The sequence below is a fragment of the Mycoplasmopsis iners ATCC 19705 genome (assembly GCF_000701805.1).
In the GTDB taxonomy this organism is placed as follows: domain Bacteria; phylum Bacillota_I; class Bacilli_A; order Mycoplasmatales; family Metamycoplasmataceae; genus Mycoplasmopsis; species Mycoplasmopsis iners.
The window spans coordinates 1-57,671 of record NZ_JNJW01000002.1 but is presented as its reverse complement, the minus strand read 5'-3'; the positions used below and the strand labels follow the sequence as shown (position 1 = coordinate 57,671).

The 57,671-nt window shown below is 28.7% G+C and carries 51 protein-coding genes, 4 tRNA genes and 2 pseudogenes (1 of these 57 running past the window's edge); 39 read left to right on the top strand and 18 right to left on the bottom strand.

Annotated elements, in window-relative coordinates:
- Both T395_RS0100960 and T395_RS0100955 read left to right on the top strand, forming a co-directional pair.
- Positions 1 to 558, top strand: partial view of an ABC transporter permease gene (locus T395_RS0100960; protein ID WP_029512642.1) — the 3' portion only. It extends 381 nt beyond the left edge of the window; 558 of the gene's 939 nt are visible here — the last part of the coding sequence; its start codon lies beyond the left edge, outside the window; its stop codon occupies positions 556 to 558.
- Positions 559 to 643: 85 nt separating this feature from the next.
- A tRNA-Lys gene (locus tag T395_RS0100955) sits at positions 644 to 719 on the top strand.
- A 57-nt stretch (positions 720 to 776) separates the two neighbouring features.
- Here the strand turns inward: T395_RS0100955 and T395_RS0100950 are convergent.
- The 4 genes from T395_RS0100950 to prfA form a co-directional block, all read right to left on the bottom strand.
- Positions 777 to 851: transfer RNA gene (locus tag T395_RS0100950), tRNA-Trp, on the bottom strand.
- Positions 852 to 913: 62 nt separating this feature from the next.
- Entirely contained in the window at positions 914 to 1,141 is a 228-nt protein-coding gene (locus T395_RS0100945) for an acyl carrier protein (protein WP_029512641.1), read from the bottom strand.
- A gap of 12 nt (positions 1,142 to 1,153) precedes the next feature.
- The gene (gene prmC / locus T395_RS0100940; RefSeq protein WP_029512640.1) at positions 1,154 to 1,888 is read right to left on the bottom strand and encodes a peptide chain release factor N(5)-glutamine methyltransferase; all 735 of its coding nucleotides are present in this window, start codon (positions 1,886 to 1,888) and stop codon (positions 1,154 to 1,156) included.
- Positions 1,888 to 2,967, bottom strand: coding sequence for a peptide chain release factor 1 (gene prfA / locus T395_RS0100935; RefSeq protein ID WP_029512639.1), 1,080 nt, complete (start codon positions 2,965 to 2,967; stop codon positions 1,888 to 1,890). Before prfA ends, prmC begins: the two co-directional genes overlap by 1 nt.
- A gap of 99 nt (positions 2,968 to 3,066) precedes the next feature.
- Between prfA and T395_RS0100930 the strand changes: the two genes are divergently transcribed.
- A complete protein-coding gene (locus tag T395_RS0100930; protein WP_029512638.1) occupies positions 3,067 to 3,855 on the top strand; it encodes a hypothetical protein in 789 nt (262 codons plus the stop codon).
- Between the two features lie 117 nt (positions 3,856 to 3,972).
- On the opposite strand, the gene rplA is transcribed toward T395_RS0100930, so the two are convergent.
- From rplA to rpoE, 4 genes and pseudogenes are all read right to left on the bottom strand, one after another.
- Complete coding sequence (gene rplA, locus T395_RS0100925) at positions 3,973 to 4,668, bottom strand: 50S ribosomal protein L1 (RefSeq protein ID WP_029512637.1); 696 nt, start codon at positions 4,666 to 4,668, stop codon at positions 3,973 to 3,975.
- A gap of 11 nt (positions 4,669 to 4,679) precedes the next feature.
- A pseudogene (gene rplK / locus T395_RS0100920) lies at positions 4,680 to 5,105 on the bottom strand (50S ribosomal protein L11); the annotation flags it as partial.
- 149 nt (positions 5,106 to 5,254) lie between these two features.
- Positions 5,255 to 5,839, bottom strand: coding sequence for a thermonuclease family protein (locus T395_RS03510; RefSeq protein WP_029512635.1), 585 nt, complete (start codon positions 5,837 to 5,839; stop codon positions 5,255 to 5,257).
- A gap of 71 nt (positions 5,840 to 5,910) precedes the next feature.
- Positions 5,911 to 6,171: a DNA-directed RNA polymerase subunit delta gene (gene rpoE, locus T395_RS0100910; RefSeq protein ID WP_029512634.1), complete on the bottom strand. Its 261-nt coding sequence runs from the start codon at positions 6,169 to 6,171 to the stop codon at positions 5,911 to 5,913.
- A 94-nt stretch (positions 6,172 to 6,265) separates the two neighbouring features.
- Between rpoE and T395_RS0100905 the strand changes: the two genes are divergently transcribed.
- Genes T395_RS0100905 through T395_RS0100885 form a run of 5 tightly spaced genes read left to right on the top strand, consistent with a single transcriptional unit; the run spans position 6,266 to position 9,026 of the window.
- The gene (locus T395_RS0100905) at positions 6,266 to 6,805 is read left to right on the top strand and encodes a tRNA (cytidine(34)-2'-O)-methyltransferase (protein ID WP_029512633.1); all 540 of its coding nucleotides are present in this window, start codon (positions 6,266 to 6,268) and stop codon (positions 6,803 to 6,805) included.
- The gene (locus T395_RS0100900) at positions 6,795 to 7,511 is read left to right on the top strand and encodes a TrmH family RNA methyltransferase (RefSeq protein ID WP_029512632.1); all 717 of its coding nucleotides are present in this window, start codon (positions 6,795 to 6,797) and stop codon (positions 7,509 to 7,511) included. Before T395_RS0100905 ends, T395_RS0100900 begins: the two co-directional genes overlap by 11 nt.
- A gap of 7 nt (positions 7,512 to 7,518) precedes the next feature.
- The gene (locus tag T395_RS0100895) at positions 7,519 to 7,755 is read left to right on the top strand and encodes an MAG0865 family DivIVA-related protein (protein ID WP_029512631.1); all 237 of its coding nucleotides are present in this window, start codon (positions 7,519 to 7,521) and stop codon (positions 7,753 to 7,755) included.
- Between the two features lies 1 nt (position 7,756).
- Positions 7,757 to 8,605 (top strand): ribosome biogenesis GTPase YlqF, encoded by an 849-nt coding sequence (ylqF, locus tag T395_RS0100890; protein ID WP_029512630.1) that lies wholly within the window; start codon positions 7,757 to 7,759, stop codon positions 8,603 to 8,605.
- Positions 8,598 to 9,026: a G protein-coupled receptor family protein gene (locus T395_RS0100885; RefSeq protein WP_029512629.1), complete on the top strand. Its 429-nt coding sequence runs from the start codon at positions 8,598 to 8,600 to the stop codon at positions 9,024 to 9,026. Before ylqF ends, T395_RS0100885 begins: the two co-directional genes overlap by 8 nt.
- 320 nt (positions 9,027 to 9,346) lie before the next feature.
- On the opposite strand, the gene T395_RS0100880 is transcribed toward T395_RS0100885, so the two are convergent.
- Positions 9,347 to 10,336 (bottom strand): ABC transporter ATP-binding protein, encoded by a 990-nt coding sequence (locus T395_RS0100880; protein WP_084273304.1) that lies wholly within the window; start codon positions 10,334 to 10,336, stop codon positions 9,347 to 9,349.
- A 2-nt stretch (positions 10,337 to 10,338) separates the two neighbouring features.
- Positions 10,339 to 18,528, bottom strand: coding sequence for an ABC transporter permease (locus T395_RS0100875; protein WP_029512627.1), 8,190 nt, complete (start codon positions 18,526 to 18,528; stop codon positions 10,339 to 10,341).
- Between the two features lie 198 nt (positions 18,529 to 18,726).
- On the opposite strand from T395_RS0100875, the gene T395_RS0100870 reads away from it, so the two are divergent.
- A tRNA-Thr gene (locus T395_RS0100870) sits at positions 18,727 to 18,802 on the top strand.
- A 65-nt stretch (positions 18,803 to 18,867) separates the two neighbouring features.
- Positions 18,868 to 20,643: an MATE family efflux transporter gene (locus tag T395_RS0100865; protein ID WP_029512626.1), complete on the top strand. Its 1,776-nt coding sequence runs from the start codon at positions 18,868 to 18,870 to the stop codon at positions 20,641 to 20,643.
- A 38-nt stretch (positions 20,644 to 20,681) separates the two neighbouring features.
- Here the strand turns inward: T395_RS0100865 and fmt are convergent, their stop codons facing one another.
- Positions 20,682 to 21,524, bottom strand: coding sequence for a methionyl-tRNA formyltransferase (gene fmt, locus T395_RS0100860; RefSeq protein WP_029512625.1), 843 nt, complete (start codon positions 21,522 to 21,524; stop codon positions 20,682 to 20,684).
- A gap of 178 nt (positions 21,525 to 21,702) precedes the next feature.
- Between fmt and mnmE the strand changes: the two genes are divergently transcribed.
- The 17 genes from mnmE (at position 21,703) to gap (ending at position 42,004) form a co-directional block, all read left to right on the top strand.
- Entirely contained in the window at positions 21,703 to 23,049 is a 1,347-nt protein-coding gene (gene mnmE / locus T395_RS0100855) for a tRNA uridine-5-carboxymethylaminomethyl(34) synthesis GTPase MnmE (RefSeq protein ID WP_029512624.1), read from the top strand.
- A gap of 4 nt (positions 23,050 to 23,053) precedes the next feature.
- Positions 23,054 to 23,824 carry a TatD family hydrolase gene (locus T395_RS0100850; protein WP_029512623.1) on the top strand — a complete coding sequence of 257 codons (771 nt, stop codon included), beginning with the start codon at positions 23,054 to 23,056 and terminating at the stop codon, positions 23,822 to 23,824.
- Positions 23,805 to 24,608 carry a 16S rRNA (adenine(1518)-N(6)/adenine(1519)-N(6))-dimethyltransferase RsmA gene (gene rsmA, locus T395_RS0100845; RefSeq protein WP_029512622.1) on the top strand — a complete coding sequence of 268 codons (804 nt, stop codon included), beginning with the start codon at positions 23,805 to 23,807 and terminating at the stop codon, positions 24,606 to 24,608. The genes T395_RS0100850 and rsmA overlap by 20 nt, the downstream gene beginning before the upstream one ends.
- Positions 24,598 to 25,020, top strand: a complete 423-nt coding sequence (locus T395_RS0100840) for a hypothetical protein (protein ID WP_029512621.1) — start codon at positions 24,598 to 24,600, stop codon at positions 25,018 to 25,020. The genes rsmA and T395_RS0100840 overlap by 11 nt, the downstream gene beginning before the upstream one ends.
- Positions 25,021 to 25,036: 16 nt before the next feature.
- Entirely contained in the window at positions 25,037 to 26,038 is a 1,002-nt protein-coding gene (locus T395_RS0100835; RefSeq protein ID WP_029512620.1) for an NAD(P)H-dependent glycerol-3-phosphate dehydrogenase, read from the top strand.
- A 99-nt stretch (positions 26,039 to 26,137) separates the two neighbouring features.
- Entirely contained in the window at positions 26,138 to 27,133 is a 996-nt protein-coding gene (locus T395_RS0100830) for a hypothetical protein (protein ID WP_029512619.1), read from the top strand.
- A gap of 85 nt (positions 27,134 to 27,218) precedes the next feature.
- Entirely contained in the window at positions 27,219 to 29,135 is a 1,917-nt protein-coding gene (parE, locus tag T395_RS0100825) for a DNA topoisomerase IV subunit B (protein WP_029512618.1), read from the top strand.
- A gap of 10 nt (positions 29,136 to 29,145) precedes the next feature.
- A complete protein-coding gene (gene parC / locus T395_RS0100820) occupies positions 29,146 to 31,722 on the top strand; it encodes a DNA topoisomerase IV subunit A (protein ID WP_029512617.1) in 2,577 nt (858 codons plus the stop codon).
- Positions 31,723 to 31,863: 141 nt separating this feature from the next.
- Entirely contained in the window at positions 31,864 to 32,790 is a 927-nt protein-coding gene (locus tag T395_RS0100815; protein WP_029512616.1) for a Cof-type HAD-IIB family hydrolase, read from the top strand.
- Complete coding sequence (locus tag T395_RS0100810) at positions 32,790 to 33,476, top strand: ribonuclease HIII (protein ID WP_029512615.1); 687 nt, start codon at positions 32,790 to 32,792, stop codon at positions 33,474 to 33,476. The genes T395_RS0100815 and T395_RS0100810 overlap by 1 nt, the downstream gene beginning before the upstream one ends.
- 135 nt (positions 33,477 to 33,611) lie before the next feature.
- The gene (locus T395_RS0100805; RefSeq protein ID WP_029512614.1) at positions 33,612 to 34,832 is read left to right on the top strand and encodes a replication-associated recombination protein A; all 1,221 of its coding nucleotides are present in this window, start codon (positions 33,612 to 33,614) and stop codon (positions 34,830 to 34,832) included.
- A complete protein-coding gene (gene pheS, locus T395_RS0100800) occupies positions 34,825 to 35,784 on the top strand; it encodes a phenylalanine--tRNA ligase subunit alpha (protein ID WP_029512613.1) in 960 nt (319 codons plus the stop codon). The genes T395_RS0100805 and pheS overlap by 8 nt, the downstream gene beginning before the upstream one ends.
- A complete protein-coding gene (locus tag T395_RS0100795) occupies positions 35,774 to 36,457 on the top strand; it encodes a uracil-DNA glycosylase (protein ID WP_029512612.1) in 684 nt (227 codons plus the stop codon). Before pheS ends, T395_RS0100795 begins: the two co-directional genes overlap by 11 nt.
- A complete protein-coding gene (locus T395_RS0100790) occupies positions 36,451 to 38,631 on the top strand; it encodes a phenylalanine--tRNA ligase subunit beta (RefSeq protein WP_029512611.1) in 2,181 nt (726 codons plus the stop codon). Before T395_RS0100795 ends, T395_RS0100790 begins: the two co-directional genes overlap by 7 nt.
- Positions 38,632 to 38,641: 10 nt before the next feature.
- Complete coding sequence (gene glyA / locus T395_RS0100785) at positions 38,642 to 39,883, top strand: serine hydroxymethyltransferase (RefSeq protein WP_029512610.1); 1,242 nt, start codon at positions 38,642 to 38,644, stop codon at positions 39,881 to 39,883.
- A 5-nt stretch (positions 39,884 to 39,888) separates the two neighbouring features.
- Positions 39,889 to 40,845, top strand: a complete 957-nt coding sequence (gene tsaD, locus T395_RS0100780) for a tRNA (adenosine(37)-N6)-threonylcarbamoyltransferase complex transferase subunit TsaD (RefSeq protein WP_029512609.1) — start codon at positions 39,889 to 39,891, stop codon at positions 40,843 to 40,845.
- Positions 40,846 to 40,996: 151 nt separating this feature from the next.
- On the top strand, positions 40,997 to 42,004 hold the full coding sequence (gap, locus tag T395_RS0100775) for a type I glyceraldehyde-3-phosphate dehydrogenase (protein ID WP_029512608.1): 1,008 nt from the start codon (positions 40,997 to 40,999) through the stop codon (positions 42,002 to 42,004).
- A gap of 254 nt (positions 42,005 to 42,258) precedes the next feature.
- Here gap and T395_RS03625 read toward each other — a convergent pair whose 3' ends face one another.
- From T395_RS03625 to T395_RS0100755, 4 genes are all read right to left on the bottom strand, one after another.
- Complete coding sequence (locus T395_RS03625) at positions 42,259 to 42,399, bottom strand: hypothetical protein (protein ID WP_156933062.1); 141 nt, start codon at positions 42,397 to 42,399, stop codon at positions 42,259 to 42,261.
- The gene (locus tag T395_RS0100765) at positions 42,386 to 42,571 is read right to left on the bottom strand and encodes a hypothetical protein (protein ID WP_029512607.1); all 186 of its coding nucleotides are present in this window, start codon (positions 42,569 to 42,571) and stop codon (positions 42,386 to 42,388) included. The genes T395_RS03625 and T395_RS0100765 overlap by 14 nt, the downstream gene beginning before the upstream one ends.
- Before the next feature lie 501 nt (positions 42,572 to 43,072).
- Positions 43,073 to 43,162, bottom strand: a tRNA-Ser gene (locus T395_RS0100760).
- A 28-nt stretch (positions 43,163 to 43,190) separates the two neighbouring features.
- Entirely contained in the window at positions 43,191 to 44,267 is a 1,077-nt protein-coding gene (locus T395_RS0100755; protein WP_029512606.1) for a potassium channel family protein, read from the bottom strand.
- Between the two features lie 89 nt (positions 44,268 to 44,356).
- On the opposite strand from T395_RS0100755, the gene T395_RS0100750 reads away from it, so the two are divergent.
- Positions 44,357 to 44,929 carry an MHJ_0274 family protein gene (locus tag T395_RS0100750; RefSeq protein ID WP_051617767.1) on the top strand — a complete coding sequence of 191 codons (573 nt, stop codon included), beginning with the start codon at positions 44,357 to 44,359 and terminating at the stop codon, positions 44,927 to 44,929.
- Complete coding sequence (locus T395_RS0100745) at positions 44,929 to 45,684, top strand: CDP-alcohol phosphatidyltransferase family protein (RefSeq protein WP_051617766.1); 756 nt, start codon at positions 44,929 to 44,931, stop codon at positions 45,682 to 45,684. The genes T395_RS0100750 and T395_RS0100745 overlap by 1 nt, the downstream gene beginning before the upstream one ends.
- Before the next feature lie 59 nt (positions 45,685 to 45,743).
- Here the strand turns inward: T395_RS0100745 and T395_RS0100740 are convergent, their stop codons facing one another.
- Positions 45,744 to 46,142: a hypothetical protein gene (locus tag T395_RS0100740; protein ID WP_029512603.1), complete on the bottom strand. Its 399-nt coding sequence runs from the start codon at positions 46,140 to 46,142 to the stop codon at positions 45,744 to 45,746.
- A gap of 83 nt (positions 46,143 to 46,225) precedes the next feature.
- Between T395_RS0100740 and T395_RS0100735 the strand changes: the two genes are divergently transcribed.
- The 4 genes from T395_RS0100735 to der all read left to right on the top strand — a co-directional run bounded on the left by T395_RS0100735 (position 46,226) and on the right by der (position 49,962).
- Positions 46,226 to 47,350 (top strand): DnaJ C-terminal domain-containing protein, encoded by a 1,125-nt coding sequence (locus tag T395_RS0100735; protein WP_029512602.1) that lies wholly within the window; start codon positions 46,226 to 46,228, stop codon positions 47,348 to 47,350.
- Between the two features lie 69 nt (positions 47,351 to 47,419).
- Positions 47,420 to 47,887 (top strand): hypothetical protein, encoded by a 468-nt coding sequence (locus T395_RS0100730; RefSeq protein WP_029512601.1) that lies wholly within the window; start codon positions 47,420 to 47,422, stop codon positions 47,885 to 47,887.
- A gap of 88 nt (positions 47,888 to 47,975) precedes the next feature.
- Entirely contained in the window at positions 47,976 to 48,659 is a 684-nt protein-coding gene (gene cmk, locus T395_RS0100725) for a (d)CMP kinase (protein ID WP_029512600.1), read from the top strand.
- Positions 48,652 to 49,962, top strand: a complete 1,311-nt coding sequence (gene der, locus T395_RS0100720; RefSeq protein WP_029512599.1) for a ribosome biogenesis GTPase Der — start codon at positions 48,652 to 48,654, stop codon at positions 49,960 to 49,962. The genes cmk and der overlap by 8 nt, the downstream gene beginning before the upstream one ends.
- A 130-nt stretch (positions 49,963 to 50,092) precedes the next feature.
- Here the strand turns inward: der and T395_RS0100715 are convergent, their stop codons facing one another.
- Positions 50,093 to 50,854 carry an MAG0110 family membrane protein gene (locus tag T395_RS0100715; protein WP_029512598.1) on the bottom strand — a complete coding sequence of 254 codons (762 nt, stop codon included), beginning with the start codon at positions 50,852 to 50,854 and terminating at the stop codon, positions 50,093 to 50,095.
- Positions 50,855 to 50,911: 57 nt separating this feature from the next.
- On the bottom strand, positions 50,912 to 52,747 hold the full coding sequence (locus T395_RS0100710; RefSeq protein WP_029512597.1) for a ribonuclease J: 1,836 nt from the start codon (positions 52,745 to 52,747) through the stop codon (positions 50,912 to 50,914).
- Positions 52,748 to 52,882: 135 nt separating this feature from the next.
- On the opposite strand from T395_RS0100710, the gene hprK reads away from it, so the two are divergent.
- The 6 genes and pseudogenes from hprK to T395_RS03345 form a co-directional block, all read left to right on the top strand.
- Positions 52,883 to 53,806, top strand: coding sequence for an HPr(Ser) kinase/phosphatase (hprK, locus tag T395_RS0100705; protein ID WP_029512596.1), 924 nt, complete (start codon positions 52,883 to 52,885; stop codon positions 53,804 to 53,806).
- Positions 53,806 to 54,786: a prolipoprotein diacylglyceryl transferase gene (gene lgt, locus T395_RS0100700; RefSeq protein WP_029512595.1), complete on the top strand. Its 981-nt coding sequence runs from the start codon at positions 53,806 to 53,808 to the stop codon at positions 54,784 to 54,786. Before hprK ends, lgt begins: the two co-directional genes overlap by 1 nt.
- A 1-nt stretch (position 54,787) precedes the next feature.
- Complete coding sequence (locus T395_RS0100695; RefSeq protein WP_029512594.1) at positions 54,788 to 55,702, top strand: NAD(P)/FAD-dependent oxidoreductase; 915 nt, start codon at positions 54,788 to 54,790, stop codon at positions 55,700 to 55,702.
- Positions 55,703 to 55,840: 138 nt separating this feature from the next.
- Positions 55,841 to 56,041, top strand: a complete 201-nt coding sequence (gene rpmB / locus T395_RS0100690; protein WP_029512593.1) for a 50S ribosomal protein L28 — start codon at positions 55,841 to 55,843, stop codon at positions 56,039 to 56,041.
- Between the two features lie 109 nt (positions 56,042 to 56,150).
- Entirely contained in the window at positions 56,151 to 57,308 is a 1,158-nt protein-coding gene (gene dcm, locus T395_RS0100685; protein ID WP_029512592.1) for a DNA (cytosine-5-)-methyltransferase, read from the top strand.
- A gap of 160 nt (positions 57,309 to 57,468) precedes the next feature.
- Positions 57,469 to 57,671 (top strand): annotated as a pseudogene (locus T395_RS03345) (IS1634 family transposase); the annotation flags it as partial.

The window sequence follows — 57,671 nt, the reverse complement described above, 5'->3', positions numbered from 1 at the left end:
AACTTAGAATTTGCTATTGCGGAAAAAAATCAAATTTGAAGTGTTCCAATAATTTCTTTCCCATTAGTATGCACTATTTTAGTAATTGTATTAAGCTACTTATTCTTATATAAAACTCCTTGAGGGTTAAGATTTAGAAGTATCGGTGAAAATCCACAAGCAGCTGACGTGGCAGGAATTAAAGTTAATAATATTAAATGACAATCTGTAATCATTTCAGGAGCATTATCAGGTTTAGCAGGAGCGTTCTTTGCTCAATCAACTACCACCGGAAAAATCAATTTCAACGGTGATGTAGCTGGATTTGGTTACTTGGCTTTATCAATAATGATTATGGGTCAATGAAACGTATTATTAATAGCTCTTTCTACATTGTTATTCTCAGTGTTACTTGGAATTTCATATTCTGTCGCTTTCTTTGGCGAAAATTTAGCTAAAATAAGTGACTTATTTGAAGTTGCTCCTTACTTCTTAACATTGTTGATAGTTATAGCAATGTCAAAACGTTCCAAAGCGCCAGCCGCCGCCGGAATACCTTATGACAAATCAACGCGTTAAAAATGCCTTAATTGGCATTTTTTCCTTGCCTTTTAAGCTAAAATGCCTGCCAATTATTTTAAAAAGTGTTAAAATATTAAAGCATGCATCCTTAGCTCAGCAGGCAGAGCAAGGGACTCTTAATCCCTGGGTCGTGGGTTCGATCCCCACAGGATGTACCAAATCAAAAAACGAAGGCTTAAACCTTCGTTTTTCTATTAAAATTCAGAATAAAAAAATGGCAGGAGTGACAGGATTCGAACCCATAACACACGGGGTTGAAGCCCGTTGTTCTACCGTTGAACTACACTCCTACAAGCTTGATAATTATAGCATAAATAGCCATAAAATAATAAAAAAGGCAGAAAAGCCTTTATTATATTTTTGCCATTTCATTCTCAGTTAAAGTAATGAAATCTTGAACTGTTTTTAATTTTCCTAAGTCTTCGTCTTTATATCTTATTTTGAATGACACTTCAGCTTCGTAAATCATTTCAGCTAGATCTAATGAATCGATATTTATTTCTGTCAATAACATTTCTGGTTTAATAGAATGTTTTGACATTCTTTCCAAATCTTTGATTATTTTGTCTTGAATATTCATATATTCATTATATTAGAAACCATTTTTTATGAAAACAAAACGTCATTTACCATTAATATCTTTTAGTATTTCACAATTGGGAATTTTTTGCCATTTATCATAATGATAAGGATTAATTTCTAAGATTAATAAACCATTTTTATTTAGATGCTTATGATACTGTTCTAAGATCATTCGATAAATTTTTCAACCGTTTTCACCTGTAAACAAGGCAATATGGGGTTCGTTATTTCTCACACTTATATCCACTGTTTCATCTTTTTTATCAAGATATGGCGGATTGGAAATAATAACATCATATTTCTTGTTTTTTAAGCCTTTAAATAAGTTAGAATGAACTATTTTAATATCTTTGTTTCTAATTAGTTTGTTGAAATTAATTTTGCTATTTTGTTTTGCTATTTTTAACGCTTTATAACTAATATCAGACATTGTTAATTTAATTTTAGGTAAGTGTTTTTTAAGAGCTAAGCCTATAAATCCCGAGCCTGTACATAAATCTAATATTTTATATTCTTTTTCTTTATCAAGCTGTTTTATAGTCAAATACACTAATTCTTCGGTCTCATATCTAGGTATTAAAACATTTTGATTCACTATGATTTTAGTATCTAAATATTCAACATAACCCATAATATGTTGGATTGGTTTATTCTGTTTTAAAGCCTCTTTTTCTTTGTAAGTTAAAAAAAGAGGCAAATTATATTTGCGTTTTTCAGCTAATAAAATTTGCTCTTTATTATTCATTAAAATAAACCTGCTTCTTTGATTTTTTGATTTTGTTCTTCTGTTAATAAAGCATCAACAATTGGCTGTAATTTGCCTTCGATTACTTGTTTTAAAGAAGTAGAAAAGCCAATTCTATGATCTGTTACTCTATCTTGTGGGTAATTATAAGTTCTAATTTTTTCACTTCTGTCACCTTGGCCAGCAAGTTTTCTATAACCAGCTTCTTCTTCTTGTTTTTTAGCCATTTCTAAGTCATAAAGTTTAGATTTAAGAACCATTAAGGCAGTTTCTCTATTGGCAATCTGGCTTCTTTCATCTTGTGAAGAAACTACAATTCCAGTTGGAATGTGAGTAATTCTAACCGCTGAATCCGTTGTGTTAACTGATTGACCACCTGCGCCACTTGACCTATATGTATCAATTTTGATGTCAGCTGGTTTAATATCAATATCAACAGAATCGTCTATTTCAGGCATAACCGTTACTGTTGCTGTTGATGTATGAATTCTTCCAGCGCTTTCTGTAACAGGTACACGTTGAACACGATGCACTCCACTTTCAAATTTAAGTTTAGAGTAGGCATTTTCGCCTCTAACTGAAAAAACAATTTGTGAAAATCCACCATTAGAAGCAACAGAAGACGATAAGGTTTTTACTTTAAAATCTAATTCATCAGCATATTTGGTATACATGCGGTAAAGATCTCCAGCAAAAATATTTGCTTCGTCTCCACCAGCAGCACCTCTAATTTCAATGATCACGTTTTTGTCATCATTTTCATCTTTTGGCAAAATTAAAATTTTAAGTTCGTCTTCTAAAACATCTATTTTAGAGTTGTTTTCGTCTAAAATACTTTTAGCGAACATAACTTCTTCTTCATTTTTTGAATTCAATAATAATTTAGCTTCTTCTATTTCTGAAAGAACATTTTCATATTCAACAAATTTGCTTACAATGTCTTTGATTTTGTTGATTTCTTTGTTAATTTTGGCATATTCCTTAATATTTGAAATAACAGCTTCATCTGATAATTTTTCATTCAATTGATTATAAGTATTCTTAATATCTGTTAATGATTTAAACATTGCTTTTTCCATAGTTTTGTTATTATATAACAAAAAGCGTTTAAATTTACCTAAGACATCTATTTCATTAAGAAATTGGTAAAATATAAACATTATTAATTAAGGAGACTTATGAACTATATTAAATATTTCGCTGAAAAAGCAAACAATTCTAGCGTGGAAGCTACAAGTGATTTTCAACATTTTAGCTATATGTCATACATTTTTGTATCTGTCATGTTTATTGCTTTTTTAATTTATGGTATTTACAAGTACCATATGAATTATTATTTAAAACTAATTAAAAAATATGAGAAGGTGAATACTTTAACTATAAACAAGCTAAAAAAGATTAATTTTGTCTTCTTTGCTATTTGTATTTCATTGCCAATAATTGCCATGATTGTACTAGGCTCGGTATATGCTGCTGGCCTATTGGAACAACTAAGTTGATTAGCTATTTTACTTATTGGTGTACTAAACTTAATAGAAATAGGTTTTTCAGTATACCAACTATGATCAACATTAATAACAATTAGATCATTTACAGTAGATAATAACATCGATTTTGATGAATTAAAATCTGTAAACATTATGAATTTAGATCCGGATAATATTTCAATAAAAGATGTGATGTTTGCCAATCAAGCAAGTTTTAAAACAGTCCCATTTAGCGTATTTTTTTACAAGAAATTTAAAAACATTGCTAAATTAGACAATAATAAAGTATTAACTAAAATTCTTACCAATGCTCATTTTTGAGGAGCTAATTTAGAAATTGAACAATCTACTGATACTCCAGTGCAAAAATATCCATTATTTATTCTAGGCATGAGTTTTCAATTATTAGTCAAACTAAATAGATTTAAATCATATGAAGAATGTCTTGAATCTTTTCAAGCAAAATTTCCAAACAAATAATATTTATCGTGTTTAGCACGATTTTTATTTTGCCAGAATTTATTATTATGGCTATTTTATAGCACTTTTAGGTATTTTTAAATGAAAAAGCACTCTTATACAAGAATGCTTTTTGAATTATTTTTCTAATTTTACTTTAACACCAGGAGCCATTGTTGCTGTAACAACAACGTTTTGTACATATGTACCTTTAACAGCTGCTGGTTTAAGTTTTTTGATTAAATTAATTACTGTATTTGCATTTTCAACTAATTTATCAGTGTCCATACTTACTTTACCAATCATGGTGTGTACGATACCTGCTTTGTCAGTTCTATAGTTTGCTTTACCTTTTTTAAGTTCTTCAACAGCTTTTTCAGGTGTTGGAGTAACTGTACCGGTTTTAGGGTTTGGCATAAGACCTTTAGGTCCTAATTTTTTACCATATTTACCTAATAAAGGCATCATAGCTGGGTCAGCAACCATAACATCAAAATCAAAGTTATCTTCTTTAATTTTGCCTTCTAATTCTAAACCGTCAACAACTTGGTCAGCACCAGCTGCCTTAGCTAATTTTTGTTTTTCTGGGTTGTTTGTAACTACTAAAACTCTAATTGATTTACCTGTACCATTAGGTAATAATACTGATCCACGTAATTGTTGATCTGCTTTACGAACATCAAGGTTTAATTTAAGAACAAGTTCAACTGAACCATCAAATTTTGTATATGAAGTTCTTTTAACTAATTCTAAAGCTTCGTTTAAATCATAAGCAATTGTTTTGTCAAATGATTCTCTAGCAGCTCTAATTTTCTTTCCGCCTTTGAAAGCCATTATTTATCTCCTTCTAAGCCTTCAACTGTAATACCCATTTGTTTTGCAGTTCCAGCAATAGTTCTCATAGCAGCTTCAATATTGTCAGTGTTTAAATCAGGTAATTTGTATTCAGCAATTTCTCTTAATTGATCAAGTGAAATTGAAGCAATTTTTGTAGTTTTAGCGTTTGAACTACCTTTAGCAGCTTTGACAGCTTGCTTTAATTTGTAACTTGCAGGTGCTGTAAATAATTTGAATTCGAATGATTTGTCTTTGTAAACAGTAATTTGTACAGGAACAGGTTCATTTCCTCTTTCCCTTGTTGCGTCGTTAAATGCTCTTGTAAAGTCTGGCATGTTAATACCAACACCGGCTAAAGCAGGTCCTGGTTTAGCTTGTCCAGCTAAAAATTGCAATTTACGAACACGAACGATATCAGCTTTTGATTTTGCCATATTCGTTATCCTTTCGATATTGTGGTACTAGCGATACTTTTGAATTTTCTCTCCCACTAGCAAGAGGCAATATTAAATTGCACTTGGTATTATATATTAAATTTAAATATTAAGTTTTAAAATTTAGTCTTAATATTTTCAAGTCAAATTTAATCCATTCAAATACTTAAATTATTTACTTTATCAGCCTCATATATTTCTTGAATATGTTGATAATCAGACCACAAACCTAGCTTATTCTTGAAAGCATAACCCTCGATTTTTTTAAGTTTATAATACAAATCTTTTAAATTTTCATTAGCCACATAAAACATATCATTTGCTTTATTTAACTCGACATATGAAACTATAGCATAGCCATTTTTAACTAATTCATAGGCTAATTCGTTATTGTCATTATCACAAACGCAACAAACTTTTCTTTGATAAACATCATCAGTAAAATAAGTTATTTTAAAAGCTTTTTCTTCTAATCACTTAGCAGTAAATTGTTTTGCTAAATTTGCTCATTTTTGTGCATAAAAATTCTGCCGATTCATTTCAGGGCAGTCCACCCCGAATAAGCGAATGCTATAAATTTGACTAGCTAATTTAACTTTAAAAGTGTCGCCATCATAAACACTATGTGCTTTTACATTAGCAATGTTTTCTAAAGGAATAAACTCTCTGGCTGAACAGCTTGTTAAAAATCAAGAAAACATAGTTATTAAACTGATTAATCATTTGTTCTTCATAGCTCATTTAATAACTTAATTTACAAAAAATAAAAAAGCGTACTTTTTATGAAAAAATACGCTAATTGTTCTTATTTAAAGCCAATTCTGGTTGATCAATTACCTTGTTCGTTTCTTACAAAACGCGAATCTACTGTTAATAAACGATATAATTCACCAATTTTGTTAAGTCTAATTTGTTCATATGAAAGGCTTTTTTCTTCTGCTTCAAGTTCTCATTTTGCTTTTAATTCACTTTCAACTGATCCAAAAAATTCGTCAAATGTAATAAATACATGACCATTGCAATGAACTTTAGCATAATCTAAAATAATATCTAACATTGTTTTCATATCCACTCCTATACAATGAATGTAATTAAAGTATAATTATTTAAATAATTTTACTATTATATTAGAATATTGAAAAATACAAATAAGGGGAAGTATGCTAAATATTGTTTTATTCGAACCAGAAATTTCACCAAACACAGGTAATATTATTAGAACTTGTTATGCCTTAGGTGCTAAATTACACATTATTAAACCGATTGCTTTTGATTTAGATCCAAAACATTTATCTCGTCCTGCAGCGGGTAGATTATTAAGCGATATTAGACATGAAGTTCATGCTTCTTATGCTGATTTTCATAAACTATATGGCGATAAACACATATATTATTTAACAAGATATGGCGAAATAACTTATTCAGACATTGACTACAAGCAACATTATGAACAAAATGGTGAAATTTGAGTAATGTTTGGTAAAGAATCAACTGGAATTGACAAAGAAATCTTATTCAAACATTTAGATAGATGCTTAAGAATCCCTATGGTTTCAAGCATGAGATCAATTAATTTAGCAAATACAGTGGCAATTGTTGGCTATGAAATTATGAAACAATTAGATTTCAAGGATTTAAGCAAATATGAAGTTCAAAAAGGCAAAGACTTCTTGAAGGAATTAAAGGAACATGCGCAATAACCTCATTTCTAGTGTGCAAAATGACAAAGTTAAAAAACTTAAAGCCATTAAAAGAGACAATAAATCAGAATTCTTTTTAGTTGAAAATTACCATTTGGTCGAAGAAGCACTTAAACAGAATTTAGTAATTGAAATTTATGAATTAGATAGCAAAAACACTTATTCTCAAGCTACTAAAATTACTGACAATGTTTTAAAGTCTTTAACAACTTTGCAAAATCCCGAAGGTGTTATTGCACTTTGCCATAAGCCTCAAAAAGTCGAAATAGGCAATAAAATAGTCTTTTTGGACAACGTACAAGATCCTGGTAATGTTGGCACAATTATCAGGAATATGCGTGCTTTTGGTTTTGATACTTTATTTACTAATGTTAATGTTTATAATGACAAAATCATTAGATCAACCCAAGGAGCGCTTTTTGATCTTAATATTATTAAAATTCAAGATAGTTATGCGCCCTTAAAAGAACTTAAGCAAAAAGGTTATTGTTTATTAGCAACATCATTAGATAAAGATAGTATTAATTTTAGCCAATATAACTATAAAAAAGATAAATTGGTAATTATTTTAGGTAATGAAGGTCAAGGTATAAACAAACAATTATATGAACTTTGTGATGCTAAAATTTATATTCCAATTGATTTTGAAAGTTTAAATGTAGCTGTTGCTAGCGGCATTATTTTAAATAAAATTTATAATGGGTAGGTCATTTATGAAAGACAAGTTTCACAAGCTAATTACAACAAATAATTTTAGTCGCGAATTTAATGGTTATTCTGCTCATGATGTTGATATTTTACTCAATGAACTAGCAAAACTATATGACGAATTAGCCAATGAATTTAGTAGTTATAAAAAAAGCACCAAAGAAATTCAAATTCAATATAACAACAAAATTAATGAACTTGAAAAAACAGTTTTAGAACTCAAAATTAAAATAGGAGAATAAAATGGCTGAAGAACAAACTTTAATTAATTGATATCCTGGTCATATGGCTAAGGCAACTAGAGAAATCAAAGAAAATGTTTCAATAGCTGACTTATTCATTATTGTTCTTGATGCTAGATGCCCAATTAGTTCATACAATGAAGATTTTGATAGTATTGCACCACAAAAACCTAGATTATTTGTGATTACTAAAGTTGATTTAATGGATAAGAGCAAAAAAGAACTTATTCAAAAAAGATTTGCGGGTTCTAAAGTGCTTTGATTAGACTTAAAACAACACAAAGCAAGGTTGCAAATTATTAAAGCTGTCAAAGACTTAATGAAAAATAAGATTGCTAGAGAAAGAGAAAAAGGCTTTTTATTAACCAAAATAAGAGTATTTGTCATGGGTGTGCCAAATGCTGGCAAAAGCACCTTAATCAATTTAGTTTCACAAAAGAAAAGCTTAAAAGTGGCTAATCAGCCCGGTGTAACAAGGGTTAAAAAATGAGTAGCTGTCGATGATATTTATTTTATGGACACCCCTGGAATTTTGCTTCCTAAATTAACAGATCAAGAAGCGGCCGTTAAATTGGCAATGATAGGCTCGATTGAAACAAGCATTTTTCCACTTAGATTTTTAGCTGATAATTACTTAAAAATCATTTGTCAATATTATTTAGACAAATTAAATAGTCATTTTAATGTTGCCGTTACTGATAGAGAAATTGACGAGGCTAAAGCTTACAATATTTTTGCTGAAATAGCTATAAAAAAGGGTTATCGGATAAATAATAAACCCGACTTTACAAGAATTTATAAAGAATTTATTACCTGAGTTAGAGATTTAAAAGGAGTTACATATGATTAAAAATAAATATTCATTAAACGAAAAAGTTGAAGCTTGAAACAAAGTTTATCATTCTAACTTAAGTTTTTTTAAATCAAGATTATTTACATTATTCAGAATAGGTTTTGTAAGCTTATTTTTTGGTTTGATAATAACCATAGTAGGCATTGTAGCTTTAGTTAGAAGATCAAGTGTGCAAAATGATAATAACTTAGTATTAGTTATAGTTTTTTTAGCTATATTCTCATTAGTTACAATTTTAAGTATTTATTATCTTATTGGAATAATATTTAATATGTTAGCCTTAAGAGCTATTGAAAAAGAACAAAACGAAGCTAATATTAAAAAGAAAATTAAAGTTTGAGCAATAATGTTTTTTGTTAGATATCCTATTAAATACTTGGAATTATTAGAAGAGCCAAGTAGTGAAGATTTAAAATAATTTATTAAAAATGGACAAGGAAACTTGTTCATTTTTTTGCAATTTGTTTAATATTAAGAGTCCAAAAAGACAAATTTATTAATTGTGAACAAAGCGAGTTTTTTTTCATATTTTTTCCTTTTTTTAATTTTTTCCTAAATATTAGCTTAGTTGAAATGAAAGGAGGAAAAGACGAACAACGATTATTGGAATCGGAGTTATATGTTTAAAATTTTTTAGATTGTTTAATATATTGCATTATTAAAGAAGCCGACTTGCTCTTAAAGGACTTAGCGGCCTAATTAACCAAAATGCAAATAAAAAAGCCGAAAACGGCTTTCTTATTCTTTATAAAAGTTATCCGGATGTAATGGTTTTTCATTTGTCTCGATTTTTTGAATTTTACCTTCGGCAATTGTAATAATTTTATTTGCCATTGGCTTAATTTTAGGGTCGTGACTAACCATTATAACTGTTGTGTTATTAGTTTGATTAATATCAAATAATGTTTTAAGAACGATTTGAGAAGTTCCAGTATCTAAAGCACCTGTTGGTTCGTCGGCAAACACTATTGGAGCGTTTTTTGCTAAAGCACGAATAATTGAAACACGTTGTTGTTGACCACCAGATAATTGTGCTGGGAACTTATTCATTTCTTCAGTTAATTCAAAGTTTTTGAATAATTCTACTATATTAACTCGGCGATTTAGGTCTTTTTGTAAATATGCTCCTGTTTCAGCATTATCATAGGCACTTAAATTATCAAGAAGATTATAGCTTTGGAAAATGAAGCTTACAAATCTTCTTCTAAACATAGTTAATTTACTATTTGATAAATAAGGCAAATTATAATCACAAACAATTATGTCACCTGAACTTGGCCTATCTAGACCAGAAATTAAATTTAAAAGCGTTGATTTTCCGCCTCCGGAAACACCAAAAATTAAAATAATTTCACCTGTTTTAATTTCTACAGAAACATTATCTAAAACTTTGCTTACTTCATTGCCGTTAACATAATATTTTGAAACATTTTTAACTTCAATAATATTATTTTCAGCATTGGAGAATTTAGCATTTTTAGGTTTAGGGCGTTTTTTGTTTCCGATTTTATTTAAAAGCTTACTTATTTTTTTAGGAACAATGACATTTTTTCTAATTTCAGGGAACTTAGACAAAAATTGAACTACATTTTTTCTAGTTATTTTTTCTTTTTTAAATTCTTTAGGTAGTTCTCATTCTTTAGTATGCGATTCAACTATTTGTTCTTGTTTAAAAACAGAAACTTTATTCTTTTTGTTTTTTGTATTGTTATTTGTTTGTTTTTTCATAATTAACCTTTCAATAATTGAACTGCTTTCATTTTACTAATTGAGAATCATGTAATTAAAGTTGTTGAGAAGAATACTAATAGCACAACAAGTGAAATACCTAAAACATGTGTTCATTTGAGCGAAAGCATTAAGACAATCGAACCAACTGATAACATAAAGGTATTAAATGCATAAATTAAGAATAACACCATTGGTATTGAAATAGCAATAGCAAGCGCAATAAATGGAATAAAGATAGAGAAGAACATTCTAAGTCTTTCTTTTTCTGTGTAACCTAGTATAGATCACACAGCAATGTTTCTTCTGTTTTCAGCAATCATAATTGTAGAAATAATTATTAATATTGTTAATGATATCAATAACGTAATAGCAATTATACCTATTGTTATGTTGTTTACTGTTTCACCAATTTGAACAGTGAAGCCAACTTCAATATCTTTCGAATCAATTGATGTAACTACTAATGAGTAAAGAGTGTTATTGTGAATTTTGGCAAAATTATTAATTATGTCTCCAGCAGTACTTTTACCATTTTCATAGACTGCTTCAATTGTGTCGTTAGGATTTTTAATTCCGTTGCTAATGAAATCACTTAATATTTCAAGAGCTTTTTCACTTGATATTCCAGCATTAATTAAATTATTTATAAATAAACCATTGAATTTACCATTTTCATCTTTTTTATAGTCAAATAATTGTTGATAAATATTTTCTCTTTCAGCTTCTGTTCCGCCTTCAAATGAGGTAATAATTGGTCAATAATTACTTGTTGAGTATAAAGCTGTTGATGATAAAAGTTGGCTTGGTATTTCATTGTTAGTTAATATACCATTGAATGGTACATAACCATTATTTTTAAGCTCAGTAGGAACAATGTTATTGATACCAATCATTTCATTAACTATTTCTTGAGTTGTTAATAATTCTTGATTAATATAAGTTGAGTTTATTCCAATAACTTTAAATTTATATTCTTGTGCGCTTTGTTCGCCAGTTATTTTATCAATATATCTATTTACATGATTTTGAGGGGTAAATGTCACTAAATCATTAACTTTAAGTTTATATTTATTTGCTGCAACATGGTTTATAACTAATGGATAAACAGGATCGATAGGATCAATTTCAAATTTAGACATAGCTTCCACTAAGTCAATGTTATTTAAATCTTTTAACTTAATAAATTTACTATCAGATTTGAACCCGTAAAGGTTTCCTTTTTCAGTTTTAGCATATGAATAAGTTTCATCAGTTGAATCATCAAATAAAACACCACTAAAACTAATGTAGTAATCGTTTACTGTTTTTTCAAAGAATTTACTTTTTTGAACTTGAACTTTTTCGCCACGAGTTGACAATAAACTTCTTTCCATATATTTGGCATAATCTTCATCAGTGATGCCGTGAAGTTTTTCATTTTCAACCATATTAAAGATTTGTCTATAACCTTCAACTAAGAATTGACGATATTTATCTCTATCTTCTGTTGTTATGTTTACAATATTATAGTTTTCACCGTCATATTTAGCATATCTAAAATGACCTTGTGATTCTAATGCGCCTTGTTTATAGACAAAGTAGTCGAGTTTATCATTAGGATTATCAATATTTTCAAGTAAATATTCATGAGTCGATGGATAGTAAACAAATTTATAAGTCTTACCGTCTACTACTTGATTATTTTGTGTTCATTGTAGTTCGAAACCAACTGCATTTCTAATAGTGTTTATTCTACCTTTTTGAGTGTCAGGCATTGAATTATAAGATACCTCTCATGGATTAATAGAAATAGCGCTATTAATATTAATATCCAATGAGAATTGAGAGGTTACATGTGGATCTAACACACTTGGATTTCCATTTGCATTATTAAAGTTAATAATTGATGAATAACCTGGTTTTAAATAATCTTGTTTGGTTGCAAGAGTTTCATTAAGTGTACCTATAGGAGTATAAATAAGATTTTCTAAATGAGATGCATTATAAGTTTTGAATACTCCAGCTTCAGTAGTTGGTGTCTCTAAATCCATTTTAAATTTATAATTTCTATTTTCATATGTTGCATTAATCGTATCATTGAACACGCCTCTGTTGGCTAAACCGAATAGCGATGCAGATGTAACCAGAACAATAGAAACCATAAATGAAATTAATTTTCAAATACCAATATATGACAAAATATATGAGAATCTAGTTTTTACACCAAATTTTCTAATCATTTTATTGTAGACTGTAAAGAATTTACTTTTTGGTAGTGATGAACTATCATTTATTAAGTTCAATGGCTTAATTCTAAGAGTGATAATTGTTACTAAATAAATAATAATAGACATTATTAATCAAGGCGTGGTTACTGTAAAGAAGGCAACTATAGGATTAAACATCAATGTGTTTTTAGGTAGCGTTCAATACGCAGAGAATGTATCTAAAACAACAAATTGAAGCTTGTTACCAACAACATAACCTAGTATGCCACCGATAATTGCAGTTACTATTGCAAAAACAGTTAATGAAGCTGCGATTTGTGTTGGTGAATAACCTTGAGCAATCAAAATACCAAGAGCTTTATTTTTAGATGCAATATATCTTTTAATAATGAAAATAATAGAAACAATAACTAAGAAGCTAAATAATAGAACAAGAGCTGAAGTAGTTAAACTTATACCTTCAATTACTTTAGTAATAGCCGTAATTCTAATTGATCTTTCAGGGTTAATTGTGTCAATTTCATCTGTTAAAAACACTCTTTCTAAATTGTTATTATTAGGAATAGCATTTTCGACGATTTCTTTAATTTCATTTTTAAATGTATTAATGTTTTTAATGTTGCTTGGCTTTTTAAGTAATAATGCTTCTTTAACAACATTGGTTGCATAAGCATTTTTAACTCTTTGGAAACCTTGTTCGTTTACATATACCAATGCTTGGTTTGTAGTATTAACTTGAAGATTGTTTTCATCAAGTACAGGATACATATAATCAACTGTAGTTTCAACACCAATAATTACAAATTTAATACCATTAATATTTATTGTGTATTTGTCATCTAATGAATTAATGAACTTGGCAACAGTGGCCGGATTATTTGGAATCTCACCGCTAAATATTGATTTATTATTGTTTGCTAAGTAAGCAAAATTTACTTTAGCCAAGTATGAACGAGGGTTATCGAAAACAACTCCATTAATTACAGATTCTTCTAGAATTGAAGTTATAGCATCATATTGTAATTTAAGCAAGTTAATATCAAAAACTGATGGAACATTTAAACTATTTAAATAATTAAAATAATTTGCATCAATTACAAGGTTTCTTGTTTCACTTCAGTTAATTGGCTTGCTTACTGAAGGTATGCTTTGGAAACTGTCTAATAATTGTTTAAATAATATGTTTTGGCTTGAATTACGAGTACCTAATTGTTCTAAATTAGCCAATTTATCCATAACCAAGTATGCTAAATTACCATTTATTAAATCAGCTTGATTATTATTAGGTCTTTGTACTGCTAAATAAGCAATAGCTATTTCAGGGAATGATAATCTTAGCACAGGGTTAAGAAGTGAACTTGAAATGCCAACGAATTCTAATGGTAAGAAACGATTAATTGAGTTAGCAATTAAAACAGAATCTTCTCTTATTGCAAAAAATTCAGAAGATGATAAATAATTTTCATAAAAACTGTTAATAGCAACATAATAAGAAGCTGTTGCAGGGTTTTCAGAACTAATGGCACTATATTTAGCACTTTGACCAATATAACCGAGTTGTACAATTAACTGAATTTTATTATTCTCAACATATTTTTTAAATTTAGGGTTGTTTTCAACAAATTGAGCAATTAATGGATTTATAAAATTGCCATTTTCATCTTGATTAAATAAAGTAACATCATTAGGATTTGATAAAAATTTATTTAAATAAAATTCTGTTGATGTATTAAATGGAATATTAGCATTTACGTCTGCTTCTTGACTTAATTTTAACATTTCAGCACTGATAGATAAGTCCAAGAAATCTCTTACAAATTTATTTGTTTCAGTTTGATTAGCGTCAAGAACTTGATACATACTTAAATAAGGAGTGTAAATAGAGAATGCTTGATCACCAATAATGAATGGATCAGAAACAGTGAAAGGAATCAATTGATTAATTAATGTCTTAAGTGTTAATTTAAATGCCGAACCACCATAAAACATTCTTAAGTCATTAATTAAGTCTGCACCAGTTTTTTTGCTTTGATCTTCAACTTTATTAAAACCACCAATTGTTTGCATAATAAATTTATTTAAATTAGTAGTTTTGGTTATTAGAAGATTTTTATCAATTGTTTTTTCTTTTGTAATGAAATTATTAATAAAGCTATACTCTTCATTATTGAATAAATCTATCGAAACTATAGAGTCATTAATGTTTTTAGCTTTTGTCAAAATATTTTCAGTTATTAAAGCCAATTTATAGTTTTGATAACCATAAGTTGGTGTGTTAACACCATTGGTTTCTTCGGCGCTATTTGCACTAGTAGTTGTTATTCCACCACCGCTTATTGCATTGACAATGTCAAATAATGATAATTTTTCATCATCATTTGCCGGAATTCAAATGGTTTGGTTGTCGTAAGTTATTTCAGTAGTTTTATCTGAAAGGTTGAATAATTTAATAATGTTGTTTTTAAAACTTTTACTTGAACCTGAAACATTGAACATTGATTCAACTAGTAAAACGATAAGAGCATTTTTATTAAATGTTGGTAAAACGAAATGTTGTGTATTTTCTACAAGTCCATTTTCAGATTCAACAGTATATTTATAATCTGTTTTGTTTCTTTCAATCACTGATGAGAAATTGCCATTGAAATAATTGAAATCAAAACTAGTAATAAGAGAAGATAAAGCTTCTTTTACATTTGTAAATTGACCATCTTTATCTCTATCGATCTTAGGCAATAGTTTTTGAACAATATTGTAAACTTGTGAATTATTACCTAATATTTTATTTAGTAGTGATCCACTTTCTATTGATAGCAATTTATTTAAATTGAGATTATTTATTAAATAAACTAATGAATTTTGAAGTGATTTTCCATCAATGCTATTTACTAAATATTCAATTAAAACACTAGTTGTAATTTTTTCTTTATAAACTTCTGTTGAATTTTCATTATTTATGAATCATTCATTTAATAAATTAGCGAATTTTTTAGTATCGATTGAGTCAATTACTTTTAGTAAAAATTCTGTTATAACAGCAGGTTCTTTAAATATATTTACTATAGCAGGAGCGAGCGTCGTATCGTATTCATTTTTGCCATCTAATTTGGCAAAAGTTAATAATAAGTTATTAATTTGTTTGATTAAATAATCTTTTTGTCCCTCTAAAGTAGGATGTTCTAAAATTGTGTCTCTTACTTTAGTAATTAAATTTTTAAGAATACTTTCAAGCAAGTTTCCATAGCTATCATTAACCATTAAATTCAATAATTTAGCAACAAATTTAAATATAACTCCATTGTCTGTTTTTCCGGTTGTAACTAATGAAGTAATATTGCTTTCTATTGCTGCTTTTTCTACTAAAGGAGTTAAACGATAAATTGATTCGCTTGTTAAATAACCTTTTTTAACAAAATCAAAACTAAGTAAAATTTTTTCAACTTCTTGAACTAAAGGGGCAATTGATGCGTTTTGAGCTACAAATTTATTTATATCTGATCTAATTGATCAATAATAAAATGGTATATACGATGTAAAGTTATTTCTTTTTACTCACCCGTCACCACTAGTTTTAATAAATTTGGTGGCCACAGTTACATTGTTTTTCAATAATCAGGCAAAGAAATCTGACTGTCTCATTGGTGCAATATTATTTTTATCGAGATATATTGTTTGATATGTTACTTCGCCATTGTCTTGTATCATTTTTCTAACTAATCTAAAAGTGTTTGCTATTCCATAAACCCCAATGTTAAATTCTTCATAATTTGGTAATTGTGTTTCATTTTCTATTGAGCTTTGATCTTCAACATACTTATTTAATCATATTATCTTAGTGTTTGGACGATCAAAGTAAGTTTTAGTTATGTTGTTATAATCCCTAACATTTTCATAAGAAATAACAGGAGATATATATTTTGGACTTGGGTAAGTATTATATAGAGAACGCACTAATATTCCAGGAGCAACAAAAGGAGGAATTTGGTAATCTGTATAGAATAGTGCCGCATGTGGATAAGTATTTAATAATGTTGGATCAAAATTCTCATTGTATAATCTACCAACATTTTGTTTTACACCGCCCACTACATATTCTTCATTTCCTGTGTTAATAAAGTGAAAGGCGTTTTTTACACCATTATCATTAACGGCATCAACAGTAAAACTTTGTCTTAGCCCCATGTTGTTTTCACCAATTTTTTCTTTGATATTGTTGATTATGGTATTTTTTGTTAAATTAAGGGCATTATTTTTAATAATGTCAAATCTTTTGTTTTTAATTTCTTGATCACTTATTGAATTGTAAAAATCTTCAGAATTATTTAGTAAGTCTTGAGATAAACGAGGATTAGTGGTTTTTTCAATTTCTTTAATTGATAAAGCATTGTTTTCGTCAATAGCATAAAAAGAACCATCTCTTTCAACTGGAAGAGAACGAGTGTCAGAAGTGAATAATTTAATATATTCACTTTCCATGAAATTATAATTAGGATTTAATTGTACTTCTTGTGCTTTTACTAAAACCGGATTCACTTTATTTATTACTCATTCGCCATTTGAAGCTGTATATGTATACACTTTTTCCACCATTTTCTTCTTTCAGTAAGAAAATGTTTCTAATCGATCCCATAATTCATTTCTTTCTGAACCGTCTTGTGGATCAATTGGACCTAAAGAATTAATAAAAGTTTTATATGAACCAGTTCATCTGCCTTTTGCAAAATTTTTTTCTAAATTGTCACTTGGTTTTCCAGTTAAAGGAGCAATTCTTTTATCAACATAAGAAATGTAGTAATTAAATCTTAAAAAACTTATTTCTTTTTGTTGATTAGCAATTCATGATTGTGGTATTAAATAATTTTCAGTTCTGAAAGTGTAAAAAATGTTTTTATCAACAGTTTGAGCTTCATTAAAAAAGAATGAAGCTAAAAATGAACTATTTAAATCAAGATTTTCATGTAAAGTTTGTGTTTCGTCAAAATTTATAAAAGTTGATAAATCTTTGTTAGTGTCATTTTGAACAAAAATATAATCAGAGCTATCACTTTTTACAAATCCTAAAGAATTAGCTATTTGTTCAGGTTCAATTTTGATTCCAACCTTTTCATTTATTCAGCCTATACCTTTAGCAAAATCTAAGGTCGCTTGTTTGCTTTCAACATTAATGAAAATAGGACTAATTCTAGAAATTAATTTTTGCTCTCCATCAAAAGATAAATGTAATAAATTACCCAACTTGTAATTAGCATCAAAAATAACATTAGAATCGGTGGTTAATTCTAAATTTTCAACTTTGTTAACGTATTTTCCGTTTTCATATTTATAAACAGGAATTTTGTAGCTTTCATTATTAAATGTAAAATATGGGTTATTTATGTTTTCTAAATTTCAAACAACATTGGTATTGTCATTTTGTGAAAAACGATAAAGACTAATTAAATCTTCTTTTTTGAAAAATGAATTATTGTCGTTTAAAGAACTATTTAATTCAGCATTTTTAATTAAATTAGTTGAAATAAAATCAGTTGTAATCCCTTCAGGATAAAGTATGTTTGTACCTAAAGGATTATTTTCATATTCTTTAATTGAACCATCTATTGTTTTGTATAAAGAAACATTTAAAAAATTCTTTCAATCATCAAATTCAGAAGTTTTGAAAGATTTATTGTAATTAATTTTGTATTCTATTGGTGCGTATTTTCTTTCTTCAATTGGCTTTTCTGATAATTCATAATTAGATTCACCGTTGATGTAATAACCTTGATTATAGGCAGAACCAGTTGTTGGTAAATTCATATCAACTGTTAAATCATGCAATTTTGAAACATTTTTATAATTATCAAAACTTCTTACCATTGAACTTTTAACACTAGTTAGAAGTGTAAAAACTGTTGCGGTTAAAAATATTAAAATGCTTAAACCAATTACCATTACCTTGTTTTTTGATAAAGATTTAAAAACTTCTTTAAATAATCTTCACATAATACCCTCTTATAAATTTAGAAATATATTTATATATTAATATCAATATGCCTTAAATTTTATACTAAAAGTGTTAAAAAATAAGCGATACAAGCAAACTGGGCTTTATAACGCTTCTTTATATAATTTTTTTTAATTTTTGATCAAGCGCATTTTTTAGTCAAAAATTTTATTTTTGATATAATGAAAATTACAAACGCCGTCATAGCTCAGCAGGTAGAGCACATCCATGGTAAGGATGGGGTCGCAGGTTCAAGTCCTGTTGTCGGCACCATTTGTTTTAAACACCAGCAAAAGCATGTTATGCTTTTGCTTTTAATTTATAGAAAGGAGAGAAAGATGAATTCAAAAACTAAGGATAGTTCAAGAGCAGAACAGCTTTTTGCCAAAACCCCTGTAAAAAAAGCAATTTGAATAGTTGCGATACCTTCATTAATGATTACTTTAATGATTGGTTTGTATTCTTTTGCTGATCAAGTTTTCATTCAGCAATTTGTTCCGAGAACAAGAATAGTTTTAAGCAACAATCAAATTGGAGAAATAATGCCATTCTTATCGTTTGGTAATACCGCTTCATTTGATGAATATTTTGCACTTTTACAAAAATACAATTCGATTGAAGGCATAACGAAGCTAACAACTATAACGTCTAATACAGTTGTTTCTACTACAAACGCGGCATTTCAGCCTTTAATAATTTTTTCAAACTCAATAGTATTTTTAATCCCTGTCGGAGCTTCTGTTTATTACACAAAATGTTTGTCTAAAAAGTTAGAATGAGCTGCTAAAAATCTTTGAGCAACAATGTTTTGATGTACTTTTACATTGTCATTAATTGCCACAATTTGTTCATTGATTTTTACTGCTGCAGGATTTCAAGCTTTATTAGCTGGTAAGACAGTTTTGGAAAATTCAAAAGCACTTTCAGGCGGAATGAATCAATTAGAATTAAATCATTTACAAGATTACTATAATGCGGCTTATCAATTGAGTATTCAATGAGCTAACCATTATGTTTACATATATGCTGCCGGAACAGTTTTACAAGGTTTAGTATCATTATTTTCATACTTCATAAGAGCTGAAGGATTTAACTTTTACGTCATGTTTATAGGTATTTTGGCTAATTTTATAAACATTGGTTTAGATGCTTTATTGATAATTGTATTTAAAATGGGAGTGCTAGGCGGAGTAGTTGCCACAATAATAGGTTGAGCATTTAATTTAACAGCATATGTAATATATGTTCAAATCAAACACCGTAAAAAACAGATATGAATGTCATTGGGCAAATTATTCAATTTCCAATTTAATAAATCATTGCTTGGACCAACTTTTTTACTTGGTTTAAGTGGCTTCATTAGATCATTTGGTGTCGCTTTTTCATTTGCTATGATAAACATTGTTTTAAGTAAGCCTGCGTTTGCTGACCCTGGACATTTCCAATTTTATTGAGCAAAATCAACACCAATAATTACTTTATTTATTATTTCTATTTTTGGTATTAGTGATGGAGCAAGAAGTTTACTTTCATATAACTATACCCAAAGAAACTTTGAAAGATGTAAGCAAGTTTATTTATGAGCTTTAATTGTTTCGCTTACTTATTCATTAGTTGTTTATATTTTTGTTGCTTTAACTGCAGGAAATTTATGAACCTTAGCACTTAATGTTTCAGACGAAATGAAAGCAGAAACTGCAAACTTTATCAGAGTTCTAACTATAAGATTAGTCATTATGTCATTAACTGTAACTTCATTATTAGTTTTCCAAGGCACAAACGACATTGAAAAATCTTTAATTGCTACAACATTAGAAAATTTCATTAGTTTTGCAATAATAATTCCTATTGGTTTAGGACTTGCTTATTGAGCATATCATTCAACCGACAACAAATATTTAGCTAATTGAATAGTGGTTGGATCATTTATCTTAAACTCAGTAATTGCTTCAACTATTTTATTAGTCTTTTCATACAATTATGTAACTAAAAAACTTGTAAAAATAGATCAAACTAAATTGTCTTGAAGCAGAAAAATAGAACACAAATTTTTTGACAACGTAGCAAAACTAGAACAAGAATATTATTTGAAACACCCTAAAGCAAGCCATTAATTAAAAAATGCAGATTATTTTTTCTGCATTTTTTAATTTTAAAAATCTATTATTACTCTCTTTTTGCTTTCTACATGATAATCCGTTGCATAAACAAAACCGTCTTTGAATTCAAGCTTTAAAGCCTGTTTTACAGGTGTTTTAGTAGCAAAATAGATTTTAATTCTTTTACCATTTTCAATAATGTAAGCACCAGGATTAAGAGCAAAAGCCTTAATTTTGTTGATTGCTTCTTTGTAACTTAATTCTTTTGTGAGTTGTGCATCTTCCTTATTTAATTTTGGTGAAAAAGTAACCAATTCTGGATTTTGCTTTTCTCTTATTAATAAGCCTTTATCCAATTTGTTGATTAAGTCAACAATATTTTTGGCAGTTAAATTACTTAATTTTTCAAAGAGTGTTGAGGAAATATCTTTTTCATCTATTTTATAGGTTAATTGAGCAAAAACATCACCCGCATCCATTTCTTTAACCATTTCCATTAAGCTAATTCCAGTGATTTTATCCCCATTTAGAAGTGAATATTGGATTGGCGCAGCACCTCTATATTTTGGCAATAAAGAACCATGAACGTTTAAATTTAATTTTTTAGCTATTTGTAAAACGCTTGTCGGTATGTACTGACCAAATGCTGCAGTAATCAAATAGTCATAATCTAATTCTTTTAATTCTTCTTTTATTTCGCTTATTTTTTCTGGTTGAAAACATTTAATATTATATTTTTCAGCCAAAACTTTGGTAGGAGTTGGTTCAATTTTATGACCTCTATTTGCAGGTCTATCAGGTTGTGAAATAATTGCCTTTACTTCAAAATTCTTTATTAATTCTTCAAATATAGGAACAGCAAATTCAGGAGTTCCAGCTAAAACTAATTTAATCATAGACTTATTATAAAGCAATAGAGCTTGATTAAAATACACTAATTTTTAATTAGCAAATATATTTTATGAGTTTGTTTTTGATTACTAATTTTCAATAAATGCTTAAAAACGTTAAAAAATGCCAAAAATAGCCTTAATTTATACATAAATATATATATTAATAATATAAAATACTATTATGATAAATGACACAATAGCAGCAATTAGCTCTGGCGGAAAAACAAATCAAGCGATTTCAATTATTAGAGTTAGTGGACCAGAGAGCACTTTGATTGTTCAAAAAATTTTTACTGGCAAAGTTGGTAAAAATCGAGAGATAACTTATGGAAATATTATTAATAATTTTAAAAATAACGAACTTGTTGATGAAGTTTTAATAGCATGATTTATTGGAAACAACACTTTCACAGGCGAGGATACTGTTGAAATTAATTGCCATGGTGGTATTGTAATTACTAATTACATTTTGGAATTGTTATTGGCTAATGGCGCTAGATTAGCCCAACCTGGAGAATTTAGTCGGAGAGCTTTTTTAAATGGCAAAATGGACTTAATTAAAGCAGAGGCTATTAATGATTTAATTCATGCTCAAACAATTAAGCAAACTCAGTTAGCAGTTAGAAAATTTGATGGCAGAACCTCTCAACTTATCAATGATTTAATAAAACAATTAATGTATTTGATTGGCGCAATAGAGGTTAATATTGATTACCCAGAATATGATGATGTTGAAGATGCATTAGGTGCAGAATTGCTTAATAAATTAGTCAAATTCAATGAAAAATTAGACGAAATCATTCAAAAGAGTGAGAGTTCAAGATTAATTTTTGAAGGTATTAAAGTTGCTATTTTAGGTAAACCTAATGTTGGAAAATCTTCAATTTTAAATTGCTTATTACAAGAAGATAAAGCAATTGTTACTGATGAAGCAGGAACAACAAGGGACATTATTGAAGCTTCATATCAGATTGATGGAATTTTATTCAAATTAATTGATACTGCCGGAATCAGAGAAACTGATCGAAAAATCGAGAAAATTGGTATTGAAAAGTCATTTGAACAAATTGATAAAGCAGATCTAATTATTCATGTTGAAGATCCAACCCAAGACAACAATAATTTTGATGCTTTAGTAGACCAAAAAGCCTATGAAAAAGGCAAAAAATTAATTAAAGTTATTAATAAAACTGATTTAATAAATCCAAAACAACATATCGATGATTATGTTTATGTTAGTGCTAAAAACGGTGATATTAACGAGTTAGAAGAGGCTTTAAGAGACAATTACAATTTAGCCTCTTTAAATAATGATGATTATGTAAATAATGCACGTCAATTATCATTAATCAAACAAGCTAAACTAAATATTGTTGAAGCAATTAACACTTTAGAAAGTGGTTTACACCCCGATCTTACTATAGTTGACATTAGAAGAGCATGGGCAAACTTAGTTGATATTTCGGGAAGAGCAGACAATGAAGATTTATTAGATGAAATGTTTAAGAACTTTTGTCTAGGAAAGTAGAAAAATGAGTATTAAATATGTTGATGCACACGTTCATCCGATTAAGCATTATTACAAAGATAATTTTCATGTAATTGAAAAAGCTAAAGCTAAAGGCGTTGCTGTGATGATGGTTACAGGATGTAGCCTTGAAGAAAATGAAGAAGTTAAAAAAATATGTAAACAATTTGATTTCACTTTTCCTGTAATTGGTATTCACCCAACAGAAATTTCAGGAGCACAAGACGGTGAATTACTTGAAAAACAAATTGATGAAAATGTCAAAGCAATTGGTGAGATTGGTTTAGATTATTATTGAGACATAGACAAGCAATTGCAAAAAGAATCATTTATTAGCCAAATTGAAATAGCAAAAAAACACAATTTACCTGTTGTTATTCATATGAGAGATGCTTATGAAGATCTTTATGAAATAATCAAAAACTATCCAACTGTTAAATTTATGATTCATACCTTTAGTGGTGATTTACATTGAGCTAAAAAATTTTATGAATTAGGTTGTTATTTTAGTTTTAGTGGAATAGTAACATATAAAAATGCTACCAAAACAATAGAAGTTTTAGAATGAATGCCTGTTGAAAGAATTTTAACAGAAACAGACGCCCCATATCTAACACCAGCAACCAAAAGAGGGCAAAAGAATTTCTCAAATTATGTAATTCATACAGCTATTTATATTGCCGGTTTAAAGAAAATGCCTTTAGAAAAATTTGCTGATCAAGTTTTAAAGAATGCAAAGGAATTGTTTAATCTAAATGTTTCTAGAAAAAAATAAAATGCATGATGCTAAAAAGAAATATGGTCAAAATTTTTTAAATAATCAGGGCATAATAAACAAAATTGTTGATGTTATTGAACCAAAAGGTAAAAAAATATTGGAAATTGGTCCCGGACTAGGAGCTATAACTCAATTAATTGCCAACCAAGCCGAAAAATTTATAGCTTTTGAAATAGATCCAGACATGAAAAATTATTTAATTGAAAATAAGATCCTCCAAGAAAGCCAAATTCAATTACAAGATTTTTTAGATGCCAATTTAACCAGTTATTCAAATTATGATGTTGTTGGCAATATTCCTTATTACATAACTAGTGACATAATTTTAAAACTCTTAGATCACAGATATTTGTTCAATTCGGCTATTTTAATGGTTCAAGCGGAAGTTGCTGATAGATTAATCGCCCAACCCAATCAAGCTGACTATTCAAAATTATCAATAACAACACAATATGTTGCTAATGTTGAAAAAGTATTTAAAGTTAAGAAAACTCAATTTACTCCGCAACCTAAAGTTGATTCGGCTATTGTCAAATTAACCTTTAAAAAAGAACAAAACGACAATTTCGAACAATTAAAAGAATTCTTCAAATTATGCTTTTTAGCAAGAAGAAAAAAATTAAAGTTTTCACTTAAACAAAAATATAGTAATGAGCAAATTGAGAAAGCTTATCAAAAAATGAACTTTGGCGAATTAGTGCGAATACAAGAATTGTCATTAAAGCAAATTGTTGATTTGTATAATTGTTTAAATACAATGAAGGAGAATAATGTACATTAAACATATTTATGAAGCAAACTTTTATGAACTTTATGAACTTTATGAAAAAAGACATGAGAAAAAAAGCGTTTATAAAAGAAAAAACATTTTTAAGATATTTTCAATAATTATGCTTTATGGTGTAGCAATATCATATGCAATTTCAACACCGATTTATTGTGTTTTACAAGGGATAAAGTGAGATAACTCCTTTTTGTTTTCTACATTAACAACTGGTATCTTAGGTGTTATGTGTTTGATTTTAGCAACTTTATTAACAGCAAATCATGTTTTGACTGTTTTAGCTTTAAAACAGGCGGAAAGGGCAAATGATAAAAAACAAGGTTTGCCAAAATATAAACTAGCAAATAAATTAATATTGAATTTTTCAGCATTAAAACCATTAGAGAAAAAAGACAAGAAAATCAAATAAGGTGAGGTAAATTAAAATGAGTAAAATAACATTTATTGGAACAGGCGCATTTGCCAGTGCTTTAGCTTCAACGTTGAGCAACAATGGTCATAAAGTGACAATGTGAGGCATTAACGAACAAGAAATAGATGACATTAACAAAGGTTTTAATTCAAAATATTTTGGCGAGCGAAGGTTTAATAAACCAAGAAACGTAAGAGCTACATTAAACTTAGAAGATGCATTATATGATTCGAGATATATTATTTTGGCTGTGCCATCGGCAGCTTTTTCAATGGTAATTCCACAAATTAAAGCAGTTTTAAAAGATAGAAAAATGAATGTAATTAATGTTGCCAAAGGTATTGATGCAAAAAGCAAAAAATTCTATTCTGATGTTTTAAAAGAAGAATTCGGCAACAATTTAAAAAATGTTTGTACATTAGTTGGTCCATCATTCGCAATTGAAGTATTTGATAATCAATTAACCATGGTTAATATAGTTGGCGAAAAAGAAACATACTTGGAAAAAGTAGCAGGATTGTTCAAAAACAACTATTTTATAGCCACTCCATGTAGAGATGTATATGGTGCACAATTATTTGCGGCATTAAAAAATACCTTTGCAATTGGATTAGGAATTGCCAAAAATATTTTTCCATACAAAAATCCAGAAGCAGCCTTATTAACATTAGCAATTAGAGAAATTAATGAAATCAAAAATAAATATTATCCAATCAATAAAAAAGTTCAATCAGCAACAATTGATTTTTCAGGCATTGGCGACACATTTTTAACATGTACATCAACCAAAAGTAGAAACTTTTCATTCGGTATGAAAATTTACGAATTAGGCATTGATAAAGCCTTAAATGAAAACACAACCACAATTGAAGGTTATCGCAGTGCAACAATTTTTTACGAATACTTGAAAGATGATAATGAAATTCAAATTCCATTCTTAAAAAATATTTTCAAAGTTCTTTTTGAGAATAAATGCCCACTTGAATTATTAGACTTCTTAGAAACTGCTTTTTAGCACCTATATTTATATATAAATAAATAATTTAAATAAAATTAAATAAAAGTATAATATATAAAAAATATAAACAATTTTTAAACATCGAAAGGATGAGATATGCTTCTAAAATATCAACAATTCTTGGACGAAAAATATACAAAGTTTCAAAAAGCAGTTCCAAGAATTAATATTAAAAGAGATTGAGTATTAGCATTATTTATAGTTTTTGCTTTATTTGCCTTTGTCTGTGCATTGGGCGCATTACTTTTATTAGGCTTAGCAACATTCTATTACCCTAGAACTCAAAAAATGTATGACTTAAGGTGAATATTCTTTGCCATTGCAATGTGTTTTGCTTTATTGTCAATTTTAAATGGTGTTTTAGCCCTTTATAGATTAAAATGAGCTAAAAGTTTCCGTTTAATTGACAGCAATGATGACTTTTTAAAAGTTTTATACCAATTAAATGACATGAATTATGTAGGCAGAGGTGCTTACCGTGGCAAATTTAGTAAAGAATATCAAGAAAACCCAAAAGCATATTTACAAGAAAGTAAAAAATGAAGATCACTTGATTGAGTTACAGATTCATTAGCTTTATCACACATTGCTAAAGATCAAAAGATGAAATTTGTTTTGGGTCGTGTTTTTGCTAATAAAGATTTAAACAAGAATGACAACTGAAAAATTCAAAATATCAGAATGGGTTATTCAGCAGATGACATGAATTCTTATTTATTCATGGAAGGAAAAATTACTTCAAAACAATTTACACAAAGCTACTTATTTGGACCAAAATTCCCAATGAATTCAACTTTTGCTAAAGATCCAGAAGTTAAATATGATTTAGGTCAAAGATACCAAATCTTTTCTAACCAAAAGAGCTTAAATAAGGAAGGATACAACCAAATTGCTGAATTTGTAGATTATTTAGATTTATGAAACAGAGGATTTGGTTTCTACATTGATGCTGAAACACAAAAAGTTTATTCATGAATCAAAATGGATAGAGAATTATTCCAATGAAAATCAATTAAACACCCTGAAAATACCCTATTAAGAGATATTTACTTAATAGGAACTCTTCAAAATTTACCTTTATTACTTGATTAATATTAAAGTCGTTTCATACGGCTTTTTTATTTTGCCAATTTAAATTTATATTAAATAAATTAAATAATGTCATAATATAAATATTATGAATAATAAATATGATGCATCAAGTATTCAACAATTAAAAGGATTAGAGGCAGTTAGAAAACGTCCAGGTATGTACATAGGAAGTACCGACATTAACGGATTACACCACTTAGTTTGAGAAATAGTGGACAACTCAATAGACGAAGCTTTAGCTGGATTTGCTACCGAAATTAAAGTCACTTTAACCAAAGAGGGTTCTGTTAAAGTTGAAGACAATGGCCGTGGGATACCTGTCGGCAAAACTCCTTCTGGTAAATCAGCAGTCGAATTAGTCTTCACTGAATTACATGCCGGAGGTAAGTTTAACGAAGGAGCTTATAAAACTTCTGGTGGATTGCATGGAGTTGGATCATCCGTCGTTAATGCTTTAAGTACTAAATTAATAGCAACAGTTTATAGAGACAAAAAGGTTTATGAAACCATTTTTGAAAATGGTGACAATATTGTTCAAAAAACCAAGGAAATAGGCAAAACCAATAAACAAGGTACAGTCGTTGAATTTTGACCTAATTATGAAATATTTAAAAAAGCAAAATTCAATTTTGAAACAATAGCCGAAAGACTTAGAGAAAGTTGTTTTTTAATTAGCGGGTTAAAAATTATTTTTGAAGACCAAATTAAAAACAAAACTGTCGAATTTTGCTATGAAAATGGCTTAAATGCTTTTGTGGAGTTTATTAACGATTCAAAGGAACCAATAGGGAACATTTATTCTTTTAAAGATACCAAGAGAGAAATTGAAGTTGAATTCGGCTTTCAATATACTGAGAGTTACAATGAAACAATGTTGTCTTTTGTTAATAATGTTAAAACTAAAGATGGTGGAACTCATGAAGTGGGTTTAAAGACAGCTTTTACTAAAACATTCAACGAGTTCGCTTTAGAAGAAAAAGCAATTAAAGGCAAAAATACTTTTGATGGCGAAGACATTCGTGAAGGTTTGACAATTATTTTAAGTGTTAAAATACCAGAAAAATACTTAGAATTTGTCAGCCAAACAAAGGAAAAATTAGGAACTCCTGAAGCAAAAGGTGTTGTTGAAGATGTTGTTTCAAAATATTTAAAGACTTGAATAATTGAAAACAAACCATTAGCTAAAAAAATCTTAGGCAAAATTAAAAGAGCTGCCGAGTCAAGAGCAGCAGCTAGAAAAGCACGTCAAGAAGCCAGAAGCACAAAAAACGCTTTAAAAGAAAAACAAATTTTAAGTGGCAAATTAACTCCAGCACAATCTAAAAAACCTGAAGAAAAAGAACTGTTCTTAGTTGAAGGTGATTCAGCGGGAGGTAGTGCTAAGTCTGGAAGAGACAGAAGATATCAAGCCATCTTGCCTTTGAGAGGTAAGGTTATTAATACAGAAAAAGCTAGATTATTTGAAATATTAAAAAATGAAGAAATAGCTACAATTATTAACACAATTGGTGCTGGCATCGGAAACGATTTTGACATTAAAAAAGCTCAATATGGAAAAATTATAATCATGACAGATGCCGATACAGATGGTGCTCATATTCAAATTTTATTATTAACCTTTTTCTTTAGACATATGCGTGAATTAATTGAAAATGGTAAGGTTTATATAGCATTACCTCCATTATTCAAAATTAGTAGTTCAAAGGCAAAAAATGACATTTTGTATGCCTGAGATGAACAAGAATTAAAAGACATTTTAAAAGAGCCAAAATATAAAAATTCAGAGATCCAAAGATACAAAGGTTTAGGGGAAATGAATGCTGATCAGTTGTGAGAAACAACCATGAATCCTGAAAGTAGAACCCTAATTCAAGTGAAAATTGAAGACGCTGCTTTAGCAGAAAGAAGAGTTTCAACTTTAATGGGAGATAATGTAGAACCAAGAAAAGAATGAATTAACGCAAATGTGGAATTTACTTTAGAAGACGATTTCGAAATTTAATTGGAGAATTATGGATAAAAATAAGCAAAAAAAATTAGATAACATTTTAAGCAAAATTATTCAAGAAAATATTGATTCCATAATGAGTGACAGATTTAGTCGTTATTCTAAATACATTATTCAACAACGTGCTTTGCCTGACATTAGGGATGGTTTAAAACCTGTTCAAAGAAGAATTCTTTATTCAATGAATGATTTAGGTTTGCAAAATAATAAACCTTTTAAAAAATCAGCTAGAGTTGTTGGTGACGTAATTGGTAAATATCACCCACATGGCGATTCATCAATCTATGAAGCAATGATTAGAATGTCTCAAGATTGAAAAATGGGTCATACTTTATTAGAAATGCATGGAAATGTAGGTTCAATTGATGATGACCCCGCTGCTGCTATGCGTTATACTGAAGTTAGATTGGCTAAAATTAGTGAACTATTATTAGAAGATTTAAAGAAAAACACTGTTAAGTTTGCTCCTAACTTTGATGATTCGGAAAAAGAACCAGTTGTTTTACCGGCTATAATTCCTAACTTATTATTAAATGGAGCTAAAGGTATAGCATCTGGTTTTGCCACTGAAATGCCTCCGCACAATTTAATTGAAGTAATTGATGCAACAATTGCCAAAATTAAAGATCCATTTATTTCGCTAAATAAACTTTTAAAATATATTAAAGGACCTGACTTTCCTACTGGTGGGCAAATTTACGGGAAAGACGGTATTATAGAGGCTTTCGAAACAGGTAAAGGTAAATTAACACTAGTTTCTAAATATAAAATCTTTGAAGACAATAAAAACAAATATATTGAAATTTATGAAATTCCTTATGGCGTTATTAAATCAAAGCTTGTTAAAGATATCGATTTAATAATTATGAACGAAAGCATTAATGGTTTACTTGACATTAAGGATCAATCAGACCGTAATGGAATTAGTATTCTAATTACTTTAGATAAGAATGCTAATGAAGAAACAATTTTGAATTATCTTTTACAAAAAACAGAAATGCAAATTTATTACAATTACAACAATGTTGCAATTAAAGATAATTCTCCGCAATTACTTTCATTAAATGATTTACTAGATGGTTATTTAACCCATGTAAAAGATGTAAAAACCAAAACTTTAGAATTTGATTTAATCAAATATAAAGCACGTTTAGAAATAGTATTAGGTTTTATTAAAGTTTCAGAAATAACTGATGATGTAATTAAAGTTATTAGAGAAAGTGAAGATTCTAAACAAGGTGTAATTAACAATTTAGTTAAGGTTTTTGGTTTCACCTTAAACCAAGCTACTGCAATTGCTGAATTAAGATTATACAAATTAAGTAAAACTGATAAAGCCGCCTTTTTAGCTGAAAAAGAAGAATTAGAAGCTCAAATTAAAAGATGCGAAACTTTATTAAATGACGAGGATGCTTTTAATCAATGATTAATTGAGATTCTTAAACAAATTCAAAAAGAATATGGTATTCCAAGAAGAACATTAATTCATGAAGAAGCAATCAAAATAGCCTATAACGAAAGCGATTTGGTCAAAAGCGAAGATGTTTTCTTAGCAATTACTAAACATGGTTATTTAAAAAGAACTTCTTTAAAAGTTAAAGATACAAACGCTTTAATTACCTTTGCTTTAAAGGATGACGACAGAATAATTTACTTCCAAAATTCTAATACCAACGAAACATTACTTTTATTTACTAATTTTGGTAATTATGCTTTAATTCCAATTTATAAAATTGTTGAAAGCAAATGAAAAGAATATGGAATGCATTTAAGCGATTTTGTGGAATTATTACCAGGCGAAGAATTAGTTGGTGTAATAAAAGTTAATGATTTTAATGAAAAATTATATGTTGGTTTATTTACCAAACTTGGTCAAGGTAAAAGAGTTGCATTAAAAGACTTTGAAATAAGCAGAAACAATAAAACTTTTACAGCAATTAAATTGGCTCAAAATGATGTATTAATTGGTGCGAAATTAAGTGATGGTTTAAAAGATGTTTTATTAATTACCAAACGTGGGTTAGCGTCATTGTACAGTGAAAACGATGTGCAGGTTTATGGTACAAAAAGTAATGGTACTAAATCTTGTTATATGCCACCAATTGATGAAATAACAGCCTTTGCTTTTGTAAATAATGAAGATGTGGTTACATTAATTTCTGGTGGTAAGTATATTAAAAATATAAAAGTTAGCGAAATTGAAAAATCACCTAAGAAAAACTTAGGTAAAAGACTTTTCGAACAATTAAAATATAAAGAAACAATTGTTGATGAGTGTGAAGTTACCTATGCTAACAGCGAATTATTTGTAATAAATGATCAAGACGAATTAACCACAGAAAAAATTTCAAAATATTCATTAACTGACAGAGAAGAAGGTTTTAAGAAAATTAAAGTACCTAATTTAAAATTTGCCAATATAAAAATTGATGAAAACATCTATAATAAAGGCAATTTTGAAAAAATAACTTATGAAAAAGTTAATGAAAAAGAAGAAAAAATATTTAATAAAGCATTTAAAGATGTCGAAGATGTTTTAAATCTTGATGTTGATTCTATTTTGAAAAAATTAAAGATTTAAGTGTTTGTGAAAAAGCCTAATTTATAGGCTTTTTTTATCATTTTGATTGCTTTAATATAAAATATATATGTGATTTAAAATTAATTATTAAAAAATATTACTATTAAAGAATCAAATTTAGATAATTAAATTAGGAGAAAAATGGATTTAAATAAAGAAAAATTTTTATTTGCCATTGATTTAGACGGAACATTATTAGCTAAATCATCAACAGGCGAAATTCATGAAAAGACTTTTAACGCTATTTTAAGAGCAAAAGAAGAAGGGCATGTTGTATGTTTATTGACAGGCCGTCCATGAAGAAGTACAAAACCAATTTATGAAAAATTAGGTTTAGATACAGTTGTTGCTAACTACAATGGTGCTCAAATTCACAATCCAAAAGACGAAAACTTTATTCCTTACATTAAATATTTAGACTTAAATGAAATGTTATATGTTTTAGGAGATTCTAAAGTTAAACAAGAGATTTCAAACATAGCTATTGAAGGACCAGGATGAGTGCAAATCCAAAAAAGAGATAAAGACCTTGAAAGTGTTTTTGGTTTTAGAGAAAGCCAAAAATTTGTTGTTGGTTTAAATTTCAATAAATTACCACTTAAACCAACTGGAATTATTTTTGATGTTAAAGAAACAACAGATGTTGAAGAATTGCGTTCATATTTAAAGAGAAAATACGGAGACTTAGGTGAATTTTCATATTGATCAAAAGGAAAAGGTTTAACACCTGTGTTTGATATTACTAATGTTTCTGTTAATAAAGGACGTGCATTAAGTCTTTTATCGCGTTTCTACGGAATTGATTTAGATAGAACAGTTGCATTCGGAGACGGTTTCAATGATGTACCTATGTTTAAGGTAGCAAAAATTTCAGTTGCTGTTGGTAATGCTTCTAACGATGTTAAGAAATATGCCACAGTAAGAATGAAAACACAAAATGATCAAGGCGCTGTTGGTGAATTCATTAACAAGTTATTAGATAATCCAGAAAAAGTAATTCAAAAAAGCAATGCGTCATATGACAAAATTATGAAAACACGTAAGTCATATGAAGAAGATGATGAATAATGATTTTTATTGAATACAATAGTGAAATTGATTTAAAGGACAAAAAAATAATTGGAATTGATGAAACAGGTGTTGGTGATTTTTTTGGTTTTGTAGTTTCATGTGCTGCGATTGTACCTAAAAAAAATTTAGACAAAATAATTGAATTAGGTATTAAAGACAGTAAACAATTATCTGATTCAAGAATTTTACTTTTGTGTGAACAGATAAAGAACTTAGTTTATTATTCAATAAATTATTTGTCGCCATTAGAATACAACCGTTTGAATGAAAAACTAAATGCCAATGAGATAAAAATGTTTTCACATTTAAAAGCCTTAGAAAAACTTCAGAGTTTGGCTTCAAATATTGATTATGTTTTTATTGACCAATATTCAACACTAAAATCAATTGAAAAATACTATAAAAAAATGGTTTTAGACACAAACGAATGAGAATTGCCAAAAATTAAATTTGATACACTATTAAGCCATAAAGCAGAAAACATTGATATTAATGTAGCTGTTGCTTCGGTTTTGGCAAGAGGAATGTTTTTAAATCTCATGAAAAAACAAAGCAAAAAATTTGGTGTTGATCTGCCATTGGGAGCTGGTCCAAATGTCAAAGAGTTTGCTCAAAATCTTTTTAAAAATAAAGACGAAGATTTTAAAAAGACAATATCTAAAACACATTTTAAAATGTTCTAAATAGCAAAAACGGCAATAAATAGATTGTCGTTTTTTATTTGTGCGTTTTGCTTAATGAACGACTAAAAAACAATGATTTGAGTTTTTCCCAAAAAATGATTTTTTTTATTTAAAAAGTCTTAAAATTAAATAACTATGAATAATTTAGCCAATGAATTAAGGCCTCAAACATTAGAAGATGTTATAGGACAAAAAAATACAATAAATTTACTTAAAAAAATAGTTGAACATAAATTATCGACTAGCTTCATCTTTTTCGGAGAAAGCGGAACGGGTAAAACATCAACTGCTGTTGCTTTAGCAAACGATATGCAAAAATCTTATGGCATGTTTAATGCTTCAATCGGCAGTAAAAATGAATTAATTGATTTGCTTAAAAGTAAAGAGATTATTATAATTGATGAAATTCATAGGCTAAATAAAGATAAACAAGATATTTTGCTTTCTTATTTGGAATATGACAAGGTAATTGTTTATGCTACTACAACAGAAAACCCTTATTTTAGAGTTAATCCGGCAGTGCGAAGCAGAATGCAAATTTTACAATTCACAAAACTAGATGAAAAAGATGTTGCAGAAAGTTTAAGAAAAGTTATTGATAAGCATTTTCCAGATTTAATAATTCAAGATGATGTTTTACTTTCATTGATCAAACATTCTAATGGAGATTATCGGAATTCGCTAAATAATCTTCAAATGGTTGCTTTATTAAATAGAAATAAGGAAGTAAAAAACGAAGATCTAAAAAAACTAATTCCAAACATTAATTTTTATAGTGATATGAATTCAAGCGCGCATTACAACAATTTGTCTGCTTTTCATAAATCATTAAGAGGAAGCGATGTTGATGCCGCTTTGTATTATGGAACTTTAATTTTAAAATCGGGAGATTATCAAGGGTTATTTAGGCGATTAACTTGTGTTGCTTATGAAGACATTGGTTTAGCAGACCCTAATGTCTCATTAAGAGTTGAAGCAGCTTTTAATGCTGTTGAAAAATTAGGTTTTCCCGAAGCAAATTTACCCATATATTTTGCGATAATTACAACATCTCTAGCACCAAAAAGCAATAGTGTTTATATGGCTTTGAACAAAGTCCAAAACTTTATTGACCAAGGTAATGTTTATGAAATACCTAAACACTTAAGAGACTCACATTATTCTTCGGCAAGTAAATTAGGAGACGGATTAGGCTATTTATATCCACATGATTTTCCTAATTCTATTGTAAAACAGTCATATTTGCCAACTAAAATTAAAGACCAAACATTTTTAGAATTTCATGACAATGATTCACCAAAGATTAAAGAGTATTATGAATTAATTAAAAAAATTAATAGGAGCAAAAATGAATAATATAAATTGAGAAAAGATTGAAACATTAGAAGACTTAAAACAAGTTAAAAATAAAATATTCTCTGAAGATGGAGAATTATACGCATTACAACAACAAATTAGACAAGCTTCGCCTGAAGAAAAAAGAGAAATTGGTAAAAAAATTGCTGAATTAAGAGCAGTATATGACAAAAAAATTCAAGAAGCTGAACAAAAAATCGAAGAAATTAGAATTAATAAAATTATTGCCAACGAATATTATGATGTGGCTAAACCAATTCCTACAATTGGTGGCTTACATCCAATAACACTTATTGAGCAAAAATTAAGAGATTGATTTAATCAAAATGGCTATTTTGAATCAACCGCTGGTGAAATTACAAATGATTTATATAACTTTGAAAGATTAAACATTCCTAAAGAACACCCAGCAAGGGACATGCAAGATTCATTATATTTTAATAGCAATTTGTTATTAAGAACTCACAATACAGGAATTACAGCGCTTACTCTTGAAAAAAATGCTAATAAACCATTAAACACTTATTCAATTGGTAAGGTTTATAGAAATGATGAAGATGATGCAACTCACTCTCATCAATTTACTCAATTAGACTTTGTTAGTGTTGGAAAAGTTAGTTTCCCTAATTTAATTTGAACTTTAAAATCATTGTTAAGTTATATTTTCGAAACCGACTTAGAACTTAGACTAAGACCAAGTTATTTCCCATTTACAGAACCTAGCGTTGAAGTTGATATTTATTACAAAAATAGATGAATTGAAGTTTTAGGGGCGGGAATGTTACACCCAAATGTTTTAAAAATGGCAGGCTATGATATTAAAAAATACAATGGTTTTGCTGCCGGTTTAGGTTTAGAACGTTTAGCAATGATCAAATATGAAATAAAAGATATTAGAGAATTCTACAAAAACGATTTAAGAACATTAAGACAATTTAACAATGAAGAGTAGTTATCAAAAATTTCATAACATTGAATTGAAAAAAGATTATTTTAAACAGTTAATGGCTTTCTTAGAACAAGAATTAAAGACCAAGCAAATTTTTCCAGAAAAGAAAAATTGATATCGAGCCTTAGATTTTTGTGAAATTAAGGACTTAAAAGTAATCATTTTAGGACAAGATCCTTATTATTCAAAAAATTATGCGGATGGTTTAGCATTTAGTTCTAACAAAAATTGTCCAAGAAGTCTCGAAAATATTATTGATTTGGTTAAAAGAGATTACCCTGGATCAGTAATTGAAACTTTTAAATTAGACTCTTGAGCCCAGCAAGGTATTTTATTATTAAATACAGTTTTAACTGTTGAAGAAAATAAACCAAAAAGCCATAAAAACAAGGGTTGAGAATTATATGTTGCGAATTTAATTCAATATATTTTTGAAAATAATTCTGATGTAATTTTAGTTTTATGAGGCAATGAAGCATTAAATTTTATTAAGAAATTTTCGCCTAATTTACCTATAAACAAGCTTAAAACTATATTTACTTCTCATCCTTCGCCGCTTAGTTATAAAAAAGGTGCTAATCCTTTTTATAGTTCAAACTGTTTTAAAAAAATAAATTCAATGTTAAGCGAAGAAAAACAAATCGATTTTAGTCTTAGAAAGGATAGATTATGTTAATTTCATTAAAACAATTAAATAAATTTTTACCTAATATTAAACTTGATACAACCGTGGAAAAAGCAATTAATAATTTAGGCTATGAAGTAGAAAGCATTAAACCATTTACAAAAGCCAAAGGTATTAAATTTGCTAAAGTTCTTGATGTTTATAAAAACCCTAATTCTCAAACTCTAAATGTAGTTAAATTATTAACTAACACTGGTGAAATAACAATTCAAACAGTTGCACAAAATGCCAAAAAAGGCTATTTCACAGTTGCTTTCGTAGAAGGTGCACAATTAGGAGACATTACATTTGCTGCTAAAAAAATGGGTGGAATTGTTTCTCAAGGAATGCTTTCAGGTTTTCCTGAATTAGGTTTTGATATTACTAAATTACCATATTCAGAAGATGATTTAGTAATGATAAAAGGTGGGAAATTTAATTTAGACACAGATCCAATTGAATATTTTGAATTAGATGATTATATTATTGATATAACAACACCATCAAATAGAGCAGACATTAATTCATACTATGTTTTAGCACTGGAATTAGCTGCTTATTACAATACTGAATTCAAATGATTCAATTGAAATAGAAAACTTGATGCTGATTTTAGATCAAAAATTAAAGTTAACAAAAATGAAGCTAATGCTTTAGCATTCTTAGAAGTTAAGGTAAAAAATAATGAAACTAAGTTAGAAGATCAATTATTTTTAGCAAAACACAATATTGAAGCCAAAGGCATTTGAGCAATTGATATAACAAATGTGAATTTATTATTAACCGGAGCGCCAACACACGCTTATGATTCAAACAAGATCGGTCATAATATTACTTGCGAATATTATTCAGGCAAAGTGGAAATTTTAGGTAAAAAAGAAGTTGTATTAAACAATGCATTAGTTATTAAAGATGAGAATTCTCCTATATCTTTAGCTTCAGTAATGGGATTAGAAGCCACATCAGTAAATAAAAAAAGTAATGAAATTGCCTTTGAAATAGGTTCATTCGATAACAAAGCAGTTAGATTAACAGCTAAACAAATTAAATTAGATTCAAATTCTTCAATTCAAGGATCAAGAGGCATTAATAAAGAAATGGTAAGAATGGGAATGAAATACTTGGTTTATAAAGCACATGATGATAAACAAAGAATTAGCCAGTTTATTAATTTACCTAAAGCAAGTAAGCAAGTTAATATCATTCAAAACCGTCACAAATTAGCAACATATGCTAATATGGATGTAAAAGAATTAAATCAATTTAGTAGCGTTGAAACTCAATTAAGACAAATCGGCTTTTCAATTGATAAAAATAGAATTGTTGCTCCAGCTTACAGAAGCGACATTGCTAATTATGAAGATATTATTGAAGAATACTTTAGATTTTATGGTTACGATAACTTTAAACCAGTTGCCCCTATTTTGACCAATCCAACTGTTTTAAAGACAAAAAACATTAAAAACAATCTTAAAGCAATGGGTTATCAAGAAATTAGAACATTTAGTTTAATTAGCAAAGAAAAAAATATTTTCAATCCATTCGATTTTGAAGAAAATATTGAACTTGATACTTTTGTTTCATTAGAACGTGAAGTGGTAAGAAATTCATTAATAGCTTCATTGTTAGAAGTAGCTGAATACAACATAAAACGTAAAATGAACAAATTTAGCTTTTTTGAATCAGGAATGATTAATTTAAATCAATATGTATATGGTTTAATGTCGAATGCTAAATCATTTGATGAAATGAAAGCTAACATTGCTAATATTTTAAATACTGACAATTTAAGTTTCGTTCCTTTTAAAGACAATAAATTTATTCACCCAAATGTTTCAGCTAAAATTTACCAAAATAACAATTTCATAGGCTGAATAGGTAAAATTAATCCTGCTTATGACAAAACAGGTGTAATAATTGCTGAATTCAAAGCTCTTGAAAAAGAAGCATCAAAAACTCTATTTAAAGAATATATTAATGAACCATTAAAAAATATTGATTTAACTTTCGCTTTAGATCCACACGTAAGTATAAAAGACAAAATTGATGAAATAAAACAGGTTGCAAATGTCTTTTCAATTGAATGACTTGATGAATTTGAAAAAGAAAACAAAAACAACGTTACATTAAGAATTACTGCTGAAGCTGAAGAAATTAACAATCTTAATAATAAATACAATAAATAGGAGATTGATTATGAAGATGCATGACAAAATTATTCAAAAAGCAATCAATCAAGAAAATAAGAGACAAAAAGATCATATTGAATTAATAGCTAGCGAAAACTATGTAAGTCAAGATGTTTTAAAAGCAGTGGGATCAATTTTAACAAACAAATATGCTGAGGGTTATCCAACTAAAAGATACTACGGTGGTTGTGAATATGTTGATGTAGTTGAAGAAACTGCTAAAGAAAGACTAAAAGAATTATTTGGTGTTAAATATGTCAACGTTCAACCATATTCTGGCTCAACTGCAAATGCTGCTGCTTTAGCAACTATTTGTAATCCAGGCGACAAAATAATGGGTCTTTCATTAACTTCTGGCGGTCATTTAACTCATGGTTATAAGATTACATTTAGTGGAACATATTTTCACTCAGTTGCCTATGAAACAGATGAAAATGGTTATTTAGATTATGATGCAATTATGGAAATAGCAATGAGAGAAAAGCCAAAATTAATCATTACTGGTTATTCTGCTTATTCAAGATTAATAGACTTCAAAAAATTTAGAGAAATAGCAGATGCTTGTGGTGCAAAATTAATGGCTGATATTGCTCATATAGCTGGTTTAATTGTTGGTGGCGTTCATCCATCTCCTGTAAATTATGCTGATATCATAACTTCAACGACTCACAAAACACTTAGAGGTGCTAGAGGCGCTATCATTATGACTAATGATGAAGAAATTGCCAAAAAAATGAATCGTTGAGTATTCCCTGGTTTTCAAGGTGGTCCATTAGTTCACCAAATAGCCGGAAAAGCAGTTGCATTTGGCGAGGCATTAAAACCTTCATTTAAAGAATATGCCTATAAAATAGTTACAAATGCCAAAAGATTTTCTAATGCATTTATCAAAAAAGGAGCAGTTTTAGTTTCAGGCGGAACTGATAACCACCTTTTCACTATTGATGTTCATAAATCTTATAATTTAACAGGTAAAGAAGCAGCTAATTTATTGGCAAATTTCAATATTACCGTTAACAAAAATACAATTCCGAATGATCCATTAAGCCCTATGATTACTTCAGGTATTCGTTTAGGAACTCCAGCTATGACCTCAAGAAACTTTGAACCTTGAGAAGACTTAGCAAACATAATGCATGAAATCTTATCAAAAGGTTTTGCAATTCTCGAAGATACTAAGAGAGTAAGTAAAATAATGAAATTAATCAAAAAATGAACTAAAAAATTCCCTATTAAGAAAGCTTATTAAACTTAATGAGAATTTTAGGTATTGAAACCAGCCATGATGACACTTCAATTGCGGTTTTGGAAGATGGCAAGGTTTTAGAATTAATTTCTATTAGCCAAATAGATATTTTTAAAGAATTTGGCGGAACAATCCCGGAATTGTCTTCAAGAGAACATGTTAAAAATATTAGTCTAATTCAAAAAATGTTGATGAATAAAATCGACTTATCAACAATTGATTATATTGCTTATACACAAAAACCTGGATTAATAGGAACATTACAAATAGGTTATTTATTTGCTAGTGCGCTTTCACTTGCGCTTGATAAACCATTAATTCCTATTGATCATTTGGAAGGACATTTTTATTCAGCAGCAATTGATAATGAAATAAAATATCCTGCACTTTGTTTATTAGTTTCAGGCGGGCACACACAATTAATGTTGGCACAAAGTGCCTATGAAATAAGTGTTTTGGGACAAACACTAGACGATGCAGTTGGCGAAGCTTTTGACAAAGTTAGCACAAAATTAGGTCTTGGCTTTCCAGGCGGTCCAATAATAGATAAGATTTATCAACAATATCAAGATGATTTTTATAAATTAACAACACCTAAAACAGAAAATGAATTAGATTTTTCATTCAGCGGACTAAAATCACAAGTTATTAATTTGTATGCTAATTCAATTAGCAGAAATAATAAATTGGATGAAACAAAATTGGCAGTTTCATTCCAAAAAATTGCTGTTGAATATTTAATTTCTAAAGTTAAGATTGCCATGGAACAATTTTCGTTTAATTCTTTAGTACTAGCCGGAGGTGTTAGTGCTAACTCATTTTTAAGGTCAGAATTTCTTAAATTAAGCCCTAAAGCAATAATTCCAAATTTAAAGTATTCAACAGACAACGGCGCAATGATTGCCATGTGTGCATATAAACAGATTTTAGAAAGAAAAACAAGTGAAAAGGCACAAAAAAAATAAATTTTGTGCTTTTTTACATTATTTTTTCGCAATTTTATTTTTACATATTTATTTTTTAAATTGATTTTTTTAATAAAATTTATAAGAAAGCTTTTTCTAGCTATGCTAGAAATCACTTATTAATTATTCAATTATTAAAATAAGGAGAAAAATGAAAAAAATAGCTATTAATGGTTTTGGTAGAATTGGACGTTTAATTTTTCGTCAATTAATCGAAACAAATAACAAAGAAGTTGAAGTAGTTGCACTTAATGATTTATCTGACCCAAGTATGTTGGCTCATTTATTAAAATACGATACAGCATTTAGACCATTCCAAGGTGATGTAGAAGTTAAAGAAAATGCTATTGTTGTAAATGGTAAAGAAATTAAAATTTTAAGTGAAAAAGATCCTGAAAACTTACCATGAAAAGAATTAAACATTGATTTAGTAATCGAATGTACAGGTTTCTTCACCAAAAAAGAACTTGCAAACAAACACATTATTGCTGGAGCTAAAAAAGTTTTAATTTCAGCTCCTGCCGGTTCTGATGTTAAAACTATTGTTTACAATGTAAACCACAAAACATTAAATGTTGATGATGTAATTGTTTCAGCAGCATCATGTACAACTAACTGTTTAGCACCAGTTGTTAAAGTTTTAGTTGACAACTACGGTGTAAAAAATGGTTACACGACAACAGTTCACGCTTACACAGCTGACCAAATGCTTCAAGATGGCCCACACCGTAAAGGTGACAAAAGAAGAGCAAGAGCAGCAGCTCAAAACATTGTTCCTTCAACAACTGGAGCAGCTAAAGCAATTGGTTTAGTTATTCCTGAAGCTAAAGGTGTTCTTGATGGTTCAGCATTACGTGTTCCAACAATTACAGGTTCATTTGTTGATTTAACAGTTCAATTAGAAAAACAACCAACAGTTGAAGAATTAAATGCTACATTTGCTTCAGCAGCTAATGAAACATTAAAATATGAAACAGATGAAATTGTTTCATCAGACATCATTGGTTCACACTATGGTTCAATTTTTGATGCTACTTTAACTAAAATTCAAGAAGCAAATGGCGAAAAACTTTACAAATTATTCGCATGATATGACAACGAATCATCATATGTTTCACAATTAATTAGAACTTTAACATACATGGTTAAAATGAAATAATTTGAAAAATGCAGAAGTATTATCTGCATTTTTTATTTTTCTAATTCGCCTGTGAAAAAGGCTCAATGGTTAATTTTTGCATTCCCTATTTAGTAGCATAAAATTAAAAGATAAAATGTTATTAATATTACTTAAATAAAATGTAAATACTCCTGTAAATAAGTACTTTATCATTGAAAATGATATCCAACTTGGAAACATGGGAAACTTCCAGATGAAATTTAAAAATTGGGTTAACCCCAATTTTTTATATTTTAATCTGTGTTTGAATTTGCCATTGAAGCTTTAAGGTTTTTTACTTGTTTTATTAATTCTTTGAAGCTTGCAATAATCGCGTCAAGTTCTTCATCGTTAGCATTTTTAATCTTTTCTTTAGCAGCACTAAATACTGCCACATAAGGAGCTGCTGCATCTCCCCCCTATCTCTTTTAAAAGACTTTCAAATTCTTCAATTAAACTTTTAGCCTCTTTTTGTTTAGAATTTTCACAAGAAGCAACAAATGCCACAGGAATTAATGTCATACCTGAAATTGATGTCATTTTCAAAAAAGTTTTAATTTTTTTCATAATTTTCCCAATAATTAATTAATATATTAATAATTATATTTATAAAGTTAATAAGTAGAGTTTAAAATTATAAAAATGAGCTTCCAACTTGGAAAATTGGGATATTAAACGAACAAAATTGTTTCGTCAGGCATTATTGATCCACGCTATGTTTCAATTTTTGATGCCACTTAAACTAAAATTCAATAAACAAATAGCGAAAAACTTTACAAATTATTCACATGATATGACAACTAATCATCATATGTTTCACAATTAATTAGAACTTTAACACACATGGTTAAAATGAAATAATTTAAAAAATTCAGAAGTGTTATCTGCATTCTTTATTTTTCTAATTCGCCTGTGAAAAAGCTCAATCGTTAATTTTTACATTTCCCACTTAGTAGCATAAAATTAAAATCTTAAATGCAAACTTTTATTATAAGGAACAAAAAAACTTGGCGCATTTTAGATATCTCTAAAATACACCAAGTGTTATTTAAGCATATTATTTGCATATGGCGGGCGATAAGGGATTTGAACCCTTGAACGTCTTGCAACGTTAACGATTTTCGAGACCGTCCTTTTCAGCCACTCAAGCAATCGCCCAGCAATCATTTAAATTTTAACACATTAATTATTGATTGCTTTGGTTTGAATTTTTAGTGTTGTTAATATCGTTATTAGTTTGTTGTTTAATGATTAAATCAACTCTATTTTGAATTTCTTTTTCTATTAATTCTGCAATTTCTTTAGTTTGTTCACTTGAAAGCGCCACCTGTGCTGGCTGTTTTTTTCTGCTATTTAGAACATCTAAGACTGAAGCAGCAATAATACCACCAGGCATAGTAATTAAGGCGATTCCAATAATTGAAATTATAGGAATAACCATTTTAGTGGTTGGACTATGAGGCACAAAATCACCATAACCAATAGTTGTTAAAGTAATTGAAGTAAAGTAAACTGAATCTCAATATGTATGAACTAAATTACTATTTTGAGCATAATAATCTTCTAAAGTTATTAAATTATCTGGATGACTAGCGTTGTGTTGAGCAACCATTGCTTGAGCATAAGCTGTTTCACTATATCAAATAGTTAATGAGAAAACCAAAAGAATTAAGACAATAGCAATTGAAGCATAATAAAGAATGTATTTTTGTGTGCCTAATGATTTAGAAATGCTTTTGATTGTTGCAAACATATTTAGAAGCAAGAAAATTCTTAGAATTCTTACGACTTTGAAGTTTCTTAAATAATCGAAAAAACCAATAGTTTCATTCGAACCTGTTCAAACATTGATAACTGAAAAAGAAGGCAATAATGATAAAAATGAAATTCAAAACGGTGAAGTTATGAAAAATCTTAATTGGCTTGTTCATAACTTTTTATATTTAGGATCTCTTGTTGGAAAAGTTATTGCTCTAAGAACAATATCGACCAAAAGCACTATAAAAGTGATGATTTCGATAGTTACTGCTATTGATGAAGTTGCTATTGATGTGCTATTTTTCAATAAAAGAAATGTTGAAAAAGACAAGAGAATTATTGTGGCAATAAAAGCAGCATAAATATTTCTTAAAATATAAATAAATCATTTACGTTTTGGATTTTTAATTGGAATTTCAGCATCGGAAGTAACTATAATGCCAATTTCTTTAAATAAGTTTCAGGTTTCTTGTTTAATTTTTTCTTCAGTCTTAAGTTTATTCATAAGTCTTTCTCCATAATCAAAACATATTATAATTACATATTAATATATAATATAATAACTTAAAAATTTTAAAAATTTCTGGAGGGAATATGACCACATATTTTAACACCGCAACAACTGGCTCAACACAAACTCAATCATCAGGAGTTGCTGGTTATGGAACATGAATAATTTTAGGTGTTGTTGTTGCTTTAATTGTTATTTTTGTAATTTATTCAGCTGTCAAAGACAGAGTTAAGAAAAATAGAATTAAAAAGAACAAACTTATTTTTGAAAATAAAGCACAATACCACAAGAAAATTTTCGTTGCAAAACTTCATTATTTAATTAAAGAAAATGCAGAGAAGTTAAATGATTTTGAACCTTCAATTGGTAAATATACAATGGGTGAAATTACCAAAACAGCACATTTATACTTAGAATCAATTCAAAACGATAAAGATTTTAAAGAATATATTGTTGGCGCAGATTCATTAAACGAACTTTTGGATTGCTTTATTAATTTAAGGGACACAAGAAGCAATTTATGAGATAAAAAGCTAGTTGATACAATCAACAAAATTAGCACAATGTTTGCCGAATACGAAGATGTTGAAAACGATGAAGAAATTATTTCGGCAAAAAATGAAGCAGCTGAATTTTATGCGAAGGAGTTAAAATAATGAACAAAACTGTAAAAATTCCGCAGTATTTACCTAATTTATTAACTCTAATTCGTTTAGTATTGACAATTCCTTTATTCTGCCTTTTAATAGCAACATTTTTCAATGTTTATGGTATTAAAATAGATTTAAACAATTTAAATGGCATGGATTATAGAGATGTAGATAATGGATATGCAATTAACCAAACAGGAATAATTACAATGATTTCATTATTTATTGTTTTTTATAGTTTGGCTATGATCACCGACTTTGTGGATGGTTACTTAGCAAGAAAATACAATTTAGTGTCAAATTTCGGTAAATTATGAGACCCAATTGCCGATAAAGTAACTACAACAATTGGTTTACTTTTTGGTGCTGCTATTTTTACATCATTCCCTTTAACAGATCATGGTTATCCAAATAATTATAGTTTTCAATTAATACCTCTTTGATTAGTAGCTGGCTTTTTAATTAGAGACTTTATTGTTAGCGGTTTTAGAGCTTTAATGTCTAAACACAACATTGATGTTAGTGCAAAATTGCTAGGAAAAATTAAAACAATTTTAATGTCTGCTGGAACAATTTTAACTTTAATTATTGGCGTTTCGCTTTACAACAGCCCTGAAACAATGGCAAAAATGTTATTAACAGACTTGATGCCACTTTGAATAATTTTGATTAACTTACCATTGATTGTTGCGTTAGGCTTTAGCATTGCTAGCGGAGTTCAATACTTCATGGCAGTTAAACAATTCATTAAATTTAAATAAAAATATAGAAGCAATTTCTATATTTTTTATTTTCCAAAAAGCCTATTTTATAGGCAAAATTAACTAGGTAAAATTTGGTGAGTTCGATCTCAAATTAAAATTGTACAAATTAGAATAACACAAAGAGCAAGCAAAATAATAACAATTGATCAAAGCAAAACAGACGATAAAATCATTTTTCTTTTACTTTTCTTAATGTATGTTTTATCTGAAATTGCATCTTTAATGGCTGTTTCTAATAATTTTTCATGAAAGTCATCAGACAAACTATCAATTTCATCACGGTTGAATATTTTCATTGCTTCAGCATCCATTATTGAAGTTACGATTAAATCATCAGTTTTATTTTTATTTGGCACAGAAATTATTGTCACTGTGTCAGTGTTTTCATTTTTATTTTGTTCTTCAACAACGCTTTTATTTTCTTTTTTAGCTTTTTTGCTCTTTAGTAATCTCATGTCTTAATTTTACTAAATTGAACAAATGACAAAATTAAAATAATATATTAGCAAATAAATAGCTTCTGTGCTAAAATTTCTACATGTCAAAAAAAGATTTTTATGAAGTATTAGGTGTTAGCAAAACAGCAACAGAACAAGAAATTAAAGCTGCTTACCGTAAATTAGCAATGCAATATCACCCCGACAAATTGAAAGACGGCACAAGTGATCAAAAAATGCAAGAATTAAACGAAGCTTATGAAGTATTAAGCGACAAAGAAAAAAGAGCAAATTATGATCGTTTTGGTAATGCTGAAGGTCAACCAAATTTCGGTGGCATGAATTTTGGTGGGATGAATATTAATTTCGGTGACTTTAGTGAAGATTTAGGTGATATCTTCGGCAATTTCTTTAGCGGATTTGGCAATTTTGGTAGAAAAAAACAAAAACCAACAGGGCCAATCCGTGGTGAAGATATTGAAGCAGAAATGAGAATTGGTTTTCTTGACGCTGTTCATGGTAAAAAAATTCAAAGAACATTAACAAAATATGAACTTTGTGATGAATGTAATGGAACAGGAGCAAAAAATCCAAGCGATGTTGTAACTTGTCCAGACTGCAATGGTCAAGGAGTTATTAATCAAGTTTTAAATACTCCATTTGGCCAACAAATGGTTAGAAAACAATGTGCTAAATGTGGTGGTAAGGGTAAAATCATTAAAGATGTTTGTCCAAAATGCCATGGTTCAATTTATATAAAGAAAAGCAAAATTGTTACATTTAATATTAATCCGGGAACTCAAACCGGTGAAGGTATTAAATTAGATGGTTATGGTCAACCAGGTGAAAATGGTGGTCCTGCCGGTGACATGATTGTAAGATTTGTAGTTAGCGATCACCCTTATTTTAAACAACGTGGTTTAGATTTAATGATTGAACTTCCAGTTTCATTTTTAGATGTTATTAAAGAAAACACAATTAAAATTCCTTCTCCTTATGGTGCTTTTGATTTAAAACTAAAAAACAGTTACAATAATGGTGAAACATTAAACATTAAAGGCAAAGGTATAGTTAAAGGCAACCGCGCAGGAGACTTGATTATTAAATTGTCAATTGTAATGCCTAAATTATCAAGCAGAGAGATGAAAAAAATGGCTACATCACTAGAAGACTTTAATGATGACACCAACACAGAGTTCATAAAGAAAATTGATAAACTTAAATAATTTTGAAATGCGGAAATTAATATTTCGCATTTTTCTTTTATATTATTTTGCAATCTATAAAATTAAATTATGCAAAAAGAAAAAGAAAACAACAAAAATAATCAAGCATATTCTTTTGAAACATTGTTAGCTAGTTTATTAAAAGTTAAACCAGAGCTAAAAAAAGCTTGAGAAAAATTTGGTAAAATTGACGATTTAAGCAGTTTTATAGATAAATACGGTTTTGCTTTTGATGATGATTTTGGTAAATTGTTTAATTTGAAAACACCAGATTTAATTGGTAATAAACAAATAATTGACATTTTAAGTAAATATGAAGAGTTAGATAAACAAAGCCAAAAAAATAAACAAAACCCTTTTTCAAAATTAACTTTTTCTTCACAAGAATTGGATTTTTTATTAGACCAAATTAATAATAATGAATTAAATGACTCATCAATTTTGTCTGATGAAACAGTTTTTGATAAAACACAAGAAGATAATTTAGATCAAACAACGATTATTAAAATCCAAGATTTTGTTGATATTGATAATTAACTCATTTTTGATGTTTTTTAACTATTATTTAAACTTAATAATATAAAATTAAAAGAATATATAAATGTTTAATTCTTAGGAGTAAATTATGAAAAAAATTAATATTGCTATTGACGGACCTTCAGGTGCGGGAAAATCAACAGTTTCAAATGAATTAGCTAGAAGGCTTGGTTATATTTTTGTTAATACAGGGAGCTTTTATCGGGCAGTTGCTTATTATGCTTGTAACCAAAATGTTGATATAACAAATGAGGAAGCAGTTGTTAAATCATTAGAAACTTTAAAAAATAATCATTCAATTACTATTGATGATCAAGAACATATTTATTTAAATGGTGAAAATATTACATCAGAAATTAGAGCTGATGTTATTTCAAAGGCCGCTTCAAAAATAGCAACTTATAAACCTGTTCGTGAATATGTTGTTGATACAATTCAAGCTATAACAAAGGCAAATAAGGGTTATATTATGGATGGTAGAGATACAACATTCAGAATTATGCCTTATGCCGAAATTAAAATTTTCTTAACAGCTTCACCTGAAGAAAGAACCAAAAGAAGAATTAAACAAAATGAAGAATTAGGCTACAATACTGATTTTGATACAGTGTTAGCTGAAATCAAAGCACGCGATTATCAAGATACCCACAGATCGATGGATCCATTACACAAAGTTTCAGATGCAATCGAAATCGATTGTACTTTAATGGGCTTTGAAAAAGTTGTAGAAACAATCATCAATTTGGTTAAAGAAAAGGCTAATAATGCGTAATAACATTATTGCTATTATTGGTAAACCAAATGTGGGTAAAAGTACCTTATTTAACCGTTTAGTAGGTAAAAAAAGTTCGATCACTTATGATAGACCAGGTGTAACTAGAGATCGTCTTTATGAAACTTTCGAATGAAATGGCAAAGAAATTAAAGTTATTGATACCGGTGGTATCGAAGTTGAAAATAAACCATTTCAAGAGCAAATTAGAACTCAAGCTGAAATTGCTATTGATGAAGCAAACGTTATTATTTTCATGGTTGATGGGTCAAGCGAAATTACTAATGATGACATGATGATTATGAGCAAATTAAGACAAGCTCATAAACCAATAATTGTTGTTGCTAATAAACTCGAAGGTAGAATGTCAGAGTTCAATTATGATTGATATAAATTAGGTGCAGACCATATTTTTACCATTTCTGCTCAACATGGACATGGAATTGGTGATGTTTTAGATGAATGTTTAAAACATCTTAATCTTGATGATGAACACGAAGAGAAAAAATTCAAATTATCAATTATTGGTAGACCAAATGCTGGAAAAAGCTCTTTATTAAATCGTTTAACCAATGATAACCGTTCAATAGTTTCAGAAATTGCTGGAACTACAAGAGATAGTGTTAAAAGCATAGTTAAAATTAGAGGCGAAGAATTCGAAATAATTGATACAGCCGGAATTACCAGAAAAAGCAAAATCGAAGATAATGTTGAAAAATATGCTTTAATGAGAGCAATTACTTCATTAGATGATTCAGATTTATCATTGATTATGATTGATGCTTCACAAGATTTATCTCACTTTGATGCTAGAATAATTGGTTATGCTTTAGAAAATGATAAGCCAATTATTATAGTTGTTAATAAATGAGATTTAATTCATAAAGAAACTAATACTATGGCAGAATTTGAAAAGAAAATGCGTTTCAGATTCCATTTTGTGCCATGAGTTCCAGTTGTTTTTGTATCTGTTAAACACAATCAAAGAATGGACAAATTAATTGACATCATTTTAAAAGTTAGAAACAATTTATTAAGAGATGTTAAGCCTCAAGCTTTATCAACATTTATTCGTGAAACTCAAATTGTTCAACCAGCCGCTCCATATAATGGTGGTAGATTAAACATTTACTTTGTTAAAAAAGTTGAAGCTCCAATCCCAACATTTGTCTTTTTCGTGAATAATAAAAAATTTCTACACTTTAGTTATGAAAGACATTTAGAAAAAGAAATTAGAAAAGTGTTAGATTTTACTGGTTGTCCAATTAAATTAATTTTCAAAAACAAAAATGGTTTAGATTAACAAAAAAACACAAATAGCATATTTGTGTTTTTTTACTATAAAACAGCCTAATTAGGCAATTTACCTGTGTTGATATTAGGAAAACTCTCACCTAATTAATAAAATAAAAATCACCATAAGGTGATTTAAATTAATTACCTTTGAGAAGCATTACAACGTAATACACAACATAAATGTAATCAAAAGCAAATTTGAAACCGAAATAAATTCCGTGTGTCATTATAGCTTTTCAACTGTTTAATTCAGCAGGATCATAAATTTCATTTGACGAAACTTTATGTAATAATCATCAATCAATTGCCATATAGCAACCGCCTAAAGCAATTCCAGCAACAATAATAAGTGTGTTGATTTTTTTATTAAACACAAATATTGAAACTATTGATGTAATAATCATTATAGCTACTAAAGCAATTGTAATAAATCAAACAAATTTGATTTTAATTAAATTCATACTGCCTAATAAACCAATAATTATCATTAATGCAGCTGGCAATAAAAAGACCGCCGCTATTTTTTCTGGTTCTAAAGCTTTTGTGTAATACAAGATTGGAGTTACTAATTCAAAACCAATAATACCCATTAAAATTGTTGAACAAACAAACGACAAAATAGGATTCAGTTTTATCCAGAATTTATTTAATAATGTTGCTGCAACTATGAATATGACTGCTAAACTAATGGCAATTATCAAGCCTTTTAAAAAGTTTCTATTTGAAAATAAGTGATCTCAAACTTGGAATTTTAAACATAAGAAACCAACTAAAAAGGCTATAAATAAGTTGATTCCAAATCACATCATTGCTGAAGCAAACAATTTTGCTTTAGCACTCTTAAAGATTTTAGAGTTATTTGATTCTATATTTAATTGATTATCTACTGTATAATTCATGGACTAATTTTACCATATCATCAGGCTAAAAAGTTATTAAAAAATAATCCTTACGGATTATTCTTCATCATCTTCATCTAAAAAGTCATCTTCTAGTTCTTCTTTTGAACCAAAAATATCACTTTTAATTTGATTAAGCATTTTTAGTGTTTCTTTGTTTTCTTCTGCATTATCTCTACTGTTGAATTGAATTGGCACATTTACGAACATTGGTTCATCTTCTTCATCAGTAAATAAGATAACAGGAATAATAACTGGCCTTCTTCTTTTTTCCTTATAAAATAGATTTTCTAGTCTTTCGCTAATGATTTTTTTTAATTCTACAACGTTTCAATCAGGTGTATTTTTAATGTAATATAAAGTTGCTCCATGAGCTATTCTTTTTGCTTCTTCAACTAATTCAAGTGAATTTTTTACATAAAAACTACCACGACTAATTAATGATGGTCTGCCAATAATAGCGTTATCTTTTTTATCAATTGTTAAAATAATGCTTACGAAACCACTTTCAGCTAAATTAGCTCTTTCTTTCATGATGTTAGCATTCAAACTTAAAACATTATTACCATCAATATAAATTGGGCCAAAATCGATTTTTTCATCTGTTTCATAGACTTTTTGGTCAATCATATTATAAACTCTACCTAATGAAGGGATGATAATATTTTTGGGATTTACGCCATTTCTCACAGCACTTTCACCATGAACCATTGACATACGATATTCACCATGATAAGGTAAAAAATATTTAGGCTTAGTTAATTGGAAAATTTTATCATGCTCATGTTTATAAGCGTGTCCTGAAGTGTGTAAATAGCCATCAACTCCATTTTCTTTAATTATTGCGCCTAATTTTGCTAGTCTATTAACTAACAATTCAATCACCATTCTATTGCCAGGAATTGGTGATGAAGAGAAAATAATCATGTCATCTTTTTCAATTTTAACAATTTGATGCTTGCCATAGCTCATTCTTGATAAAGCAGCTAATTGTTCACCTTGACTACCAGTGGTTAAAATAACTAGATCTTTACCAGCAACATTTGGAATTTCTTTTTTATCAACAAAAATTTCAGGCGAAGCATTAATATAACCTAATTTACGACCTATTTTTACTCCCTGAACCATCGATCTACCAAATGTGGCTACTTTTTTACCTAATTTTTCAGCTAATTCAATAATTGCTTTTACACGTGTTAAGTTTGAAGCAAAAGCTGTAATAATAGTTTTTTTAGTTGCTTGACGCATGTATTTTTCAATGTCAGTTAAGATGTCATTTTCACTAGGTGAGTGCATTGGACGCATTGCGTTAGTTGAATCGCTTAATAAAACTGTTAAGCCTTCTTTACCAATTTGATCTAATTTTGAAAAATCAGTAAAGTGATTTCCGATTGGATTGTAATCAAATCTGAAATCACCTGTACACATTAATGAACCATTTGGGGTAGTAATTCTAATTCCAAAAGCATCTGGAATTGAGTGTTGAGCTGATCAAAAATCAACTTTACAGTCGCCAAATTGATGTACTGCTGTTTTTTCTGTTTCAATAAATTCAATTTTTTGACTAATTCTATGTTCATCAAATTTAAGCTTAAAATATTGAATTGTAATTCTTGGAGCAAAGATTTTTTTAATATTAACTTGTTTTAATAAATGAACTACTCCACCGATGTGATCTTCATGTCCGTGAGTAATAAAAAGACCTTCGATGTTTTTCTCTTTATCCTTTAAATAAGTGTAATCGGGAATAATACCTTTAATACCAGTTGTTGCAATATCAGCAAATTTAATACCAGCATCAATAATAAAAATATGTTCTCCGTGTTCAACAACTAAAGTAGATTTACCTATTTCTTGAACACCCCCGATTGGTATGATACGAGTTGGTGTCATACTTAACTCCTTTCAAAATTATTATTCTTATGTAATTACGTGTGGGAATTTAATATGTTAATTTTAATGTAAAACACATTATGTTATATAAAAAAATTAATTAAATTATAATAATTAAGTATATTAAGGCTAAATATGAATAAAAAAGTTATCAACGTTAAAAAAATTATTGAAAAGTTCAATATCCAAATTGCCAATGCAGAACATGAGCTTAGTTATCGTGACATTTTAGATCCAGCTGTTAAACAAGTTGGTTTAGAGTTAGCTGGTGAAATGGTAAGTTCAAGACACCATAAAAATGTTATTTGTTGAGGAACAGCGGAAAGTTTATTCTTTAAAAAAATTGGCAAAAGAAATGCTATTAAAGCAATTGATGAAGTTCTAAAAATCAAACCGCCTCTTTTAATTTTGTCAAAAGGGGTTAAAGAAATACATCAACAATGAATTGTAAAAATAGCAACAAAATACAAAATTCCAGTTTATTGTGCTAATGCAAGTACTGCTAGTGTTATGACAACAATTGGCACATATTTAACAGACTTCTTTTCAAAAGAAGAACAAGTTCATGGTTGTCTTGTTTCAATTGGTGGAACAGGTGTGCTAATTATTGGTAAAAGTGGAGTAGGTAAGTCAGAAGCAACTCTTGAATTAATTCAAAGAGGCCATGTATTTATTAGTGATGATGCTGTTTTAATTAAACACATCGGTGGAAATTTTTATGGAACATCGCCGGAGCTTACAAGAAATTATATTGAAGTTAGAGGTATTGGTTTAATCGATGTTAAATATACTTATGGTATTAAAGCTATAACTTCTGGAGCTGTCATTGATCTAGTTGTTGAATTAATTATTCCAGAAGGAAATAATCAATTTGATAGATTAGGTATTGAATATTTACGTTATCCAGTTTTAGATGGCTCAATTGTTAAAACACAGATTCCAGTGCGTAACGGTTTTTCTGCTGCATCATTAATAGAAGCGGCAGTTAGCACTTATTTGGCTCGTCGTGAAGGCTTTAGTGTTTTAGAACAATTAGAACAAAGAAAGGAGAAAATGTAATGAATGAAATTTGATATCCAAGCGCAGCTTATAAAGCTGGTCATGCAGGTGTGCTATTTAGTATTGGTTCATTTGAAATAAGAACTTACTCATTAACCTTGTTTATAGGTATAATGGCATCAATTTTAACTATTGCTATTTTTTGAGCAAGACAAAAATACAAATGAGAACACTTGATGTCTTTAATTTTAATTACTATTCCAACTGCTATTATTGGTGCGCGTTTATGAGACTTAGTTGAAGAATTTCTTTATAAAAGAGATACATTTGACTTTAGCCGTTGGTATGCTATCTGAGAAGGTGGTTTAAGTATTCAAGGTGGAGTTATTTTAGCCTTTCTTTGCGATTTTATTTATGTATATACCAAAAGAGATCAATTAGACATTCGTAAATGTGGAACAATAATCATTCCAACAATTTTAATTGGTCAAGTAATTGGTCGTTGAGGTAACTATGCCAACCATGAGTTATATGGAAAAGTTGATTGGAACGGTTCAAGTGTATTAATTTTTGGCAAAAGTTTTGCAAGTAATATGTATATTTCTGATTCTGTTTCTGATGCTTATAACCAAATTGGACTTTATAGATACCCATTATTCTTATATGAAGGTTTAGCTAACTTAGTTGGTTATTTAATTATTGTGTGAGTAATTGGTTGATTTGGTTTATTAAAACCAGGCGCTTCAGCCGGCTTGTATTTTGTTTGATATGGTATTGTACGTTTAGCAATGGAACCGCTACGTGAAACATCATATTCAATGTATGTGTTAGCATCTTTAGCCTTTATTGTTGGTGGCGCAATAGCCTTTATTTATTGACAATGATTCTCAAAAGTTCACTATTTCGTTGTTAAAAGAAAATACTATTTTGACTATAAATATGCTCATCCTGAACAATATGCCCAAATGATTAATAAAACAAGATTTTTCAGAACTAAAAGAACTAAAGAAAATCTAACTGCTTTAACATTAAAAGGATAAAATGAGTACAAAATACGATGTAATAATTATTGGTGCCGGACCCGGCGGCTTAAATGCAGCACTATATACTTCAAGAGCTAACTTAAAAGTTGCTCTGGTTGAAAAAGGTGCTCCTGGTGGCAAAATGACAGCTACTTCCAAAATTGAAAACTGATTAGGCTTTGATATTATCGATGGTTTTGATTTAGCTTTAAAAGCTTATAATCATGCAATTTCTTTTGGAGCAGAACATGTATTTGGAGAAGTGAATAAAATTGAAAAATCAGGCGAACTATTTATAGTTAGTTTAGCTTCAGGCGACCAATTAACCAGTAAAAAAGTCATTATTGCTACAGGGATGTTAAACAGAGAACCAAACTTTATTGAAAATTATCAAAAATATGTTAATCGCGGAATAAGTTATTGTGCTACCTGTGATGGTCCTTTATACAAAGGTCAAAATGTGTTAGTGTTAGGTGGCGGAAATAGTGCGGTTGAAGAATCGGCATACTTAGCAAGAATAGCAAGTAAAGTTTATTTAGTAGTTAGAGACAATCATTTCATCGCTGAACCAAGATTAGTTGATGATTTAAAAAAGCTGCCAAATGTTGAAATTTTCATGGAACACCAAATTAAGCAACTACAAGGCGAAAATGGTATTGAAAAAGCACAAATTATTGATTTAAAAAACAATGAACTTAAAGAAGTTGAGGTAAAAGCATTTTTCCCATTTATTGGTTTTATTCCAAACAATTCTTCATTCAAGCATTTAAATATAACTGATCAAGCTGGTTTTATCATTACAGATGACCATATGCAAACAAGTATTGAAGGGCTTTATGCAATTGGCGATATTCGTAAAAAAACAGTTCGCCAAATTGTTACAGCAGCATCTGACGGAGCTATTGCTGCTAAACATATAGCAGACACAATTTAACTAAAAACGCTATGAAACAGCCTTTTTAGGCTATTTGTAATCTTAAACATTAAATTAAAAAAAATCTTGTAATATATTTTTTTAATATATAATTAATATACTTTTTAAACTATAGTTTTAATTATGAAAGGAGACCCTATGTCAAGAGTTGACCAAATTACAGGAAAAGGTCCATTAGTTGGTAACCAACGTTCACACGCTATGAACGCTACAAAACGTAAATTTAACGTGAATTTACAAAAAATTACAGTTATGGTTAATGGCAGAAAAATGACTTTAAGAGTTAGTGCCAAAACAGCTAAAACTATTAAAAACAAAGGTGTTAGCCTTTCAGCTTAATTATTAATAATCAAAAAGATGCCGCAAGGCATTTTTTATTTAATTTTTCACAATATATAAAATTTACAAATTAATCATTTGTTTATAATTAAATTAACCTAGGAGAAAAATGAAAAGCAGAGCTGAAATATTAAAATCTAAAAGAGAAAAATTAGGCATAACAAGAAAAGAATTTGCAGATGCATTATCTTTATCTAAAAATCAGGAAAAAGAGATGAAAGACTGAGAATGTGAAAAAAAAGAAATTCCTGATGCAATTTTTGAAAAAATAAATGCTTTTCCAACCGAGCCAAAATTTAATTTTAAAAATAATAATCATTCTTTTACAATTATTGATTTGTTTGCTGGAATCGGAGGAATAAGACAGGGTTTTCAAAGACATGGAGGAAAAACTGTCTTTTCTTCTGAATGAGATAAATTCGCACAAAAAACTTATGAAATTAATTATGGAGAAAAACCTTCCGGCGATATTACTCAAATTGATCCACAAGATATTCCTGATCATGATATTTTATTAGCTGGTTTCCCTTGCCAACCTTTTTCACAAGCGGGACTAGGAAAAGGTTTTGACGACCATAGAGGAACATTATTTTTTAATATAGCTGAAATTTTGAGAGCAAAAAGACCAAAAGCTTTTATGCTAGAAAATGTTAAACGTCTAAGAACACATGATAAAGGCAATACACTAAAAGTTATTTTAAGAATCTTAAATGAACTAAATTATTATGTTCCAAGTCCAGAGGTATTAAATGCTTATCATTTTGGTGTGCCACAGAACAGAGAGAGAATAATAATTGTCGGTTTTGATAAACAATATCTTAAAAATAATTTTGATGAATTCATTTATCCTAAAGGCAAAATCGACGAAAAGATCAAAATTAAAGACATTTTAGAAAAAAATGTTGATGAAAAATACACAATAAGCGATCGTTTATATCAAAACCAAATCAAAAGAAAAGAACTACAAAAATTAAAAGGGAATGGTTTCGGTTTTTCTCTATTTAACGAAAATGACAAATATACAAACACAATTAGTGCTAGATATTACAAAGATGGAAGCGAAGCGTGAATTGAACAAAAAAACAAAAACCCTAGAATGCTTACACCGAGAGAATGTGCAAGGCTCCAAGGTTTTAGCGACGATTTTGTAATTCCTGTTTCAAATGCCCAAGCCTATAAACAATTTGGTAATTCTGTTTGCATAAATGTAATTGAAGCAGTTGCTAAATCGATGCTAGACTTTATGAAAAAAAATGGAATTTTATAGTTCCATTTTTTAATAACATTCTTCAATAAGAGCATTCCAAAATTTAGTCCCGCATTTCCCACTTGCGGGTTTTTTTATGCTTTTTTTACACATACATATTTATAAATAAATATGTAAAAAAACTAGTAATTTACTAGGTAAAGTATGGTATAATACAGTTATGAAAACCAAAAAAGAAGATAAAAGAAAATGAATATTATGTGTTTCAAACCAAAAATCAGGTAAATATATTCAGGTTGGTTATAGAAAACCCAAAGGTACAGGCTACGAAGTAAGATTTGGCATTGGTTATGAACATGACTTTGAAAAATATCAAAAAAATTCAATTGAAAAAATCAAAATGCTTATTAAAGACATACCGCT